The organism is Echinicola vietnamensis DSM 17526 (assembly GCF_000325705.1).
Lineage (GTDB): Bacteria > Bacteroidota > Bacteroidia > Cytophagales > Cyclobacteriaceae > Echinicola > Echinicola vietnamensis.
The window spans coordinates 1,509,613-1,567,283 of record NC_019904.1 but is presented as its reverse complement, the minus strand read 5'-3'; the positions used below and the strand labels follow the sequence as shown (position 1 = coordinate 1,567,283).

Below are 57,671 nucleotides of genomic sequence, written 5' to 3'. Positions count from 1 at the left end.
ATCAAAGCCGGGGTCAAAAAAGTCATCAAAGCCATCGACCTGAAAGTGCAGCGCCTGCAGAACAAAACGATATGGCTGCAAAATGTACAGAAGGTGCTGGAAAATACCCTTTCCAAACTCTCCCTGAAGGAGATCTCCGGCTGGAATGACAAGCAACGGCAGCAATACGATGCGCTGTTCGAAGAACTCTGGAAAGTAAAGAGTGCCCTGGATCAATACCGGCAAGTGAAAGACATTGCCGAAAAACAGGCCCAACTGGTGGAGGAATACCACAGGGTATGGCCGGTGCTCTCTGCCCATGAGGCCTTCAGCCCGGAAGAAAAGCAGGCCATGGCGGCAACCTATTCGGAAATACTTGGGCGAAGCCTGGAAAACCTCGATTACCTCTTGGATGTAATGACGGCCTTTACCGTGCAGATGAACGATGCCGAGCGGCTGCGCATCATCCACGATACCGACCAAAGGGTAACGGAAAACCTCAATGCCCTGCGCAGCTTTAACCGCCGCAATCTCTCCATAGCCGAAAACCGCTCCCGCACGCAGGTCCAACCCCTAAAAAAGCTCTATGAAAAGTAAACACTACATCCTCACCTTAGGCCTTCTGATCCTTGCTGCGCCGTCGTATGGCCAGAACTGGAAAGAGTGGTTCGATCAAAAAAAGACACAAAAGGAATACCTGGTACAACAGATCATCGCCCTTCAAGCCTATATGGAGGTGGCCAAAGATGGCTACCAAATTGTGAAAACCGGATGGCAAACAGTCGAAGATATTACCGGTGGGGAGTTCTCCCTGCACCGGGACTTCTTTGCCCGCCTCGACAGGATGAGCCCTGTCGTATCCCGCTACCATGGATTGTCAAAAGTGCTGGAATACCAGCAATATATCCTCTATGAAGTGGAAAGGGGAAGGACACTGTTTCGGAGAATGCCCCTGAAGCCCGGTCAAAGGCAGGCATTGGAAACCTATTACCGGGAGGTGTTGAGGCAATCCCTTAAAATACTGACGCAAACAGAAAATACCATAAAGCCTTTTTTCTACCAGATGGAAGACGTCGAAAGGCTCCGCATCATAGACCATATGCATAAGGACATCCGCCGGCTGTACCTGCAGGTGAAGCGCCATACTTCAAAGCTCGCCTTCCTGTCCCGGCAGGATGACGGTAGCCAACGATCGTCAAGCACCATAAAATCCCTCTACCATGAAACACCTTAAACACTGGACGTTAGCCCTTGCGCTGGCCCTGGCCTTGCTTATCCCCCGGGCCTCCCGGGCACAGGCACAGGAAGCCGCCCAACTGGCCCTGAACTTTGAAAAGCTCCTGCAGCTGAAAAACATCCTCAACGACATGTATGAGGGATACCGCATTCTCTCCACCGGGTACAACACCGTCAAAGGCATTGCCGAGGGAAACTATAAGCTTCATGAAGCTTTTTTGGACGGGCTCTGGCTCGCCAGCCCCGGAGTGCGAAAATACTATCGCATTGCCGATATTATCCGCTACCAGCAGCATATCCTTCAGGAATATCAAAGCACCTACCGGTCCATTGCGGCAGGCGGGGAATTTTCTGCCGATGAACTGCTGTACCTCTCCGGGGTATATCAGCGGCTCTTTAAGCAAAGCCTGCAAAACCTCGATGAACTGGCCATGATCATCACCTCCGGAAAGCTCAGGATGTCGGACTACGAGCGCATCGAAGCCATTGACAGGGTATATGACAATATGAAGGAGGTATTGGGGATCGTCCGCGACATCAACACGCAGGTAGAGACCCTGGAAAAGCAACGCCGCCAATGGGAACAACAGGCCCAACAATTTAAAGAGATGGTATCGCCATGAAAAAAACCGTTCTTTTGATTTTCGTATTAGGGGTACTCCCGGCCATTTCCCAGGCGCAGGATATTGAAAGCATGCGCCGGGTGCTCGACGGGCTGTATGATGAGATGGTGCCCCTGGCCTCACGCCTTATCACCGTGGCCCGTGCCCTGGCGGGATTTGCCGCCATGTGGTACATCGCCTCCCGCATCTGGGGGCACATCGCCCGGGCAGAGCCCATCGATGTTTACCCATTATTGCGCCCCTTTGCCATCGGGCTGGCCATTATGCTTTTCCCCATGGTGCTCGCCCTGGTCAACGGGCTGATGGACCCCATCGTGGAGGCTACCGCAGAGATGACAGGAAGTACCTATGAGGCCATTGAACGCCACATCGACCAGACCAATGCCCACGATATGAACATCCGCCCGCCGGGAAGCCACACCCAGGACGAGTACACCTACCCGGAAGACAGTGAAGATGTCAGTGCCATGGAACGGCTGGCCACTTCCATCTTTACCCTCAACCTCGGAAACATCGTCCATCAGGTGGTTGCCTGGCTTTTGCAGATCCTCTTCTATGCCGCCGCCCTCTGTATCAATACGCTCAGGACATTCCAGCTTATTGTCCTGTCCATTCTGGGCCCCATTGTCTTTGGACTGTCGGTATTCGATGGCTTTCACCACACCTTAAAAGCGTGGTTCGCCCGCTATATCAACGTGAGCCTCTGGCTGCCCGTCGCCAATATCTTCGGGGCCATCATCGCCCGTATACAGCTCAACATGATGCAGATGGACGCCGATTTTATGTCTTCCATCGGCTACCTGGTCTTTATGGTCATTGCCATTATGGGCTACTTTACCGTGCCCAATGTCGCTTCCTTTATCGTGCAGCCCGGAGGAAGGGATGCCCTGCTCGGAAAGTCCAGCTCCATAGCGAAGCAGGGAGCACAGGCCTCTGCCAAAGCAGCTGCCACCATCGCCAAATCCACCCTTTAGCTTATGTTTAAAAACCTTCAGAACATAGACACCGCCTTTAAGCATATCCGCCTGTTTGCCTTTGGCATTATGGCCGGATCGATCCTGATTGCCGGGTTTATCAGCTTTAAGGCCTTCCGGATGGTGCAATCCACACAGGAAAGGATATATATCCTGGCCGAGGGAAAAGCACTGGAAGCCTTCGCCGCACAGCGGCGGGACAACATCCCCGTGGAAGCCCGGGACCATGTAAAGATGTTCCACCATTACTTCTTCACCTTATCCCCCGACGACCGGCATATCAAAGAGCAGGTAGGCAAAAGCCTTTATATGGCCGACGGATCGGCAAAGGCTGCTTACGATAACTTACGCGAAAGCGGGTACTACACCCGTATGGTATCGGCCAACATCAACCAGACCATACACATGGACAGCATTGCCATAGACACGGATTTTCATCCCTACCGCTTTACTTATTACGGCACGCAGCGCATCATACGCCCCACATCGGTGGTTACCCGAAGACTGGTCACGGAAGGGCGGCTGCGCCACGTGGACCGCAGCGACCGCAATCCCCACGGCTTTTTGATCGAACGCTGGGAAACCCTTAGCAATGAAAACCTGAACGTGGAAAAGCGATGAATACCCTAAAATGGAAAGTATGGAGCAGGTACCTCGCCATTTCCCTGGGGAAACGCCTGAACCGTTACAGTCCGGAGCGTCTGAAGCGGTACCTGGGCATCTTTTGCCTAGTGGGGACCATGGCCACGCTCTTCCTGCTGCATAAGGCATGGAAAGCCCCGAAGGATACCGTGGACTTTCCCGTCAAAGAGTACCCCTTACTGATCGACAGTTTACCGAAGTATAACCCCAAAACCATCATACACCATGAACGATGAAAAATTAAAACGGCAGCGCCGCTTTATGCTGGTGCTGCCATTACTGACCCTGCCCTTTGTCACCCTGGCCTTTTGGGCGCTGGGTGGCGGAAATCCCGGCCGTCCCGTCGAAAAAAACAGCAGCCCGGGACTGAACATGACCCTTCCCGAAGCGGAGCTCAGCGAGGATACCGCCCTGGGAGACAAGATGAGCATGTACCAAAAGGCGGACAAGAAAGCGGCCCTGCGCAAGGAACAAATGCGCCTGGACCCTTTTGCGGAAGAAATTGAACCCCGGGAAAAGCAACAGGAAAATCTTCCCAAAGAAGAAGCTGCTCCGCAAAGCCATCCCTCCCTGGAGGCCATGGAAGCCGAAGTGCAGCAGAAGTTAACCTCCCTGCAAAAAGCGGTGGACCACCCGGCACCGCCCGTGCAAAGGGCATCGGCTGTTCCGATATCCCGACCGGAGCGCCCCTCTCTGGATGCCGACCTGGACCGCCTGGAGCAAATGATGCAAAGTATGTCCGCTCCTGCAGCCCAGGACCCGGAACTGCAGCAAATAGACGGAATGCTCGAAAAGATCCTCGATGTGCAACACCCCGAAAGGGTACGCCAAAAGCTGGAAGCCTACCGTGACCAAAGACAGGGGAAAACCTTTGCGGTCAGCAGGACAAAAAATACCGCTTCGGAAAACGAAATCCCCCTTTCGGAAAGAAAAAGGGTCTCTTCGGAAACCAACCGCTTCTATGGACTCGAAGAATCTCCCTCCAATGCTGTCGGGACGGTAAAGTCCGCTATCCCCGCCATTGTCCATGAAGACCAGGAATTGGTATCGGGGGCAAGCCTTAAAATGGAACTTACCGAAAAAGTCTTTATTGGCGGGATCACCATCCCGGAAGGCACCCTGGTGTTCGGCACCTGCAAGGTCAACGGGGAACGGCTTAACGTGGAAGTTGAAGCCATACGCAACGGGCACACCATCCTCCCGGTAAAGCTCAAAGTCTACGACATGGATGCCCTGCCCGGAATACGGGTGCCGGGAGCCATTACCCGAAAGTCCGCCAAAGAAGGGGCCGGCGATGCCCTGCAGGGTATGCAGACCATGAGCTATGATCCTTCCTGGCAGGCGCAGGCAGCCTCCGCCGGAATGGAGACCGTCAAAGGCCTGTTTTCCAAAAAGGCCAAACTCGTTAAGGTCAAAGTGAAAGCCGGCCACCCTCTTCTTTTGGTCGATCAGAATACTTCTCAACCCTAAAAAACATCATTATGAAAAAGCTGTGTTTATTATCGCTAATAGCCTTGTGCTTTGTCAGCCTGGCCTTCGCCCAGATCCACCCCAAAGCGGTGCTTGCCCCTTACCCGGTAGAAGTAGGATGGGACCAGACTACCGTACTGATCTTTCCGGGAAAGATAAAAAGTGCCGACCGCGGCAACGGGAATGTCCTCGCACAAAAAGACGCCTATGCCGCCAATGTATTGAAGCTAAAGGCGGGCAAACGGGGATTTTCTGAAAGTAACCTTCACGTGGTCACCGACCGGGGGAAGGTCTATCCTTTTACCGTGCGCTACAATCCCAAACCGGACAAGCTCACCATTGACATCGGAAAACAACAGCAGGTGGAAGCGGCGGTGGCTGTGCTTGAAAATACGGACATCGGCCCGGAACAGCTGGAAAGGTTGAGCGGGAAGGTATTTCAGGAAAAAGGCTTTCTGTACCGCTCGGATAAAAACGGGAAAATAAAGCTGCGCCTTGCGGGGATCTACTCCCATAAAGAAGTATTGTTTTTCCTGTTTGAATTGAAAAACCGCAGCCGCATAGCCTATCCCATACAGCAATGGCGCTTTACTGTCCAGGATCGCAAGCAGGTCAAGCGGACCGCCGAGCGCCACGTGGCCCTTACACCTTTATGCATGCATTATGAAAAGGCAAAAGGGATGGACGGAAAAGGTGAAAATCGCCTGGTGGTGGCCTTCCCCCAATTTACCATTGCCGATGCCAAGAAAATGGTGGTACGCCTATTTGAAGAAAACGGTGACCGAAGCCCCGTGCTGTCCATCAAAGGGAAGCACCTGTTGAAGGCAAGGCCCATTATTAACCCTCAAAATCAATAGTCATGGAGCAAAAACAAATAAACGATTTAAAAGACCGGATCAAGTATGCGGGGTTCGGCGAAGAACTTGGTAAAGAACTGGAAACCCAGATCAAGGAAGGAAAGGAAGCCTTTCAACTGCAGCATTCCGCATCCATCGGGGAAAAGAAAATGGACTACAGCCTGAACTTCCGCAAATCGGAAAAGAACGGGCAGTATTATTTCAATTCCTTTGATGCCACGCTTACCAAACCCGACGGGAAAACCCAGTCCCAGACTTTCTATCAAAACCAGAACATCTCCGCAAAGGAAGCCTTTAACCTGTTGGAGTGGCGCTCGGTATACAAAACCTTGTTCAACAAAGACGGGGAGCGCTACAATGCCTGGCTGCAGCTGGACCTTGCCGAAAAGAATGACAAAGGGCTGCACCCCATGCAGCAGTACCATGACAAGTATGGCTTTGAGCTGGAAAAGGCCCTCGGGAAACTCCCCATCGTGGAAATGGAAGGCATGGACCCAAAAGACCGCCTGCTGTATTCCTTAAAAAAAGGAAATCTCCACCAGGTCAGCATCGCCGGAAAAGAAGGGAAGTTCCTGGTGGCCGCCAACCCGAAGTACAAGACCGTGAGCCTGTATGAGCCCAGCGGCAAACGGATCAATCTCAAAGACCTCCGGGAAGAACTGGAAAAGAACCAGGATATAGGCAAGAAAAAAGGAGTGGAAAACAAAAAGGCCCAAAGTCCAAAAAAAAAGACGGTCCGGAAAAAGGGGATCAAAGTCTAAAGATCGATCCCGATGAGAATCCCCTGCTTTCCGGTACGGCTAGAGAGGAGGTTTTTGCAGAGGCCCTGTTTGAAGGGGTCCGGCGGAGAGGGGAGAATTTACCTCCCTCTAAAAGGAAAATCAGGATGTAAGTGTTTTGACTTTTGGTTATAAGAAGTCCCTTCGGGGGCTTTTTTAGTTGGTAATGTCCACTTAGAGTTTTTAGGAATATTACGATATGAATACCGGTTAAAGAGATTTTTTCTGTAATATTTGCTAACTATCTCTTGATAGAAAAATTAAAATAATCCAGCAAAATTAACATCATAAATACCCCAAATAGGGTATTTTTTTTTGTTTTTATTACCGTTAATTTACAAATCAAACTTAACCTTTTATTATGTGGAGTGATAATGATACCGTTATAGACCTTTTAGATTATCAATACCTGATATCAGCAACTGAAAACATAATTTCCAATGATACTTTGCTCCCCTGTACAATAGGTATTTATGGAGACTGGGGAAGTGGAAAATCCAGCCTTATGCGGATGGTTGAAGAATCTTTACGTAGCGATGATAAGATTCTTACTATTAAGTTTAACGGATGGCTGTTTGAAGGATATGAGGACGCCAAGTCTGTTCTCATGGGAACGATCCTTGAAGAAATTGGCGAAAACCGAACGTTAAAAGGAGATGCCAAGAAACTCTTCTCTAAAATGCTCAAACAGGTGGATTATATGAAGGTTGCCAAGAGTCTCGTAAAGCATGGGATAAGTTTTGCTGCTGGAGGACCAGCAGGGTTGGCCATAACAGGAATGGGAGATTTAATTTCTCTGGCACAGAAAATAAATCCACAAGACTATGTTAAGGCAGAGGAGGATACCTCAAAAGAATCGCTTCGAATGAGTATCAGAAAATTTCATGAAGACTTTTCCAAATTACTGCAAGATTTGAAAATTGAGAAACTTGTCATATTTATTGATGACTTGGATCGATGTAATACGGATACTGTTATAGATACATTAGAAGCAATTAAACTATTTCTATATGTCCCAAACTCTGCCTTTGTTATTTGTGCAGACGAAAAAATAATTGAGTACGCTGTACGAAGAAGGTTTCCAGAAATTCCAGGACGTGGTTTAGAGGTTGCAAGTGCTTATCTCGAAAAGTTAATTCAGTTCCCCATCAGGCTTCCAAGACTAAATGAAACAGAATTGGAGACATACATTAACCTCCTTTTTGCCCAACTTTATGTTGAACATACGCATTTTCAAAAAATTTGTAAAGAGGTGATTTATGAAAAGTCCGCAGAAGAACTACAAAGTAAAAAGCTGGATCATGACTATCTAGCTAAGGCATTACCATCTGTCTCAGAGGAGCTTCAAAAAGCTATGCTTCTTACCCGACAGATAACTCCCATTTTAACAGTTGGCTTAGATGGAAACCCTCGCCAATCAAAGAGATTCATGAACATGCTTATGATGCGAATTGGAATGGCTAATTCGAAGAAAATCGAATTGGAAATTCGCATTTTAGCAAAACTCATGTTATTGGAGTACTTTAAAAAGGAAACCTTTATTAAACTGCATGAATATCAAGCTGAACAAGGAGGAAAACCAAAGGAAATCAGACTTTTGGAAGCTCGGTTGATTGCGGATAAAAACAAAAATTCAGAAAACAAGATAGAAACTGTTTCAATAATCCCGGAAGTTGAAATATGGGAGAAAGATGATTGGATCACGCAATGGGTGAATACAGAACCAAAACTGACTGATGTAGACCTAGGGCCATATTTTTATTTTTCGAGAGATCGGCTTAATTCAATGTATAGTACAAAGCAGCAGATGAGTTCTCAAGCCTTGACTGTTTACCATGACCTAGTAAGTGGTAGTGATGTGTATGAGAAAAAGTCGCTTCAGGAGGCCTCAAGCCTCAGTCCTTCAGATTCATCTTCAATATTCGAAGAATTAAAGGAAAAGCTCCTTCAAGAAAGTAATGGCAGTGCCTCGACACAGAACTTTAAATTGCTTTTTGGCTGGACAAATGTTAGAAAGGAATTAACGTCACAACTACTTACTTTCTTAAAGGGAATTCCTCATGAGACTATACCAACATTAGCTGTCACCGAACTTTTAAAAGTTATAAAAGGAACTGCATTTGAAAAAGATGGAACGGATATAATAAAGGAATGGGCCCAAAGTGAATCCAATAAGGATTTAAGTAAGATTGCCTCAAATAGAATAAAACCAAAGAAATAATATGGGAACTTCAAGTTCATTTGGAGGACCAAAAGGGAAATCTCCTCTTCTTCCTCCCTGGGCACCAAATGGTGACTCCCCTGACTCTAACAACAATGATAACGATCCTGAAAAAGGTGATGCACCAAAGAAAGAAAATAATGAAAATGATCTTTCAAAGAATTACTCCGGAGCGAAACGAGCGTTATCCCGCTATATAAATAATGCTACCGGAATTACGGTGAAACATGCCGCAAGATCCTATGTCAGGTCTCTAGGGGGAGCAAAAAAAGCTTCTCGATCATCAAGTGGAGGTAAAAGAGCGATTGCCAATTTAGGAGGCGTTTTAGGAAGTATAGCGAGCAGGGGGCTTGAACAGACATTAACTAACCTTGGTCTTCAAGATTTAATTGGGAAATCTGCTGAAATTGTTTTTGCAGGAATCGTTGATGCTATTGCTCCGGTTGGCACAACCAATGAAGAAGCCGATGCCAGGCAAGCTATTATAGATGCATTGGATAAACTCTATGACAAATTTAAACTTGATGATAATAACATTAACAAATTAGATTCTTTAAGCGAAAGTGATATTAAGGAAGCCATTTTGGATGGGATCAAGGCATATATATATGAACGCTGGTTGCAGGAACTTAGCTTGTGTATTGAAAAGAACAGCATGACACCCAGAGATGCAATTAAGAAAGAGGCAGACATAAAAGAGTATATCTCATCTAGTGTTGAATATGACTTTGTAGATGTGGATGTCTTAAATATAGATTTCTCCCAAGGAAGTGGTAAAGAAACAATCGAAAATATTTTCCAGGAAGCTTATCAAACGTTAGAATCATGAAAACCTTTAATATAATTTTTCGAGACCATAAAGATGACAAGTTCGAAATAACTGAGACGAATAATTCTAAATGCATATATATTCCCTCTGGAAACAATAAAATATCTGATAAAAGCCTACAGGATAATATTAGTTGGCTTATAAAAGAAAAGCATCTAAAACCATCAGATGAGGTTACTGAATTCTTAAATGCCGCAGTATCAGTATACACTGCAGATCAGTTAGTTTCCAGAGATCAACACGGTTTCCAAAACTGGAGCAGGTATCTGAAGCTTTATCTACCTGTTGTTAATCTAGATAAATGGAAACATGCAAAAGAAGATTTTCAAAGTGCTTTAAATTTTCTTACCGGGGACCATTGGGAATTATTTTTAAGGAGGCGCCAATCCGGCCCTCACACGCCGAAAAAATCAGAATCAGATACAAACATTTCAAAAGTATCACTGCTTTCGGGGGGACTGGATTCTTTTATTGGCGTTACGGATTTACTTGCTTCCGGTCATGATATTGCGGTTGTGGGACATCATAAATCTCAAGGCTTTGAGAATATGACCCAAACCCGGATAATAAATTTATTGACGTCGGAATTTAAAGACCGAAAGATTGAGCAATTCTTATTTAATGCACAACCTGTACAGCTAAATAATAAATATGGAAAGGAGCCATCATCCAGATCACGGTCAATCTTGTTTATAGCACTTGGTATTACCGTTGCAAATTCATTTGGAAATGATATTCCTCTTTATATTCCCGAGAATGGTTTAATCTCATTAAATATTCCCTTAACGTTTTCAAGAATTGGGAGTTCGAGTACCAGAACAACCCATCCTCACTTTCTCATGCTGTTAAGGAACGTTCTTGATAATTTGGGAATTGATAACAAGATCATTAACCCTTACCAGTATTGTACTAAGGGAGAAATGATAAGAGATACCAAAGGTCCTGATTTCATAAAGAAACATTTTAATGAGTCGGTTTCTTGCGCCCATCCTAATTCCAAGAATGTAAATGTGAAAAGGAAAAATTCAACAAATCAAAAGAATTGTGGATATTGCACCCCCTGCATCATTAGAAGGGCAGCGTTAAAGTTTGCTGATTTAGATGATGATAAATATTACGTGTACGAGATGAACGAGTCTCAGTTGCCTCACAAAGATGATATTGGCCGTGATTATAGAGCCTTTAAAATGGCAATTGCAAGATTAAAGAAAGACAAACCTAAGCTATCTCTTCATGTACTTCGATCTGGACCGCTACCAAACAAAAAAGATGATCTTTTAAAATATGTAGGAGTATATGAAAGAGGAATGAAAGAAGTAGAAGATCTTATTAAATAGCATAATGATAAATGCCATAGATACGCATTTCCATCTGGATCTTTATCCAAGACCAGCTGATTTATTAGCAGATATCGAAAATAACAGGATTTACGCCATAGCTGTTACCAATACACCCTCTGTTTATCACTTTACCCAAAAGATTTGTGAAAACAAAAAATATGTTCGACCTGCTCTTGGACTTCATCCTGAATTGGCGGAAGAAAGATATCGGGAACTAGGTCAATTTGAAGACCTTTTGAAAACAACCAGGTATATCGGTGAAATAGGTTTAGATCTTATTAATCGTTGTCCAGATTCTTCAAAAACTGCGCAAACTAAAGTTTTCCAAAAAATAATTGACCTATGCGCAACTGAAGGGAATAAAGTATTAACAGTACATTCAAGAGGAAGTGAGTCTGAAGTGATAGAAAGGATAGGTAAAAACTATCCTGGGAAGGTTATACTTCATTGGTATTCTGGGAGTTTGAAAAATATGGAGCTAGCTTTGAGTTATGGTTTTTATTTTTCAGTTAACTCATCTATGTGTAGGTCGAAAAATGGACGAAAAATAATCCAGAGCATTCCTGATTCAAGGCTATTAACCGAGTCTGATGGGCCGTTCATCACCAATAAATCGATGGTAAATTCTCCCCTAAATATAGATCACACAATAGCCCATATCTCTGAAATAGTGAAAAAGCCATCTCAGGAAGTTTCTAAATCTATTTATGAGAACTTTAAAGCTGTCTTAGAATCAAAGAATTTGAGATAAGTGGAATAAATATTTTTCCATTTATCTCAAATGTTTCAGTTGAAATTATTTTGAACCCGAAGTTTCTTGGGCAGCCCCTGCGGGTCAGGCTATCCGCTATATCCCCGGACCTCCGGGGGATGCCGCTACTATCCTTGCTGCGGGATCGTTTTCTTCCTTAAGAATTAAGCTACCATCCACTAAGCGAATGCCTTTCACTCAATTTTTTTCAAAAAACCGGCAAAAAGCGCAGCGAAGATAGGGGCGGTAGTTTTGGATTGCTGCAAATGGGGGCAAAAGGGACGGCATAAACACCTTCCTACCCACATGGCCCTCATTTATTCCGTTTCCTTTGGCCCATGATCCCGCCCCTTTTATCATGCTTTCTTTTTGCCGGTTTTCTTTTGAAAAAATGTGTTTTGCAGCAGTTTTTTCTTTTAGCAGGCAGAAAGAAATGAATTCAAGTTTAACCCTTAAAATGTAAAAATCATGGGACACAACATTCATTTCAACGAAAGCACAGGACGTCACAGCTTTTTCTCCGTGAAGAAGCCCGCATGGCACAAGCTCGGACAGGTGGTGGAAGATTACCCCACCAGTAAAGAGGCCATCCAATTTGCCGGGCTGGATTATAAGGTGGTCAAAACACCCTTGTTTACCACCACCTCCCAAATGGCTGTGGGAGAAGAGGGGCTGAATCATCAGGACCTTTCACTGCCCGTTCATTCCCATTTTGCCACCATGCGGGAAGATAACCATACCGTATTGGGTGTAGTGGGCAAAGATTACAAGGTGGTACAGAATGCCGATGCCTTCGCCTTTTTCGATGCCATCGTCAAGGAAGGCAAAGGGATAAAATATGAAACCGCCGGAGCTCTCGGCAATGGGGAGCGGATCTTCATCACCGCCAAACTGTCCGGCAATATCAGGGTAGGTAAGGACGACCTGATCGACCAGTACATCTTTTTGACCACCTCCCACGATGGAACGGGCAGCATCACTGCCGCCTTTACGCCCGTGCGGATCGTTTGTCAGAACACCTTGAATGCGGCCATGGGCAAACTGTCCCGGGTGGTTAGGATTCGGCACACTTCCGGGGCGAAAGAACGACTGGCGCAGGCACACAAGCTCATGGGTATCGTAACCCAATCAGCACAGGCCATGCTGCAAACCTTTGACCGGTGGGCTAAAGTGAAAATCACCGACAGACAGGTAAAACGCCTCATTCAACAGGCATTGGCACCCAATAAGGAAACACTGGGCAAGTTGCACAGGGGTGAGGTAGAAGACCTTTCAACAAACTTTAAAAATCAATGTGAAGACGCTTTTGCCTATGCCCTTATGAGCGAAGCTCAACAAATGCCAACTACTAAGGGAACCGTGTTTGGGGCATACAACGCCGTCACCGGGTATTTTCAAAATGTGCGGTCCTTTAAATCGGAGGAGGATAAAACCAAATCCATTCTACTGGGCGGTACCGCCCAGATCAAAGGGCAACGGGCATTTAACCTGTGTGGAGAGTTCGTAAAACATGGGGAGGAAGCGTTAAACTGAAGCCGGGCCGGGGCGGTACCCGCCCCGGCTTTTCTTCTCTTTTAATGAAGATGACCTTCTATCTTAATCTCAGGAAAGAAGCAAAGAAAAGACTCATTTATTGATCGGGAAAAAGCGATGTCAAATAAAAGAACGCGATGCTCAAAAAGGTTAAAGGGCATCCTTTCAAATCTCATCATCAATTACGGTACAAAGTTAGGCCCGTTTGCTCGGAGGCGGCACATGAGACTACGGCATAAACACTTGCCCGACGGCTCCGCCCTGCATTTTATTCCGTTTCCTCATGGCCTTGCTCGCAAAGGGCCTGTGGCGGCACCATAATTCATGTTTAACTTAAATCAAGAAGATTATGGAAACGTCAAAAAATCAATGGAAAGCCGCCGAAGTCAAACTGACCTACCGCAATAAGGTCAAAGCCAGTGAACGGTCTAAAATAGGATCGAGTAAAGATGCCTATAAGCTCCTGTTGAAAAACTGGGATAAAGACCAAATTGAATTTGTGGAAGAGTTTAAAGTGATCCTGTTGAATTCCGCTAACCAGGTCCTGGGAATATTTAATGCGAGCGTTGGCGGAAGAAGCGGGACAATGGCCGATCCCAGGGTGATCTTTGCCGTGGCTCTCAAAACAGCTGCAAACGCCATAATTTTAGCGCATAATCACCCCAGTGGTTCCCTGAAGAAAAGCCAACCGGATAAAAGCCTGACCGATAAGCTGGCTGCAGCCGGAAGTTTTTTGGATATATCCGTACTGGACCACCTGATCATAACCCGGGAAGGATATTATTCCTTTGCCGATAACGGGGAGCTGTAAAGCCCCCTTTTTATGCTGAGCTTGGCATATACCTTCGGGTGGCAGTGTGAATAAATCGCAAAGGATAATGGCATTTTGAAGCCTCATTCAAAACAATAGCCGTCATGAACAGGTCTGTAACACCCGAAAAACTACAAAAAGTATTGCAAGAAAATGGCCATAAAATCAACTTAGACGAATCAAAGAAAACTTTGGATTTTATGTATAAAATTACTAAATTAGTTGTTTATCAGATATTTAAAGTAGATGAAGATCGCAGACCTTTATATTAGGGTAAGTACAGATGAACAGGCCGACAAAGGATACTCCCAAAGGTACCAGGAAGAGGTGTTGCGGAAGTATTGCGAATTTCAAAATATTCAGGTGGGACGTGTCATCTTTGAAGACTATTCAGCCCGGACGTTTGATCGTCCCGAGTGGCAAAAGCTTCTTGCCCAAATTAGAAAACGGCGCACCAGTACCAACATGATCCTCTTTACCAAGTGGGACCGCTTTAGCCGGAATACCGGCGATGCTTACCTGATGATTTCTACTCTTACCAAACTGGGGATCGACATCCAGGCCATCGAACAGCCCCTCGACCTGAGCATACCGGAACAAAAAATGATGCTGGCCTTTTATCTGGCTGCCCCGGAAGTTGAAAATGACCGGCGGGCGCTCAACACCTTACAGGGAATGCGGCGGGCAAAAAAGGAAGGGCGATATATGGGGACAGCACCAATTGGATATATCAATACCCGGGATGAATATGGCAATAAGATCATTGCTCGAAAAGAACCCCAGGCGTCCCTGGTGAAATGGGCCTTTGAAAAAATAGCCGAAGATCAGCTGGCCGCTGACCAGATCCGTAAGCTGGTCAACAAAAAAGGACTGTCCATCAGCAGGGGACAATTCTGGTATATGATCAGAAATCCAATCTATTACGGAAAGATCAAAATAAAGGCATTCAAAGAGGAAGAAGAGCACCTGGTGGAAGGTAAGCACGAAGGTATAATTTCTGAAGTCTTGTTCAATGATGTGCAAGACGTCCTGGAAGGACGAAAACGCAAAAAACGCAAACGGACTGTAAAGGTCATTTCCCACGAGAAGTTCCCCCTCCGGGGATTTCTGGTTTGCCATAAATGCGGCAGACCTCTCACCGGAAGTGCCTCTAAAAGCTCGAAGGGCGGGTATTATCATTACTACCATTGCTTGTCTTCCTGTGGCGTAAGGTTCCGAACGGAAGTCGCAAATAAAGCAGTAAGGAAAGAACTATTCAAATATAAAGCCCAGGAAAATATACTCGATATCTATAAAGACTGCATTAGGGATGTTTACTGTGAATTAACTTCCAGTAGTCATAAAACCAAAAAACAGTATATAGAGGAGATTGAAAGACTCGAGAAGATGATATCCAAGGCCAGGAACCTGCTTATCGAAGGAAGTATGGAAGCCGATGACTTTGCCGCAGTAAAGAGAGAGTCACAGGAAAAGATCAAAAAGCTGGAAAATAAGCTGACAACCCTCAATGAACAAAAGTCGAACCATTTACCCAAGTTAAAGCAGACCTTACAATCTGTATGTCAGTTAGTTAACATATATGATACTTTGGAGGTAAAGGAGAAGAGACAGGTAGTGGGTTCGATATTTCCCCAAAAACTGGTGTTTGACGGCCAAAAATGTCGAACCCCGTATGTTAACCAGATTGCCCTTTATATCTATACTGTAAATCAGTCAGTTACAGAAAATAAAAACCGAAAAAAAATTGATTTTTCTCGGTTTTTCAATGAAGTAGTCCCGACAGGAATCGAACCTGTATCTAAAGTTTAGGAAACTTCTATTCTATCCATTGAACTACGGGACCATCTATAAATCTGAAATTAGGGATTTCAACTTTTTCTTCCCTATTCCTGACTTCCAATATTTTTCTCTAATTCTGGCAAGAACTCGGGGCTCTACTTCCTCCGTAAATATCAACTTCCAAGGCATAAAGCCCTTCGTCGATTTGGTCTTACCTGAATTGTGCTCCCTCATTCTCCTTTTGAGGTCTGAGGTGAAGCCAACGTAAATCCGATTGGCCACTGTACTCTTTATCGCATATACCGTATACATGCTGGTTGACATCCTGTAAACTTCCCTGCCTGCCGGCAGGCAGGTATTCTATCCATTGAACTACGGGACCATGTATCAATCTGAAATTAGGGATTTCAGCTTTTCCTTCCCTATTCCTGACTTCCAATATTTTTCTCTAATTCTGGCAAGAACTCGGGTCTCTACTTCCTCCGTATAAATCAACTCCCAAGGCATAAAGCCCTTCGTCGATTTGGTCTTACCTGAATTGTGCTCCCTCATTCTCCTTTTGAGGTCTGAGGTGAAGCCAACGTAAATCCGATTGGCCACTGTACTCTTTATTGCATATACGACATACATGCTGGTTGATATCCTGTAAACTTCCCTGCCTGCCGGCAGGTATTCTATCCATTGAACTACGGGACCATGTATCAATCTGAAAGTAGGGATTTCAACTTTTCCTTCCCTATTCCTGACTTCCAATATTTTTCTCTAATTCTGGCAAGAACTCGGGTCTCTACTTCCTCCGTATAAATCAACTTCCAAGGCATTAAGCCCTTCGTCGATTTGGTCTTACCTGAATTATGCTCCTTGCCGTCCTAAAATGTGCCGCAATTTAAAACATATTTTCCTTATTCCGCAAATATTCTCTACCTAACTTGTTCTTTTAAAGATAAATCCGCTATCTTTGCAGTCCAAATTTACGATGGACGAGATCCATCAATTCACTAAATATCAATATAATATGGCAGTAAAAATCAGATTAGCTCGTAGAGGTAGAAAAAGATTAGCCATCTACGATGTCGTTGTAGCTGATGCAAGAGCTCCACGTGATGGACGCTTTATCGAAAAAATCGGTTCGTATAACCCGAACACTGACCCTGCTTCTATCAACATCAACAATGATAGAGCTTTGCAATGGTTGCTTAATGGTGCCCAGCCTACGGACACTGTAAAAGCGATGCTTTCTTACCGTGGTGTATTGCTGAAAAAGCACCTTCAGATCGGTGTCTTGAAAGGCGCGATCACCCAAGAAGAAGCAGACAAGAAATACCAAGCTTGGATCGAAGAAAAAGAGTCTTCCATCACTGGCAAGAGAGACAAAATCGCACAAGCAAAAGAAGATGCTCGTAAGAAAGCTCACGAAGCGGAAGTGGCTAAAAACGAAGCTCGTCTTGAGGCGATTAAGAAAAGAGAAGAAGAAGCTAAAGCCGCTGCTGAGGCAGAAGCCGCTGAAGCTGAAGCTCCTGCTGAAGGCGAGGAAAGCGAAGCTCCTGCTGCTGAAAGCAACGAAGAAGAAGAAAACAAAGGTTAATTACGCACCTTTCCATGAACAAAGACAACTGTTTCCAGTTAGGCTACATTGCTAAAGTTCATGGGCTCCAAGGAGAAGTAGTGGCTGTCCTGGATGTGGATTATCCAGAAAATTACGAAGACATCGAGCATGTCTTTTTGGAAAAAAACAACCGACTGGCCCCTTACTTTCTAGAGCACTTTGTCTCCCAGCCCAACAACCGCTTTCTAGCCAAGTTTGAGGGATATGATGACAAAAACGCAGCCGATACCCTTGTGGGAACGGCGCTCTATCTTCCACTTAAAGACCTCCCCGCGTTAGAGGATGACCAATATTATTATCATGAGTTGGTCGGCTTTGAAGTAGAAGATGCCTCCAAGGGAGTTTTAGGTAGTGTAAAGGAGATATATGACCTCCAGACCCAATACTTGTTGGGATTGGATTATCAAGGAAAAGAAATCCTGATACCTATTCAGGATGACATTATCCTTAAAGTGGACAAGGCAGCGAAAAAAGTTTTCTGCCAACTGCCAGACGGCTTACTTGAAATATACCTAGAGGATTAAGCCATGCAGATCGATATTATAACCGTGGTACCGGGTCTTTTGGAAGGGCCTTTTTCACATTCCATCCTCAAACGAGCGGAAGAAAAAGGACTGGCCAAGGTCCAAGTGCACAATCTCAGGGATTATGCCACCAACAAACAAAAGCAGGTCGACGATTATGCTTTTGGAGGAGGTGCCGGCATGGTCATGATGATCGAACCCATAGCCAAGTGCATCGAAGCACTCAAAAGCGAACGGGATTACGATGAAATCATCTACATGACCCCTGATGGAAAAACTTTCGATCAGCAAATGGCCAATTCCCTCTCGCTTAAGGGAAACCTGATGATCCTTTGTGGTCATTATAAAGGCGTGGATGAACGGATCCGGCAAAAATACATTACCCGTGAAATCAGCATTGGTGACTTTGTGCTTTCCGGTGGTGAATTGGCTGCTGCCGTGGTTGCAGATGCGGTGATTCGCTTGATCCCCGGGGTGCTCAATGATGAGACCTCCGCCTTAACGGATTCCTTTCAAGATGGCTTACTGGCGCCACCGATCTACACGCGACCGGCAGAATACGAAGGCATGAAAGTACCTGATATTTTACTTTCCGGTCACAATGAAAAGATCGCCCATTGGAGGTTTGAAGAATCGGTTCGCCGTACCAAAGAACGAAGGCCTGACTTATTGGAAGGCCATGATCTCGAGGAAGGCGATAAACGTAAATAGTTGATAATTAATTGAATAAAATAGATAATTGCATACCTTTGCAATTCGAATTTGCGATAAGCACATAAATCATACAGATATGAGCGAACTACTTAAAATTGTAGAAGAGGAATACAACGAGGCGAGAGCCAAGTTCCCTTCTTTCAAGTCAGGAGATACAATTAACGTTCACGTACGCATCAAAGAGGGTAACAAAGAACGTGTGCAGCTGTTCCAAGGTACCGTCATCCAACGTAAGAACGTTAACACCAATGGAGAGACTTTCACTGTAAGAAAAATCTCCAGCGGCATCGGTGTAGAAAGAATTTTCCCTCTTCTTAGCCCAAGCATCGAGAAAATCGAAGTGCTGAGACAAGGTAGAGTGAGAAGAGCTAGACTTTACTACCTACGTGGTCGTCAAGGAAAGGCTGCAAGAGTAAAAGAAAAAATCAATGTGAAACACTAATTCACAGCCTAAAGCATAAAAAAAGGGAGCCGTTTTGGTTCCCTTTTTTTATGATCTTCCGCACTAATCCTGAATGCCCGTCGTATCCATAGCCATGGGGATCATTGCCAATACTTGCCACCTAAAATCCACCTTTTTTAACAAGGCAACCTGCTGGACTTCCATTTTTCCATAAAAGCCTTTTTCTTTTAGCATTGCCCAGCATTCATCAAAAAATCGCTTTTTCAGGTCACTGTACACCAATGTCACATGGGGCGTAAAAGCCTTATCGCTGAGCTCCACATTTAGCTTCAGCTCCCTTTTACAATATTGGCTGAAGGCTTCCTGCATGGAAGTCAACGGATCACCGCCATGGACCCGCGCATACATAATCCGCCTGCCAAAGCGCCCAATGCCCTTAAACTCCAACGGAAAAGAAGGCTGGTCTTTAAAAAAAGCTTCCAGCAGCGCTCGGAGCTTATCCTCTTTAAATTCATTCCAGACAAATGGCATCTTTAGGGTCACATGGGCGGGAGATTTCAGCGCATGCTTGGCATTGTACTTATCCCGCACAGCTTCCTTTATTTCCTGCGCTTGGGCCTGTACCTCCTCTGGTGGGACGATCGCCACAAAATATTTTTGTAATGACTTTGGCATGCTCAAAGATGCATAATTTAGGTTACAATAATAAAACCCCCATGGGAAAACCATCGCTGTCGTTACATGACACGCCTCGGTCCAATCCGCCCATACCTGAACCTCTCTTCCATTAAATCTACAGCTGAGCCGATCATCATTTCCCAAAGCTCCCCATTACAATTCTCCGCGTTTCTCTTTCTTAGCTGCTCAGTATCTATTAAATTGTTACAAATTCTTTAATCAACTTATGGCACAGAACAATACAGCATTGGTCGGACTGGACCTTACCAAAATGGACAAGGTGATCTTAGAAAACATCAAAAAGGTCATCGAACTTTTAGACCTAAACAAACTCTATTTTACCCATGTGGCAGCAAACCTTGCCCTTCCTGATGATATTGCCAGTACTTATCCAAATTTGATGGCTCCAGTAGATGAGAGCATCGAAAAGGAAATTGAAAATAAAATTGCTTCCCTCGGCCTTCCTGCCGAGGTAGAAGTGGAAGTCAATGCAGAAGAGGGCGACCCCATGGACAGCCTCTTGAGATGGTCTAAAATCAAACACGTAGACTTCATCATCATGGGCAGAAAAACAGCCCTTGAAGGTAGCGGAAAACTCCCTAAGCGCATTGCTCAGAAAGCGCCTGCTTCCGTCTTCTTCGTAACAGAAGATATGGGACAAAATCAGCTGAAAAAACTATTGGTACCCATTGACTTCTCCGAGCATACCGAAGTAGTCCTTGAAAAAGTCGAAAACTTCATCAAGGAGAAAAAAGATGCCGAAATTCGTTATATCCACCTTTACGATGTGCCCATTGGGTATCACAAAACCGGTAAATCCTTCGAGGAATTTGCCGAAATCATGAAGGAAAACGCGAAAAAAGAATTTGATAAGATGGTGAAGAAACACAAAATCGAAGACCATCCATGTGATTTTGTGTTAAATAAAGATTCTATCAAAGCCGATGACATCCTCAAGGATGCCCTCGCCAAAGACATAGATTTAGTGGTCATCGGCAGCAGGGGCAGAAGCAATTCAGCGGCGCTGCTGCTGGGAAGTGTAGCGGAAAGATTGGTCGAAATCAATTATAAAGTCCCCATGCTGGTCATCAAAAGAAAAGGTGAGAACATGAGCTTCCTTCAAGCCCTGCTGAACATCTAATCGATCCCTCAAAAAGACATGCCATTTATGCCTTGGTTTTCGCATCAAGGCATGAATGGATCCTTTCACATTTTTATTTCATAAGCTCCAAAATAGCATCGATGTATTCTCGGTTGTTGGCCAATCGAGGCACCTTATTTTGGCCGCCCAATTTGCCACGCGATTTCATCCATTTTTCAAAAAGTCCCGCTGCCGCAAAATGCACCTTAGGCCTGTCCAATGCAATATCACGGTAGCGTTTGGCATCATAATCTGAGTTGACCTCCCGAAGGGTAGCGTCTAGTTTTTCTTTAAAAACAGCCTCGTCTGAGGGTGCTTGGCTAAATTCGATGATCCATTCGTGTGCCCCCTTGCTGTCTGAACCTTCAAAGTAAACCGGTGCAGCCGTAAAATTAACCACTTTGGCATCGGTAGCTTCAGCCGCTACTTCAATAGCCTTCTCGGCATTTTCCACGATCACTTCTTCCCCAAATGCATTGATAAAATGCTTGGTCCTCCCTGAAATCCGAATTCGGTAAGGACGGATGGAAGTGAACTTAACGGTATCCCCTATCTTATATCGCCAAAGCCCCCCGTTTGTACTGATGACCAAGGCGTAATTCTTGCCCAATTCCACCGCCTCCAATGGCAAAACTTTGGGATCATCGCTGTCCCATTCCTCCATCGGGATAAATTCATAATAAATGCCATAATCCAGCATCAGCAACAACTCATCTGAATTTTTCTGGTCTTGTATGCCAAAAAAGCCTTCGGAAGCATTATAGGTTTCCATGTAATGCATCTGAGAAGAAGGGATCAGCTCCTCAAAGATCCTCCGGTAAGGCCCAAATGCCACTGCTCCATGAAAGAAGACCTCTAGGTTTGGCCACACCTCCAGAATGCTCTTGGAATTGGTCAGCTCCAGGATCCGCTGCAGCAGGACAATGGTCCATGTGGGCACGCCCGATATGGTGAGCACATTTTCTTCCATGGTCTCCCGCGCCATTTTCTCGATCTTCTCCTCCCATTCGCTCATCAAGGCTGTCTCAAGACTCGGCGTCCTGGCCAGCTGTGCCCAGACGGGCAAATTCCGCATGATGACCGCAGAAATATCACCATAATGACTGTTTTTATTGTTATCTAGCCGATTGACTTCACTGCTACCACCAATCGCCAAGCTCTTCCCCGTAAAAAGTTTGCTGTCTGGGTAATTGTTGACATAGAGAGATAGCATGTCCTTCCCACCTTTAAAATGGCAATCTTCCAAGGATTCTTGCGAAACTGGAATAAATTTGCTCCGGCTGCTGGTCGTCCCAGAGGATTTTGAAAACCAACTGATTTCAGACGGCCATATGACATTCTGCTCCCCCCTCATGGTCTGCTCGATATACGGCTGCATCTGTTCGTAGCTATGCACCGGCACTTGGCGGTCAAAGTCCTTAGGACTTTTGATATCAGCAAACCCATATTTTTTCCCAAACTGGGTTTTTTTTGCTGACTTGATCAGGTCAAAAAAAATGTCTTGCTGCACTTCTATAGGATTCTCCTTGAAGTTGTCAATTTGACCTATACGGATTTTAAAAATCCAGGTCATAAAAGTATTTAATACGTCCATAAATTAAATCTTACGTTTCAGTTCAAAGTGTTTTCCCAAATACACTTTCCGAACCTGTTCATCGGCAGCAAGCTCCTCGGCCGTTCCGGCTTTGAGCAATTTTCCTTCAAACATCAGGTAAGCGCGATCGGTTATCGAAAGGGTTTCGTTTACATTGTGATCCGTGATCAAAATGCCTATGTTCTTATTTTTCAATTTTGCCACGATGGTTTGGATTTCTTCCACGGCAATGGGATCCACCCCTGCAAAAGGCTCATCCAATAAAACAAACTTCGGATCCACTGCCAAGGCCCGTGCAATCTCTGTTCTCCTACGCTCACCACCCGAAAGGACCATGCCAAGGTTTTTGCGCACATGGGTAAGGCTAAACTCCTCTAAAAGTTCTTCCATTTTTTCTTTTTGGGCTGCTTTTGGCAGATTGGTCATTTCCAAAACCGCCATAATGTTCTCTTCCACAGAAAGCTTCCGGAAGACAGATGCTTCCTGCGCCAGATAACCAATTCCTAGCTTTGCCCGACGGTACATGGGAAGGGGGGTGATCTCTTCCTTATCCAAAAAGACTTTACCACTATTGGGCTTGATAAGCCCTACGATCATATAAAATGAGGTGGTCTTACCTGCTCCATTTGGCCCCAATAGCCCCACAATCTCTCCTTGCTCTACCTCGACCGAAATATTGTTAACCACTTTTCGGCCTTTGTATATCTTGATCAGGTTTTCTCCTCGTAGTATCATGGTCAGTCAAATTTGATGTCCTTCACATACAGCTGAAGGCTGCTGGTATTTCTGAATGTATTTTCCCTTACTTCAAACGCAATGTTAAACCGCATTTTACTGCGCAACATTTCATAATAGGTCGCAAAACCAAATGCGATGCACACCGGACTGGTCACCTGACCGTCCTGCACGATCTCGAATTTCAGGTGTTTGTCCTTAAGCACCTTAATGTTCTGCGCATATACTTGGTTGGCACAGAAGATCGGCTCGGTATTCCCCGGCCCAAACGGCGCCATCTGACGCAATATATTATAAAATTTGTAATTGATCTGATCCAACTCCAGTTCATCGTCCACTTCCAGTACGGGTTTGGTATGGATATCGGCAATGCGACGCGTGACCACCTCCTCAAAACGCGCCTGAAAAGCCGGCACCTTGTCCAATTCCATCGTCAGGCCTGCCGCGTATTTATGTCCGCCAAACTGCTCCAACAGGTCGCTGCATTCACTGATGGCTTCATAAATATCAAAGTCATATACCGACCGGGCACTTCCTGTAGCCTTATTGTTCGATTCTGTCAGGATGATGGTCGGGCGGTAATACTGCTCGATACACCTCGATGCCACAATCCCGATTACACCTTTGTGCCAATCTTCCTTGTACAGCACCGTGCTCTTGTAGGGCTTATCCTGCTCCCGATCCTCGATCATTTGGATGGCTTCCTTGGTGATATTTTCATCAAAATTCTTCCGGGCAGCATTGACATCTTCCACCACCTCTGCCCTACGCAGGGCATCATGGATATCCTGGGAAATCAACAGCTCCACAGAGGCTTTTGCATGCTCCAGTCTTCCGGACGCATTGATCCGTGGGCCTATCCGAAATACAATATCGGAAATATCAATGTCTTTATCTGATTTTAACTGCAGCATTTCACGCTGCAGCAGCTGGCGGTTTTCCAGCAGCTCCTGAAGGCTACGCTGCCCTTTCCCGGCCAGTATCAACGCCATCAATCCCGGTCTTGGGTTGTTGTTGAGCCGTTCGAGTCCATAGTGAGCCAAGATCCTGTTTTCACCCGTGATCGGCACAATATCCGCAGCAATGCTCACCGCCACCAAGTCCAACAACCCAAAAAGGTGGCTGGCGTTCTTCCCTGTCTTTTCGGTAAAGGCCTGAATCAGCTTAAACCCGACACCACAACCGCTGAGCTCTTTATAAGGATAGGTACAATCTTTCCGCTTGGGATCGAGCACAGCCAAAGCATGGGGCAACTCATCCCCTGGCGTGTGGTGATCGCAAATAATAAAATCTACGCCCAAGCTATTGGCCAATGCCACTTTCTCTATGGCTTTTATCCCGCAGTCCAAGGATACAATCAGCCGAAAACCATTCTCTGCTGCATAGCGGACACCCCTTTCGGACACCCCATACCCTTCTTGGTAACGGTCAGGAATATAAAAATCCACATGGGGATAGACACTGCTTAAAAAACCATAGAATAATGCCACCGCAGTGGTGCCATCTACATCATAATCACCATAGACCAAAATCTTCTCCTCTTGCTCAATCGCCTGCACCAATCGATCCACAGCCTTGTCCATGTCCTTCATCAGAAACGGAGAGTGAATCTTATCCAGATCAGGCCGAAAGAAGTCTTTTGCTTCCTGAAAACTGGTCACCTTTCGATTGGCCAATAAATTGGCCAATGTAGGATTCACATTGATTTCACTACTGAGTGATTGTACTGTTGATTGATCTGCCTTGCTTTTTATTTCCCACCGAAACTCCATACCTCCTAAATTACTAAACTAAAGGACTTCTTTATTAAAAAAAATGGCAATTATTTCCACCCTTTTCAGCACAATACAGGTAAGTCCTTGGGCCATAACGCCATCCAATAACACCTCCCCCAAAGACCTCTTCAGAAACAGGAGGTTATCGCTTACGTTTCCTGGTGAAAAAATTCATCCATAAACTTTTACATTCCCGTGTGATCTCCCTTTTAGTCAGATTTAATCAGCGGATTTACTATCTTTCTTTCAAAGAAATCCCTATCAAGGTTTTATCTGAGGCAACAACATCGTGAACCAGTGTCAAGAGATACCCAGAATGGAAACCAAAAGATGGTAGAATATTAAAATCAGTACAACTAAATTAAAGGCATGAAAGGATACTTCCTACTTTCCCTTGTTTGCATGGTGCTTTTTTCTTGTAACTCCGGTGCAGGGAAAAAATACCAAATCGGCCAGATCAACACCCCTAAAGGTGAAATGCTCCTTTGGCTGTATGATGAAACGCCTGAGCATAAAAAGAGCTTTATCCGTCTGGCCAATGCCCACTACTGGGATTCGCTAAGCTTTAACCGTGTTATTGAGGATTTTGTGATCCAAGGAGGGTGTCCCGATACTCCTGAAGGCTTTGCTGATTCACCTTATTTACTGGAACCGGAATTTGTGGATACGATTCGGCATGTCTATGGCGCTGTCGGAGCAGGACGAGATGACAATCCCGAAAAGCGCTCTGCAGGCTGCCAACTGTACATAGTCCATGACAAGGAAGGCATTCCTAGGCTTGATGATAATTATACGGTGTTTGGGCAGGTTTTTAAAGGCTTGGATGTATTGGAAGCCATCGCACACGTTCCTGCCGATTCCACGGACACACCACTAAAGACGATTTCCATGGAAGTAAAAGTCATTGAAATGACGGCCGCTGAGCTGGAAAAAATAGGCTATACCATTCCCTGAAATCAATCGACCACTTCGCCCAATACCTCTTTCAAAGGCACACGATTCCCATCCTTATAGGGCACTATCCAAGCGGTACGGATGCCTAACTTCCTCATGAGCTTTTTGAAGGAATCCGCCTCGTCGTAATCCCTGTAATAGCCCACTACCATACGCTTCAGGTCTCCCTTATGTTCCACATCCAAACTAAAGCCGGAGGGGATCTCCTTTTCATACTCTTCCTTCGTAAGTGCTCCTATCTGCACCCTGAAGACCACTCCTTCACCCCATTTGGTATTGACATCTGGCTTGGTTGACGCCCTATTACTTGCCTCCTGATTGGCCATGGTTACGTTTTCCCCTTCAAGGTATTCATGCTTACTTTGCTCCATTTCCAAGTCTTCGCCCTGCTCTGCAAGCTGTGCTCTCAAGGATTCATTTTCCTTTTCTAATGTAAGGATCTCCACCTTTTGCTCTTGTTGCTGATTGATAAGCTCCCAGTATTCTTCAGGACTCATCTTTCTAAGCTCCTTCTTCAGGGCTTTCTTTTTGGCCTTGGACAATTGCTGTGATTGGGCAGTAACCGACAATGCAAGGAATAATCCCAGCACCAGACCACTTCTCAAAAGGTAATTTGAAACCATATTTGTCAATGATTTTCTTTAGTGATAAAAAAAGGGAAGCATATTTCATGTAAAATACGAAATATACTTCCCCTTTTAAAATTTGGATAAAATAAAGTTGGCACTATCCCCTTCGGAGAGGAAAATCGCTCACCAAGACCATGTTATTTTAACCCGCCAATCATATCTTCAGGTTTTACCCATTCATCAAATTGCTCACTGGTCAGCAATTCTAGGTCGATGGCAGCTTCTCTTAGACTAGTACCCTCTTTATGGGCCTTTTTGGCGATTGCAGCGGCATTTTCATATCCGATATGGGTATTCAATGCGGTTACCAGCATCAAGGAATTCTCCAAGTGCTTCTTGATAAACGGCCTGTTTGGCTCAATACCGATGACGCAGTTGTCATGGAAAGATACGCATGCATCTCCCAACAACCTGGCAGAAGTGAGCAGGTTGTGAATCATCATGGGCTTGAAGACGTTCAGCTCAAAATGACCATTGGATCCTCCAACAGACACGGCGGTGTCATTCCCGATTACTTGGGCGCAGACCATGGTCATGGCTTCTGCCTGAGTAGGGTTCACTTTACCGGGCATTATGGAAGAACCGGGCTCATTTTCAGGAATCAGGATCTCGCCAATTCCAGACCGGGGACCTGATGAAAGCATCCTGATGTCGTTGGCAATTTTCATCAAACTGACCGCCAATTGCTTCAATGCACCATGGGTCTCCACGATGGCATCATGGGCAGCCAAGGACTCAAATTTATTAGGAGCCGTCACAAATGGATGGCCGGAAAATTCAGCAATCTTCTTAGCGACCAATTCGGCATAGCCTTTCGGGGTGTTCAGCCCGGTACCTACAGCAGTACCGCCCAAGGCCAGTTCAGAAAGGTGCTCCAAGGTATTCTTCAATGCTCTGAGGCCGTGATTCAGTTGTGCCACGTAGCCGGAAAACTCCTGCCCCAAGGTCAAAGGGGTCGCATCCATAAAGTGGGTCCTGCCAATTTTGACCACATCCATAAACTGGTCTGACTTATCCTTCAAGGTATCCCTTAGCTTCTCCACACCAGGGATCGTCGTCTCTACCACCATTTTATAGGCTGCAATGTGCATGGCAGTAGGAAAGGTGTCATTGGAAGACTGCGACTTGTTCACATCGTCATTGGGGTGGATGGTTTTTTGCTCATCTTCCAAGCTCCCACCGCCCAGGACATGGCCTCTGTAGGCGATCACCTCATTGGCATTCATATTGGACTGGGTGCCAGAACCGGTTTGCCAGATGACCAACGGAAACTGATCGTCCAATTTACCCTCCACAATCTCATCGCACACTTTGGCAATGGCATCTGCCTTTTCCTGTGGCAATACTCCCAGCTCAGCATTGGTCAGGGCCGCTGACTTTTTAAGTATGGCAAAAGCATGGGTGATTTCCAATGGCATTCGGTTACGCTCACCACCAATCTTGAAGTTATTGATGGATCGTTGGGTTTGGGCACCCCAGTACTTGTCCGCAGGGACTTCCACTGGCCCCATGGTGTCTTTTTCTACTCTATATTTCATCTGTTATCTATTAATTTTAGTCACAAATTGGCCCATGGCATTTCGGGTAAAGGCCTCGCCAACAGCACCCCTAAATTACGACCTGAGGGGCAAAAACCATAAGTGTAATGGGATTTTATGCCGCAATTAATCGTTTAAATAAAAAAGTGCAGACCAAGGTGATTTTTTGGGTCAAGGATACCCCATTAGAAACACATTTATGATGATGGACTTTCTGGCATTTTTTGGATCAAGCCATATTTCTGGGGGGCGAGGGATTTCCGACCAGGCCTAAGGATTGGGGAGTGGAGAAAAACTCCTCTTTAGGGGGAATTTCTCTCTTTGACGTTGTCACTTTTTTCCTGCAGGTGAAAAAAGGACAAGGAAGTACCGGTGACACCTGCCATGCGTCTTGATGAAGGAGCAATCGAAAGTTCCTTTATGGAGCGTTGGGGATAGAAACGTCAATCATTCATCATTACCTCCATCCGGCCAGCCTTTACCCCAGTTTTTCTGATTGATCCCATTTTTTGGTATCCGTGGTGCGATCATTATAAAAACAGGCCGTCTCCAACTTTGTTTGATTGGCCCAACATCATCTATTCTTCTGCAAACTGAGCATTCTATGGAAAATATGCTGGGTTTGCTTGACCTTACGCTTAAAGTGTGACCACGCAAACATTATATTGCCCACACCCACGCCAAAGCTGATCAGGCTAAAGACCGGTTCTTCTTGAATAAACAGAAAAAAAATGGCCAACGCCAAGGTCACTATGGACCAAAAAACCATGAAAAAGGTAGAACCCGGAAACAACTGGTAATCCAAAAAGATGATACATCCTGCATGCGTAGACTCAATATGACCTTTGATCAAAGGCAAAAAGCTATCGGCTCTTTTCACTACCATGGAAAGTCGAAAACTATCTTCATTAACCTTCCCATTGAAAAGATGTTCTTCTCCCTTTCGGCTCAAGGTATGGCTCAGATAATCCACATCCCGGGTAACCTGATCTAAGCGTGAAATAACATCTTCACAATGCATCGAAGAAACCAACACTTCACTATGATGGGGCAAGTACTTGATCATTCCTTCCTACCTCCACAGGTGGGTTATGCCTTTACGGCGATACACGAAATTTCTACCTGTACATTTTTTGGTAATTTGCTTACTTCCACGGTTTCCCTTGCAGGAGGGTTTGATGGAAAATATTGACCATAAGCTTCGTTTATGGTACCGAAATCATCCATGTTTTTAATAAAAATAGAACATTTTACCACATCTCCAAAACTATAGCCTGCTGCCGACAAAATCGCATCCAGATTTTTCATCACCGCATGGGTCTCTTCGGTGATGTTTTCATTGATCAGCTCCCCGGTTTCGGCGTCCAAGGCGATCTGACCAGAAATAAAAAGTGTATTCCCCGCCTTGACCGCCTGACTGTAAGGCCCGATCGGTGCAGGAGCATCTTTGGAGTAAATAATATCGTTTGCCATCCTTTGTTATTTTTATTCAAAGGTAGGGATTTCCCCCGAAAATAGCAGCGGTTGGAGTATAGTTAGTAACCTGATTTAAGTGCAGAATTGGCCTGAAAAGAATACAAGGTCCAATAGACGAATGAATAAACGATCTCGCGCAAAGAAAAAAATACGTCGCAAAGAATTCAAAGAAATTCTTCCTTAAAAGTCTTTACGACGTATTCCTCTTGAGTACAGGCTTAATTTATGTCCCCCTGCTCCAACGTATCGTGGTTATTGTCCAGCTCCGTCCAATCCACTTTTTCATCCGGATCGATTCCATTGATATACATCTCAATATTGGTGTAGCCATCTCCGTTCATATCGGCTGTGGCATCGGAAGGGTCGTTTGGATCCAAGCCCACCTTCTGCTCATAGCGATCCGGCATGCCATCACCATCTGTATCAAGATAAGGCGTGCCATGATATGCTGGATAACCACCCACTTGAGCGATATCCGTGATGATGCCCATTTTATACGCATCTCTTGGCAATCTTCGGTGCTCAAACTGGTAAAAATCATCAGGATTCAATCCTTTCACATATTCAGGCTTTCCTGTTTTGACCGTCCTGATGACCCTTTCATCTACAGGATCTCGTCGTGGAAGTGTCGCTCCAGCATTGGCCATTACATGCTCATATGCTTCATCAGCAGGCATTATGCTCATTTTGGGCATTGGGAAAGGGCTGTTGGATTTGATGCGGGGAAAATAAATCTTAGCTTCTTCCAAGCTCATCTCGCCGCCTTTTTTGCCATTGAGCTGTACACCCCCCTCCCAATTGTCGGCGGTCACTTTTGGATTTCCTTCCACGATGTTTCCAGTGATATGGGCCCTGCCCCATACCAATGTGTCCAATCTGGACAACACCGCGTCTGGACGCAAGATCCGATGGGAAATGGTTTCGCCATCAGGTGTTACCGGCCCCGGCTTGTAGTAGTTGTTGATGATATTGTACTTGGCCATATAATCACCACCATCCGTGGTCCTATGGCTCCAGTTGAACACCACATTGTTTACAAAATTAAAGATGCCGTTCCAGCCAATAGACGGATTTCTGCCGGCATTATTGGCCCAGAGATTACGCATAAAGGAGCAATTTTCTCCTCCCAGCGTACTTCCAAGGGAATGATTATACGTGTCCAGCGCTTCGGAGAAGATGCTGTTTTGGATGGTGATGTTGACTGTTCCGCGTTTTACATCTTTGTAGTCTCCACCGGGGCTGTACATGTGACGATACATCGACATGTTTTCATCCAAGCCCCAACTGGCAGATACGTGGTCGATCATGATATTGCCCACTGGATTGCCGCCGATGGCATCATCCCTTCTCCCGACAAATGTCTCTCCTCTACGGAAACGCATATGGCGGATCACCACGTCATGGGTATCGATCCAAACGGTTTCCCCGGCCACGCATACGCCATCTCCCGGAGCAGTTTGTCCCGCTATGGTGACATAGGGTGCGCGGATGATCAAGGGCGATTTCAGTTTGATAATGCCGGCCACATTGAAAACAATGATCCTGGCTCCACCTGTTTCGCAGGCTTCCCGAAGCGTACCGGGGCCCCTGTCCTCCAAACTCGTGACCGTTATCACTTGACCGCCACGACCACCAAAACTGTACATTCCACCACCTTCGGCACCTGGGAAAGCTGGAATATCTGCCTGAGGAAGGTCTGTAGGCCGAAAAGCCCAAGGAACATAAGGCTTGCCTGCTTCCATTTCAGCAAGGACAGTCGGCCAAGCGGCTTCCCAAGCTTCATCGCTCAGCTTTTGACTGGCCGTCATGATGGAATCCGACTTGACCCTTGCCTCTGCCGGCACTTTTGGATATTGTGCAAAGGCCGCAGATATAGCCAATATCGATAAGGTGAGTGATAAGATCTCTTTTTTCATTTTATAGGTATGATATTTTGGATTGTTCTGTTCAATTTCCAAGCTAAGGGGTTTTTCTCCAATCTAAACCTGTTTGCTGACCAAGCGGGAAAATATCCTGCTCAATTGGGGTATTATGCTGATGAGGCAACCGAAATGGCCATAAGGCCTTTCCGGTTGCCTCGTTCCGAATTTTGTCCACACTTTTGCAAGCACTTATTCCTTAGGTGTGAAACGGTTTCAACCGTTTATCACCCTGGCGTTAGGAAGGATCTTTTCAGTTATTTCGTAAGAGATTCCTCCTTTCATCGGAATGACATAATAGATGCAAAAGTCTTTATCCTTCATACCTTCTATCTCCTACTTGATACTTAAGTCTTGCTACTTGCTACATTATTCTTTGCTCTTGGTGCTAACCAAAAAAACCTCCCTGACAACCGCGTGAACGGCTCAGGAAGGCTTTATTATCATTAAACCATTTTAATCCTTATTCTGCCAGGGGATTGAAAGTGCCCTCACCACTAAAACTATTCCACCCAACAGTTTGCTCTAAGTATGGAGAAGAGGTCAGTACATCCTCATTAAGGCCAATGAAATAATACTCAGGATACCAGTGAAACTCCCAATTGTTGTTGGTCGGATCAAGATCATCTTTGATTTGAACTTCATAGAAATTGTCATAAAGATAATCCAAATACTCTTCCTCTGTTTCGATACCATCAGGATACTCCTCAGGGGCACGATCTATGATTGGGGCGTTGCCATCTGCATCTGCAATCATAGGATCCTCACCTCCGGTATAAGGATTACCCGCTTGGTCCTTGACCACCACGTAAATTCCCATTCGCCTCATGCCATCTATTGGTTCAAACCCAAAACGCTGAGTATATCCATATTCATCGTCCATCAATAGCCATCTTCTCAAGTCCCAAAATCTACGACCTTCAAACGCAAATTCTACTTTTCGTTCTTCAATAACTTTTGCAAAAGCTTGATCTTTGCTTAAGCCTGATCCAAGCCCAAAGGTCCCATCAAGGTTTTCAACTCCTGCACGCTCCCTTACTTCCATGATAGCATCTAAACCCTCCTGAATATTACCAATCCCAATAGCAGATTCAGCAATATTCAAGACTACTTCTGCAAAACGAATCTCCATAATATCAGTTCCACTGAATGCAAAATTATCAGCACTTGAAGCATTTGGATTGGTAGACTTCTTCATATATATACCACTGGAGTTTGCTCCATTAGTTTCTGTGGTTTTATTTGGTGTTTCATCACCTTCAGAATTATACCACCTATAGCTCCAATGTCTATAGTCACCATCTTCATCATAAGGCCATAAGGCCCCATTGAAAGCAAAGGTATGGTAAAACCTAGGGTCCCTATTACGATAGAAATGATTGAGATCATATTCATAGTTTGGTGACTCATTGATCGGACGACCATCTGCCATAGGGAAAGAATTAACCAGTTGTATAGTGGGCTCCATTCTGCCGTCACCCCCTAGGTTTCGGGGACGGCAAGCTTTTTCCCATCCATTATTTTTTTTAATTTGATCAGATGAAGTATCATTAAACCCATAGATCATCACTGCTTCAGGATTATCCACCTCTTCAAACCACATTTTACCCCAAGCTTCTCCATTCTCGAGATTTCCCTTTTTATAAAGTCCAAAGCCATTTCCTTCAAGAATATTTCTAGCCTCTATGGAAGCCTCATACGCCGCCTGCCACCTAGAAGGATCCTCATCCCTATTAAATAGAGGACTTGCCCAAGTTACCAATACGCGACTTTTAAGGGCAGCTGCTGCTCCACTGGTGATTCTCCCCCAATCATCTCCTGTCCATCTGCCAGGCAATAACTCCATTGCCATGTCCAAATCAGCCACAATCTGGTCGATACAAGCTTTGGTGGTACTTCTGGGTACTTGGGTTTCTGTGGCATCTGCTATGATGGGGTTTTGAGGTTCTAATACTAATGGAACACCTCCATACAGCTTAACCAAATCAAAATACTGCCAAGCTCTCCAAAAATACATTTGTCCCTTTAACTCATTTCTCAATTCCTCAGGAAGCCCATGCTTATCGATTTCTGACAAGAAAAGATTGATCTCCTTCATACGGGTCCACGTGTTATTCCTTATACTAGTACCCATTCGCTCACCAAAATACTCCAATGCATGATCCTCGGTAAAGGAAATTTGGGAATACTCTTGATTTAATGCACTTCGGCCTGGCATCTCATCGGTGTTTTTTGAAAATTCGAATCCTCCAAACAAATCCCAGATTAAGTTTCTTCCATTATCTCCTGGTGAAAACAAATAGTAAACATAATCTACGTACGCTTGAGCCATGTGAGGATCTTGAAAAACCTCTTCATTTACTCCGGTCAAATCTTGCTTTTCCTCTAAGAAGTCATCATTGCAACTGGCCAACACCATTATACTTAGTGCAAAGCTCCATATATAATTAATTTTCTTCATTGCTCTTAAAATTTTGGGTTGTTAATAAAATTAAAGGGAAAGATTTAAGCCCAAAGAGTAGGTTCTTAAGACTGGATAATTATCCCATGACCCTCCGACAGAGCTTTTATAACTGAATGGGTTATAAAAATTAACGGGGTTCAGTATATTGAAATATATCCTCGCGCTACTGATCTTAAGCTTATCGGCCACGTGCTTTGGAAGCCTATAACTTACATCCACATTTCGCATGGCCATCCTGAACCCACTAACCCTCCAAAACTCTGACCTTGGGTTAAGACTTATGTCTTCCCAATATGGATTGGGAAATTTCCCCGTTGGGTTTAACTCGGGATCGTATATATCTCCCCAAAATGCAGGAACACTTTCGTAAGAATCTGGAATCTCTTGCTCCATCGCATTTCTTGCATCATACTCAGACCATCCACCAAATGAACCCGCGATCACCGCATTCAAGCTGAACTGCTTATATCCCAACTTGATAGTCATGCCATATCCATAATGATTAGATTCCCTTTTAGCCAATTGGACTTGGTCATTTTCGTCAATTATCCCATCAGGTTCTGCAAACGTCCCATCTGATTGCAATTGCCCCCTTACATCGCGATAGTAAAGCATTCCTGGTTTAAGCTCATCTACTACAGTGCCAAATACTTGTGTAATGTCATATTGCTCTACGTAAGCATCTATATCCTCTTGGCTTTTAAACATACCCAAGTAATCCATTCCCCAAACCCCTCTATCCGTAGAAGCGTTAGGCTGGGCATTCCAGGGATATAAAATATCAATTTCATTAAAGTTGCTGACTTTAACTTTATTGTCATACCAAGAGAATCGACCGTCTATCCCGTAACGGAAATCTCCCACTTGATCATTCCATCCTACAGATAGTTCATACCCAAAGAAATCAATTTCACCGAAATTTTCAGCAGCCACTGTTCCACCGACTGTTACTGGTACATTACCAGTCCTTTCCATCAAAAGGTTGGTACCTTTGTTATAAAATGCTTCTACCGTGGCGGACAATCGGCTGTTAAGGAACCTGGCGTCAATCCCAAAGTTATTTTTAAAATCATCGCTCCATGTAGCATCTCTGTTAGGGGAAGACTCCATCTTCATACCGATTCCTGCATCATTATCACCACCAAACACGGCTCCCTTACCATTTTGGAAGGTATATCGCTGTCTCCACTGCCAGGCTTTGGTATCATCTTTTCCAAGTAAACCGGCAGAATACCTAAACTTTAAGAAATCTATCCACGAAGCGGTAAAAAAGTCCTCATTGGAAATAATCCAACCTGCTGACAATGAATAAAATTTACCCCAATAGTTTTCCGGTGCAAATTTGGTGGATGCATCTGATCGGAATAAGAACTCTGCCAAATATTTATTGGCAAAACTGTAATTTACCCGGCCAATATAGCCTAGAGATCCTGATTCAGATCCTCTGGTCCAACCATCGATTTCACCAAATGCTGAACTAAACTGCCCATTGGTAAAGCTGGCAGGTTCTTCTTTTCTTACCCACTCATTGGAATTCTCTGCCTCAGCACGTTCTATACTGAACAACGCACTAACAGAATGTTGACCAAAATCATTAGCGTAATTAACCGTGAAATTGGTTTGGGTAGAAATAAAGTTATCATTTGAATAATAGAGACGGTCTCCGTTTTTATATTCCCTACTTCCAGAAACTTCTGCTCCATCATAGATATGACCATACTCTCCTAAGCCTTCAAACTGATACAACCTGTAGCGAGTTCCTACTTGAGTCCCTCTACTACTCCCCATATTCCTGCCGTATGAGATCCTAGCCTTAAGGCCTTCCAAGAACGGCATCTCATACTCAGCAAATAAGTTTACACTCATGTTCATATCAGTATCAGTAGCCAGGTTATCCAACTCCTGAATTTCGAAAAAATGATAATCTCCAGTTCCACCATCAGGTAAGTCCACTGGGAAACCATTGACATACGGTGGGATATAGCGTGGCGTCAACAAAAGATTTTTATAATCATTTTCATCATTTTCACCACCTATCTTATTGAACGTCTTAGTTTTATCTGAATAATATCCAGCAACCTGTAAACCAGCTTTCAACCCATCAGCAACTTCAATATCTGCTCCAGCCCGAAAATTCCATCGATCATAATCCAATGTGCTTAAATTTCCATCTTGGGTAAAATAGGAGGCACTTGCAAAATAATTCGCCTTGTCTGTCCCTCCACTTACATTAAGATTATGCCTCATATTAGAAGCGGGAGACCATGCTTGCTCCAACCAATCGTAATTAATTGTTCTAAAATGATCTATTTCATCCTGTGAAAAGACGTAATTTTCTGGTTCACTATCAGCATATTCCCCTGATCCATTAGGGCCATTCATGATGTTATAATACATCCCAAAATCATACGCACTAAGCATCTTAGTCCGATAAGCTTCATCGTTTACCCCATAGGAGCCACTATAGCTAAATCTTGGCTTGCCATCTCGGCCTCTCTTGGTAGTGACGATCACCGCACCATTAGCACCCCTAGAGCCATAAATGGCTGCTGAAGCATCTTTCAGGAAGGAGATACTTTCAATCTCAGCCGGATCCAAATTGTTAAATCTAACATTGTCATTACTACCATCAGCAGCAATCTGAATCACCCCATCAATTACGTACAAGGGAGAGTTATTTCCCCCATCTTTTGAAAAAGACTGAGGATTTCGAATGGTCAGCGAAGCGGCAGTACCAGGACGGGTATTTCCTCCACTTACTCCTACACCTAATACCCTGCCTGCAAGAGCAGCACTTAAGTTGCCTGTAGGTAGATCTTGGAACTCCTCTGGATCGATCGTCTCTACTGCACCAGTAAGATGTTCTTTTTTCACCTCTCCATAACCTGTCACTACTACTTCCTCTAATGAATTGTCATCTAGTTCCAAGGTGATGTTTATTACCGATTGCTTACCTACAACTACCTGCTGCTTTTCAAAACCTATAAAGCTAAACTGCAGTGTTTCGCCTTCATCTACATCTATCGAATACTTACCGTCCGCATCCGTTACCGTTCCTCTAGAAGTTCCTACTACCGAAACGGTCGCTCCAGGAAGGGAACCACCTTCTTCGTCGGTCACAGTACCGGTGATGGTCACTCTTGCTGCCGCACGGGTGACTTCCGCTGCAGGAGTTTCAGCAGCTTTTACACTGATGCGGTCATTTACTTGCTGAAAGGAAAGCTTATGGGAAGTAGCCAACTGTAAAAGCACCTGCTCCAAGCTTTCATTGGTCACGTGCATATTCACCGGCTCCAGCTTACTGACCATTCCTTTGTTATAAACAAACGAAAAATCCGTTTTTGATTTGAGCGTGGCCAGCACATCCTCCATGGAGGCATTGTTTGCTTCCAGGCTCACCATTATTTCGTTTAGGTCTTTTGGGTCTTGGTTTGCATACCCCTCCGCATGCAAGGTGCTGATCAAGAACACCTGTAATACCAACCCTACCAGGCAAAACCTGCCCAGGCTGTAAAGGCTGTATAACTTTTTCTTCATAATCATTGGTATTTAGGTTAATTGTTAATGCTGTAAATCGGGCTTGTGACACCCCAACCTTCAGCTTTTCATTGGGAATAATTGTTGTTTCGGGTTATGTTATCATACTGACTAATGCTATTTAAATTGAATGGTTACTTCTTTGTGATCAATGTTAAAATCAAAATCAAACGAATAAGAAATGCTCTGAAGTACATTTTCCAGATTATCCCGGTGAAATTCCCCCGAGACCCGTTGTGCTGAAGGCTTTTGCCCTTCCGTCTTTATCGTTACACCGTACCACCTTTCCAGGGCTTTTATGACCTTGGTCAGTGGCTGGTCGTCAAAATACAATGTTCCCGCTGTCCAGAGCAGCGCGGTCTTTGGATCAAACTTCCCCTTGGCGAAGGCCTCGGAAGTGGCTACTGCCTGCTCGCCTGGATCCAAGTAAATCCTGTCCGCTTCTGTGTCGTCCTTTGGCGTCAGCTCCACCTTTACTTTTCCCTCTACCAGTTTTACCTTCGCTGCTTCTCCTTCAAATGCAGAAATATTAAATGCCGTCCCCAAGGCCTCGGTCACCAGCGCGCCGCTGTACACCCTAAACGGCAATAACGTGTCCTTTTCTACCTCAAAATAGGATTCACCCGAAAGGCTTAGATCCCGGTGCGTGGTGCCAAAATCAGCTCGATACCGGAGTTCACTTGCTGCATTCAGGATCACCTTGCTTCCATCGGGCAGGATCACCTTTTTCTTCTCCCCCGCAGCGGCTGTTCGCACAACCCAAGATACTTCCTCTTGACCTGTCTCACCATCCTGCTGTGTCACGGCCAACTCGTTGAGCAAAACGGCACTGACCACCATCACCAAAAGGATTACCGATACCTTCAACCACGTAAACTGGGAGCCCCTGACGGCGTAATGCTCCCTGACTTTGCCTTTCAAGGGCTTACTTTCCGCCTTATCAATGGAAGCATAAAGATTGTTCAGGAGCCTGATCTGGTCAGCCTCTTGCCACTTCTCTTCTTCCTCATTTTCCTTTTCCAAAGCCAGTAGGATTTCCTTGGCCTGATACAAAAGATCCGCTTGGCCAGGGTGGGCATTGAGCCAATTTTCCCAGTACAAGCTTCTCATGTTCCCTTTGCCGAGCACCCAAGTCCGAAAGGAATCATCTTCTAGGAAATCTGCTATATGTCGAAATGACTTGTCCAAAATCTTTTGCCTTTTAATGATAAGGGGATCGTTTCATCAAAATCTCATCACCAACAACAGACAAAAGTTTGATTTTTACACTAAACACAAAACTTTCGACTTTATGTTAATAATTATGCAATGCAATAGCCTTTAAAATCAAAAAATAACAAGCTATTTTGTTTGGTATTGCACACTTTCTCTTAGGGATTCTTTAAGTATTTTGATGGATTTGAAAATCAGGTTGTACAGTGCTTCAACGCTTATCCCCATCATTCCGGAAATTTCCTTATAATTTAGATTGGCAAAGAAACGAAGGTACACCGCTTCCCGCTGCCGCTCGGACAAATTCCTGATGGCCTTGTATAGTTGTTGATTGGATTCATTTTTTCCTTGTTGTAGGATAATCCCTTCCATATGGGAAGCCTCAAGCAGCTGCTCAGGGGCAAAATAATCCATGGGCTCCTGCTGACGCAGCTTCGAAAGCTTCCGGATGATTTCCCTCCTGAAAGCCGTAAACAGGTAAAACTTTATGGACTGTTCTATATTCGTCGTCTTACGCTTATGCCAAAGGTCCAAAAACACATCTTGGATGCTGTCCTCCACTACTTGGCGGGCACCGGTAAACTTCTGCCCGTACCGAAACAAATCTTTGGAATACAGGGTAAACGAATAGCCAAAAGCCTTCCTGTCATCCGCCGAAATCAGCTTCCATAATTGCGTATCGTTTAGTCCTTCATAATTCATTGCTTCTGGGTTTTGATTCAGCATGGTCTCTTCTGACCCATCCTACACTTCAGATCAAGCCGCAAGACTAATCATCATTGAAAGAACTACAGTTCATTGGGTTTTTGTAGCTTATACAAAGTTATTTCCCCTCGATAAAAAACCTCCCTGTACTTACCTGCTGCCATAAGGATGCATCCGCTTAAATCCAATTTTTTCCAGAAATCATAAAATTAAATGGTTTTTTGAGCAAAAAATCAAGCCCACAGCTACCGGAGCTGGGGCGGTCTCCTAAATCCAAAATACGCCATCACGCGCCAAGGGGAGGGATCAACATGTGTGCCCTTAAGGCATCGGAATCGCCAAGGCGTCAACTTTAGAAAAGCCTACTAATAGTAGCGGGGACTTATAGCCCCTGCTTCCACCGAGGGTACTCCTTTTCAAGTAAGCCTTCGGCATAATTGCCCAAATAGCTGTACCCGACACGTCGTTCATATTCGATATCCTTAAGCTGTGTCCGCTTGATACCATCCCGACCGACATAGAACGGCTGCTGGGTATCCAGATCATAAAAACGTGCCCAAAGCGGCGACGCCCCCGGCTGGTCCACCACCACAAGGTCATAGCCCTTTGCTAAGCTTGGATCCTTGATCCTTTGGACAGCTTTATCCTTGATTTTATGATTTTCAAACCACGCTATGGCGCTTTCGACAGCGGTGACCACTTCAGGGGTTGGATCCGGCAAATGCATCAGGTAACGGACGATATTGACACTCTCCGATCCACTGAGAGAGGGCAGCTCATAAGCCCGGGCCTTAGCAGGAGCCAGGCTGACCTCATCATGCTGGGCGCACCAGATCGTAAGCTGGCCATTGATCTTTACCTGAGTGGCCAAAATGACTTCAAGACCTTTATCCAAAGCAACCTTTGCGGCTTTCTTCCTTTTGGTACCCACAAAGTCGTAAGGCATTTCCCCTTCAGCTACCTTCCGGAGCAAGCGCATCACTCCGATCATGGCATTGTCGTTATAGGTAATGTGCTGGTAATACCCTTTTCGAACAGGGTAATACTGTGGCCAGCCCCCGTTTTCATATTGGGCCTCAAGGAGGTAATCGATACCGCTTAGAAAAGCGATTTTATACCTTTCTTCTTGTGTGGCGGCGTACACCTTTGCCAAATATTCCAGTTGGGAGATGGTCGCCCCATTATCAATGGTAGTGCCTAAATCTTTATTTTTTTCCTCGAGCAGCTTTTCTTTCTCATCCTTGCTGAGCTTCGAGGCCATGTCGATATTCTTGTACCAACCTCCATTTTCATGTTGGTAAAGCAATACATTATCCGCAATCCGCTGGGCTTCTTTACTGTCAAACCATTCCTGATCCTGACGCTGGGCGGCCCGCCAAGACAAGTGCTCCTCATCCTGCGTTTGGGCCATGGTGCTGGCACTCCATGTCAACGCTAAAGCGAGATACAAATACCTGAACATATCTTTTACTTGTTTACGTAAACGGGTTTTTCCCATGCTGCCGGTTTTTCCGGCTGGGTATCCACAAACTTGATGCTGTCGGTCAAGTCTCCTTTTATTTGGGTGACAATCTCTCCGCCAGGTACGTGGAAAACAACATCCTCAAACAACACACCCCTGGTATCCAAAAATTTCATCAGAGAGTCCTGACTGGTCACCTCCACATGCTTAAAGGTAAGGTTTTTGGCATCATCAGCGTTAAAAAACCGCCTGCTGTCTTTGACCACTACATTCTCCATGTGCAGGTTTTCGAGTGGTGACTCAGGGATGCCGTTGATATTGACAAAGGTACTTGCGGTTTCTACTAAAATGTCCTTAATGGTAATGTCCTTAAATTTAGGGGTAAGGTCATTCACCGCTCTAGGAGGCTTCCGCTTGGCCAAGTCCCCCACATACAGCTCCTGCCCTAACATGTCCCAGCGGAATGCCGTCTGACGAAGATTCATCCTGAGCCTTTCATAGTATAGGTTTTGGCCTCCACCGCCCCTGGGCCGGCGGGTCTTGAAGCGTATGCCCACACCTGTATTGTCAAAGACACAGTCGTGGATATAGAGGTTATTGATTTTTCCGGCCGTCTCACTGCCTATCGTAATGCCGCCGTGTCCTTCTTTTGCTAAACAGTATCGGACCACCACATTCTCGGTCGGTTTGTTGACACGGATCCCGTCCTTACCGCGGCCGGCTTTCATGGTGAAGCAATCATCGCCATTGTTCAGCGTAGAATACTCAATCAAGACATTCCTGGATGACTCGATGTCAATGCCGTCCCCTCGGGGAATCCCCACTGAATTGACCGTCACTCCACGGATGATCACTCCATCACAATATACCGGGACGATATTCCAAAATGCCGTGCGCTCCAACGTCACGCCTTCGATATAAACATCCTTGCAGTCTGTCGGAGAAATGAACATGGGCAGGAAAATGGATGCTCCATCATAGCCTTCATAAACACGCTCTGCCACGGGCTTCTCGATGGGCACAAATTTCTCTGTAACATCCTCTGTCATCATCTGTTCCTTGACGGGGCCTTCCTCTGGCCCGTACAAGGTGCCTTTTCCGGTAATGGCGATATTCTCTTGCTGATATGCATAAATACAGGCACCAAGGGACATGACCTCTACCCCTTCATGTCGGGTAAAGACCGCTGGCCTGAAATCCTCCAGCTGACCACTAAAGTACAGCTCGGCACCTTCTTCCAAATGGAAATTAACATTGCTTTTCAGGCTGATCCGGCCGGTCTTCCACTTTCCGGCAGGCACCACCACCTTGCCTCCGCCTTGTGCACTGGCCTCATCGATGGCCTCCTGGATAACCCGGGTGGCCAATTCTCCTTCTTTGGCGCCTTTCTCCCGAATATTGATCGTTAAATCTGGGAAAACGGGCTTTTTAAACTCCGGCATGGCAAATGGAGCCTTTACCGGCGCAATTTCCTCGGGTAAGTTGGATGCCCCCACTTGGTCTTTGGTCATCAGGCTATCCAACGGGAAATAGTCATGTGATGCTTTTATCTTCTCTTCTGAACAAGCTACCAACAGCATGGTCAGCAATAACAAAAAAGCAGTTTCCTTGGGGATCAATTTCATGGTCATGTTTGCGTCTTGGGTATGCTATGATCCTTTAAATTAGGCATTGTCTTCCCGCTTGCCATCCTGCCGTATCCTGAGTATCATCCATACACTACCGCCTTCTTGAATGGCCTGTGAGCGGAAAACCCTTAACCTTCAACCCCACAAACCTTATAACCTCATAACCTTCCAACACCAAACCCCATCATTAAGGCTTATATGCGGAGCCCATAAAAATCTTCTGGGTATTCTTTTCTCCCATTAACCTGACCAGATCAATGTTCTTTTCCTCGGCATAGGCATCCACAATGTTCCAGCCGACCCACCTGCCCACTCTCCCCGGAGCATCAGGACTGATGGCATCGGTGAAGGGCGCCTCTCCGGTATATTTCCGCACCTCGAAAGGATTGGTTTCGTACAGGGCTTCCTGCTCGATCAATTGCGTCCAAATAAAATCCTCGTTGGCATAGCAAGCTGCGAGCTCCTCAGGCGTATACCCTATGATCTGCTCCTCAGGTGTACAGGGGAGCATCGCTTGGGCAAAATGGTAGGCTTTCCCATAAAAAATCATTTCTGCCAAAAGCGAATTATCTTCAAGATCGGTCTTGTTGTACCGGGAAGAAATCGCCGTCACGATCATGGGCACCAAATGATCCCTGTTGTAACGATCCGTCATGTACTTGGGAAGGTCTGGAGGCTGGAAGCGGTGATCAGCAGGCAGAAAATAATCCAGCCCAATGACGATCATTTCACTGTCCATGTACAAATCAGTGGTAAATCCACTGACAAATGTATATACTTTAGGCACTTCAAAGTCCGGATAATAATATTTGATGTGCTTGAAGGCATTCCGCAAGTCCGTTTCTAGTTGATTCACGGAAGAGAAGGTCTCCTTGACTTCCTGATAGAGCTCTTGCATCAAGGTGTCCTTGGGAATACCATATAAAGTGGTCACCAACTGTTCCCGACTGGGATATAGTCCGTCCCTCAGGTACATTTTCGAAAAATAAGGGTGCTCTTCCAAAAAGAAGGCAATGTCCTGCTCACTTTTGGCCTCAAACAGTGGTGTCTCCAAGCGCTCTATGGTAAGCTCAAGCGGAACTTCCTTCACTTCTTCGGAAATCACGCATCCCTCTTGCTCCTGCTTGCAGGCACAAAACATCGCTAAAATTAGAAGAAATATTCCTGAATTTCTTTTCATCTAATGTACTTTTGTAAAAGTGCTTTACTATTCACTGCATCGAAAGGCCTTGCCCCAAAACAACCTAGCGTAAACTTAAGCATGGCTTTTGCGGTTCTCCAAAAGAAAAGGTAAATAAATTTTTATGGCAAAAGGAGCTTTTTACCCATTATTATTAAGTGTTCGGCTGGTGCTCGCAACAGGTATCCTCTTCCTGATGGGAGCATGCGGTGATGAGGAGTCCTCGCCTGATTTTACCGCCCTCAGTATCGGCTCCTTTGTTTCACAGGATCCGAATTTCAGCGTGATGGCAGAAGCCATCGAACAGACCACATGGAAGGACAGCCTCGACCAATTCGGGCCGTACACCATGCTTTTGCCAAGTGACAAAGCGCTCTCAGCAGAAAATATCACGTCGGTAAATGATCTCTCCAACGACGAATGGCAGCAACTGTTGGATTACCACATTACCCCCGGGGCTTTCAATTCCGACCAACTGATTGGCACCGTCCAAGAAAGCCTTTTACCTGGGTTTTATTGGTTGATCAATAAAAATGAAAACGAGATTGACATCAATGGCGATACCAAAATGCTGTCTGGAGATGTGATGTTAAAAAACGGTGTTGTCCATGTTTTGGAAGGCCTGTTGGAGCCTCAAGCGCTCAACGTCACTTTTATGGCCCAAAATCGCGGTTTTAACATCTTCGTAAAAGGGCTGCTGCGGTCTGGCCTGGATCAAGTATTGGAATCCAGGGAGAGACAATTCACCTTGTTTGCCCCTACAGATGAGGCTTTTGAAGCCTATTTCCAAGCCAATGAACTTACGGAAGAAGCCTGGCTGGGCTTTTCCCGGCTGGAGGAATTTATGAAATATTTTGTGTTGGACGAGACCTTGGACAGTGCACAGCTGACAGCAGGACCACGCATCACGTTGGCTGGCGACACCCTCTATTTTAGCAATCAAGCTGGGGAAATATGGCTTAATGGAAATGGAATACTGCAGGAGACCAATATCCAAGGCGGCAATGGTCTCATTCATAGCCTTGACCACATCATTTCCGCTCCTGAGCAGTCCCTTGCGGCAGTAGTCTCTGAAAACACCCAAGGCAATGGTTATGCAGAATTCAAGGCTGCGATGATTTATGCCCAGTTGCTGCCTTCTCTGGAAGAAAATACCCCCTTGACCATATTCGCCCCCAGCAATGCCGCTTTCCAAGCTTGGTATGAAAAGCTGGGCGTAGCCGGATACTATGAAGTGGATGAAACCTTACTTCGTGAAACGCTACTTTACCATATGGCCATGGGGAGGCATTTCTCTCAAGATTTTGAAAACAGTCAAGTCCTCTCCACTCGCCTTGAGGGATCATCCATATCACTGAACACCGAAACGGGCGCTGTTAACGGGGCTGCCTTGGATGAAAACTACTTAAATAAAATTGCTACCAACGGGGTGATCCATGGGGTCCAAGCCGTTTTCGAGCGACCATAGGCCAGTCTAAGGAATTTGGGCCTGTCGCCGTTCTAGTGGCAGGCCACTTAATCGTTTGTTCAGGACTTCGGTAAAAATCTCAGCTCCTTTGGGATTGAGGTGGGTATTGTCCAGAAAAAACTGTGCGTTATCCTCCAACAAGTGCTCATAATTCCAAAATTCGACTTCCTCGTCCCCTTCAAAATTCCGCAAAAACCGATCCCTCCTTTCGATGATTTCTGCCGTAGCAGCTTTGTTATTTAAACAAAATTTGGGTGGAGCGATGAAGATCACTTTTATGTCCCTGCGCTTGCATTCGTTCACCATTTCCTTCAGGAGCTTCTCGTTTTTTACGTAGCTTTCATCATGGATGGAATTTTGATACGTCAGCCGCTTAAAGAGCTCTCCAGAGGCCCTTAGTCTGGCGGTGTCATACTCATATGTTCCAAACAGGTTGTTGTAATCAGCTACATCATAAACAAATCCACTTTCATTAAAAAGGGCTACATTTTTATCATCCTTCATGGTGCCACAAAAAAGCTTAAAATAAAACTTAAAATTGGCTGTCAACAGGAAACTGTTTTTGACATCGGCCCGATAGTTTTGAATGTCATAATAAATATTAAAAAGATGATTGCTTTCCCATCGTTGGTCGTTATCATTTTCCATGTACCCTAAGGACAGGTCAAACAGGACGTACTTTAACCGGGGTAACTGGGAGGAAAATTTACGGAACAGCATCATATTGGTATTGATAGCGCTGGCCTCATGCGCTAAAGAAGCAGTCGGCATGTCCATGGCCAGGGGATTAATAGCTCTCCACGCATACGAGGGTCCCAAAACCAACGTCTCTATTTCCTCCTTGTGCGCGGTGAGGTAATCACTTTTGGCTTGGTAGCTATTGTCCCTTAGGTAGAGCTCCATGGGAATAAACACCACTGCCAGTGGTAGGATAAAACATGTAATATGGAGGATAAACTTCTTCATAAGGCATCAAAATTGGAAATATAAAAAGTCCTGTGGCTGTCCTCCGTAATAAAAGACTGCAAACAATAACCCGTAATAAACACTCCACCGCACAGCTTTCGGCAGACTCCTTCCCGACAAATCCAATCCATGCTCCTTCTCCCGCTGCATCCACTCTACCACCAGTAACAGCACGATGCCTGCCAAAGCCCTGTTTTCCGGAAGCAAGGGCACTTTAACAATTGAGGTATCCACCAAGGCCACCAAATAGCCCAGACATCTGGAAAGGGGCTGGATAAAGAAGAATAGTGCCAAAAGGGTAAAGGACATAAACGTCTTCACCATTTGCCCAAGCTCTACCCAGCTCGGCAAAACCTTGCCCGCGGCGACGGGAGTCTTGAATTTTTTTCTGCCCCAAAAAATAAACTGCATGAACAATAGCGCATGTAACAGTCCCCACAGGATATACGTCCATGCCGCCCCATGCCAAAAACCTGTTACCAAGAAGATAATCAAGATATTACGCGCGACTTGCCACTTTCTAAATCCTTTTAAGCGTTTGATAATATAATCCCTGAACCAGCTGAACAAGGATATGTGCCATTTTTGCCACAGCTCCGGGATGCTTCTGGCAAAAATAGGATAGTCAAAATTTTTCATCAACCGGAACCCAAAGAGCCTGCCCGTCCCAATGGCAATATCCGAATAGCCTGAGAAGTCCCCGTAAAACTGAAATGAAAACATGATCAGGCACATCAACAGCGTACTGGCCGAATGATCCTGGTAATTCATGGAAATGGTATAGGTATACACCGCCAAATTATCCGCTACTACGATCTTTTTAAAAAGGCCCCAGAGGATCTGGCGCATGCCGTCACTGGCACTGTCCACGTCAAAGTGCCGCTTTTGCTGAAACTGGGGAAGTAAGTGCGTAGCCCGCTCAATCGGGCCGGCCACCAACTGTGGAAAGAAGCTCACATAGGCAAAAAACGCAAAAAAGTCTTTCGTTCCCGTTAACTTCCGGTCATAAACGTCTATGGTATAGCTCAGGGTTTGTAAAGTGTAAAAACTGATCCCAACCGGCAAAATGATGTCCAAACGTCCCGGTGCCATCTGATACCCAAAAAGGGTAAAGGCATCTACAAAGCTTTCGAGAAAAAAATTATAATACTTAAAAAATCCCAGCATCCCCAAATTCACCGTCAAGCTAATCCCTAAAAGGATATTTCGCTTGGACTTCTCGGCAGCATGGTTCAAGCCAATGCCTACCAGAAAGTCCACCAGACTGCTGATCGCTATCAAGATCAAAAAACGCCAATCCCACCAACCGTAAAACACATAACTGGCCACCAAAATAAGCGCATTCTGTAGCCTTAGTTTGTTTTTTAGCACAAACCAATACAACAAAAACACGATGGGCAAAAATATGGCAAACTCTAACGATGTGGTCAACATAAGCAATACCTAAAGCAGGCATCAAAGTGAGTTATATAGCTTCCTTTCTTTTTCAACTGCCCCATGAGCCTTCATAAAATCCACGTTTACTGAAAAACCATGAGGGAGACACTATACTTGATATCAGGCATGTAAAAAAAGTGAAAATAAATTTCAAAAGCAATTTTAAGTATATAAAAAACATTATTTAATATTTTAATTTAGGCTTATCGTATTTTGATACCATCACCTTTTTGGAAGGAATACCGGAAAAACTGTTTTAATCCACCACTTGAAGTGGGCCGATGATGGATCCAACATCAAAAATTTAGATTAACAGATAATTAATGCTGATTACAAAATAAATTTTCATAATTTTACCACACAATTATAAAAATGTATAACTACTATTTTAAGAGAGCATTGGCAATTTTTTACAACGAAAAGAAAATGGTATTTAAATTGCTGTAGCGTTGCAAAATTTTAGTGAAGTAAAAAATTTTTATGGCGAGACGGTTTTACAAATACTTTCCTTGGTTATTTCTCCTTGGTGATGTTTTGGTAATAGCACTTTCCCTACTGCTGACCAATTGGATAGTCAGTAAAATAGTTGTTATCAATAACATGAACCCGCTTTTATACGGTTTGTATTTACTTATTTGGGTATTACTGGCCGCATTCAGAAAAGATTACAAAGTAGGAAGGACTACCGATTATTTCTTTACCCTACAAAAGCTCTTTGGGACGATATTGTGGTTTTTCTCCATTGTATCCGTCCTTTGGATAGCATTTCAGGCTTACCATTTGAGTCGGCTTTTCCTTTTGGTCGATGCAGCATCCATGGCACTGTTGCTCAGCCTGTACAGGGTGGGGACACACATTGCCCTAAAGCAGTACCGATCCCGTGGCGGGAACTATAGAAATGCTGTCATCATCGGTAAGGGCGGCACCAGTTATAAACTGGCAAAAGTCTTCCAAACCAGAAAGGATTTTGGGATTAACTTTCTCGGGTATTACGATGAGATGAGCTCCTGCGTGGAAACACGTGGAAACTTAAATGATTTTTTTGCTGAAGTAAAAAACATGGAGCTCGACTTAATTTATATAAACGAGCGACTCGACCTGCCCACCATCAAAAAAATCGTGCATTACGCAGATGAGCATTACATTAAGGTCAAAGTGATCCCAGGGGGCAGCCTTCAATTAGAGAAAAAATTGTCCTTCTCCAAGTACGGGGATTTTTTCGTCATCAATGTAAATGCCATTCCGCTGGACAATGCCTTTAACCGGGTATTTAAGCGCGCCTTTGATATTTTGTTCTCTTTGTTCATTACCATTTTTGTATTGAGCTGGATGATTCCATTGGTGGGTTTCTTGATCAGGTTGGAATCCCAAGGTCCTATTTTCTTCATTCAGTTAAGAAACGGAGAAAACAATCGTGTCTTCAAGTGCCTAAAATTCCGCTCGATGACGCCAAACGATTATGCGGACACCCATCAGGCGACCAAAAATGACCCTAGGGTCACCCGCATTGGAAAATTTCTACGAAGTTCCTCTTTGGACGAAATGCCGCAGTTTTTGAATGTTTTGATTGGCGATATGTCCATCGTCGGCCCAAGGCCACATACCGTTCCGATGAATGAGACATTCAAAACCCAAATCGAAAAATACAATGCCCGGCATAAGATAAAGCCCGGTATTACAGGTTTGGCCCAAGTAAAGGGCTATCGCGGTGAAATCATCAAGCCATATCAAATTCGTTCAAGAGTGCGGTTAGACTATTTTTATATCCAAAACTGGACCATGTGGATGGATATGAGAATTGTTTTCAGGACTATCCGTGAGATGGGCCTGAACCGGGAAAACGTCTATTGATAATGGAAACTCCTTCAGACGCTAGCTGTACTTTATGCGGAAACCATCGCGCAAACAAACTGCATGTCGTTCGGGAAATGATGTTTGGTACCCGTGACGAATTCACATACCTCGAATGCAGCGATTGCCAAGCCATTCAACTCACCTCCCTTCCTGACGATCTGGGCACCTATTACCCAGCTGATTACTATTCTTTAGGGGAAATAAACCTGTCCAGCTGGCCCGTCAGACGCCTAAAACAGTTACGGTATGCGCTCTTCCGCCTTACCAATATGAACATTTTCAAGCATTATCATTATGGGGATTGGCTTGAAAAACTGGCTCTTCCCCTGGATAGCAGCATTCTTGATCTCGGCTGTGGCAACGGTCAATTATTGTACGAGCTCTTTCCTTGTGGCCACACCAATTTGGTAGGAATGGATCCATTTATGGAAAAATCCCAACGGATCAATCAACACATTCGGCTACTTAAAAAATCAATTTATGAGGTAGAGGAGAAATTTGACTGCATCATGATGCATCACTCTTTCGAGCATATGGACCAACCAAAGGCCGTAATTGATAGGGCGGTAGAACTGCTTAATCCAAATGGAAAGTTGCTCATCAGAATTCCCGTGGCCCAAAAAGCAGCTTGGAAAACTTATGGCACAGACTGGGTCCAACTGGACGCTCCCAGACATTTATTCATTCATAGCGAAACGTCCCTTAAGAAACTAACAGAGGACACTGGGCTCCGCTTGGATCGCATCATTTATGATAGTACAGCCTTCCAATTTACTGGAAGTGAAATGTACCGACGGAACATCCCCTTCCATCAAAGCAATGAAGCAGCCATTTTCACCGCTGAAGAACGCCAAGAATTTAGAGTCAAAGCCCAAGTCCTCAACCAACAGCAAGAGGGTGATCAGGCTTGCTTTTATTTTTCAAAGCGCCAAGACAAACAATAAAAACAACACCAACCACACGATTTCGACGAACTTCCAGTACAGCACAAACAGCTTCACTTTCATGTCCACATAAGGATTTTTCCTAAAGACCAACCCTTTGATGGGATTGGCCATCACCTGCTTTACTTCATAAATCATCAGCAGCACAAACACCATCGCTCCCAACAAATGGAGCATATGGATTCCCGTAAGGACGTACAAGTAACTCCCACTGGGAATGGCAGTGAACAAAACACCTTGCTCAGTCAGGGCTATCCAGCCCCAGCCTTGGAATCCCACAAACATGAACCCCACTAAAAATACCGTCCAAAGGGTTTGTTTCACGAATAGTGGCTGATCATTTTCCAAGGAATGCACCAATTTCCGTGTCCAAAAATTGCTTGACACTATCAAGAAAGTGCTTACCCAAAATGGCCAAGGAAGCTGCTCCCCATTCACGACCGGATTATCTATGGCGGTCACTACAAACGCTACCGCTAAAAACAGAAAAATGATCCCACTGCTCACCATGGCCAAGTAAACCAGTAATTGATACGGGTGAAGGGATTCCGCTTTCTTGATCATGGATGGAAAATTACGCTTTTTCATTTCATCATGGGAGGGTTTCGTCAAACTCATGGACATCTGCATTTTTTATTCCTAAAGAGCCTCATGCCCCACCTTTTTTTAATCAACCCATTTTAGCCTGTAATGGTTGCAACGATAGGCAGATCACCACCCGCCAGTACAATTCCCAGGATGCCATCATAAATAGACCATAATCAGCAGCTTTTTTTTAACTTGCGTCCTAAACCCGAAACATGCATAAGCCTATTTACGCTATAGCACTCAGGCATTAATAACCAAGGACCTGTCATCTTCTTAAACAAGAACAATTTATTGTGGAAAAGCACGCATTTCTAACCCTTTACGAGCAAGATTCCTATATTAAAACGGTGGCCAAGACCATCCAATCATCCGTTGGCAGCAACTTTGCTTTCAAGGGGATTTCAGGCAGTATGGACATGGTCCTTTTGGCTACCTTTATCAATCTTCGCCACAGCAGCCACCTGATCATTGCGCACGATAAAGAAGAAGCGGCCTATTTGGCGAGCGATCTCAGCAGTCTGTTGGACAGGGTCACCCCGCACATTTTCCCTTCTTCTTACAAACGGCCCTATCAGCATGAGGAAGTAGACAATGCCAATGTGCTCATGCGTGCGGAGATCCTGAACAAAGTCCTCTCCTCAGATACCAAAATGGAGATCATCGTGTCTTATCCAGAGGCACTTTACGAAAAAGTCATCAACAAAAAGTCCCTTCAGGAGAACACTTTTACGGCCAAGGTAGGCGAGAAAGTAGATGTCGAGTTTATCACAGAGCTGCTGAGCACCTATGACTTTGAGAAGACCGATTTCGTCTATGAACCTGGCCAATTTGCCATCCGCGGGGGCATCATCGATGTGTTTTCCTTTGCCAATGAATACCCTTACCGAATTGAGCTATTTGGAAAAGAGATCGAAAGCATCAGGACCTTTGACACCGAGAGCCAGCTGTCCGAGGAATCCCTCGATCACATCAGTATCATCCCCAATGTCCAAACCAAGCTGATGCAGGAAGTGCGGCAGTCCTTCACAGATTTCCTACCAAAAGATACTTGTGTGTGGATCAAAGATGTCCAATTTACCATGGACATGCTGGACAATGCCTTCGAAAAAGCCCGCCAGCAGTTTGACAAAATCGTAGACCAAACGGGCAGCAAACAACTGGTGCTCCAACCGGAAAACCTCTTTGATGATGGAGCAGCTTTCTTATCATCCCTTGACCGCCTGACCAAAATTGAATTTGGCAATCAGTACCACTTGCCGACGTCCAAGGTTTTTGATTTTGACATCAAGCCCCAACCATCGTTCAATAAAAACTTTGACCTATTGGTCGAAAACCTGGTGGACAATGAGCGAAAGGGATTGCTGAACATCATCTGCTCTGAAAGTGAAAAGCAGGTGGAACGGCTACAAAACATCTTCCAAGAGCTAGACCCCACCCTCAAGATCCAATCACTCCCTGTCAGTATCAGAGAAGGCTTCGTAGATCATTCTACCATGATCGCGTGCTATACGGACCATCAGATTTTTGAGCGATATCACCGGTATAAAAGCCATAAAAAAGCCAGCAAGACCAAGGCCTTGACGCTCAAAGAGCTCAAAACCTTGCAGGCGGGGGATTATGTCGTTCACGTGGATTACGGCGTGGGGCGCTTTGCCGGGCTGGAAAAAGTGGAAGTCAACGACAATTTCCAAGAGGCGGTCAGGCTGATATTTCGGGATGATGACCTGCTCTACGTCAACATTCACTCTTTACATAAGATCTCCAAGTATTCCGGTCAAGAAGGCACCCTTCCCACCATGTCCAAACTGGGCTCGCCAGAGTGGGAGAACAAAAAGAAAAAGGTAAAACGTAAAGTCAAGGACATTGCCAAGGACTTGATTGCACTGTATGCCAAACGAAGAAATGCCTCCGGCCACCAATATGCTCCCGATAGTGTCTTGCAAGTGGAACTGGAAAGCTCCTTTATCTTCGAGGACACTCCGGATCAAGCTGTGGCCACGGGAGATGTAAAAGCCGACATGGAAAAACCCTACCCCATGGACCGCTTGGTTTGCGGAGATGTAGGGTTTGGCAAGACAGAAGTGGCCATCCGAGCAGCTTTCAAAGCCATCAACGACCGCAAACAAGTAGCAGTATTGGTGCCCACTACCATCTTGGCCATGCAGCATTACCGGACCTTTAAAGAGCGACTTGAGGGATTCCCCGTAAAAGTGGACTATATAAACCGGTTCCGCACCACCAAACAGGTCAAAGAAATCACCAAGCAGGTCACTTCCGGTGAAATCGACATCCTCGTCGGCACCCACCGAATTGTCAACAAAGATGTCCAGTTCAAGGATCTCGGACTGCTGATCATCGACGAAGAGCAGAAATTTGGCGTCAAGGTAAAAGACCAGCTTAAAGAACTCCGCGTCAATGTGGACGTACTGACCTTGACGGCCACCCCCATCCCAAGGACACTCCATTTTTCGCTGATGGGCGCCAGGGACCTATCCGTGATCGCCACTCCTCCACCAAACAGGCAGCCCGTAACCACTGAAATACACACCTTTGAAGAAGAAGTCATTCGGGATGCCGTCTCCAGGGAGCTCCAGCGTGGCGGCCAGGTGTTCTTTGTCCACAACCGGGTCGGAGAAATTGATTCCATTGCCAACCTTATCATGCGACTGGTGCCCGATGCCAAAATTGCTGGTGCCCACGGCCAAATGGACGGCAAGCAATTGGAGAAAATCATGGTGAAGTTTATCGAAGGGGAATTTGACGTGCTGGTCTCCACCAACATCATCGAGTCAGGTCTGGACATCCCCAATGCCAACACCATCATCATCAACAGGGCACACATGTTTGGCCTTAGCGACCTCCACCAGATGCGGGGAAGGGTCGGCAGAAGCAATAAAAAAGCCTACTGCTACCTTCTCACCTCACCCATGTCAGGTCTTACCGCTGAAGCCCGCAAGCGCCTTCAAACGCTGGAAGAGTTTTCCGATTTGGGCGATGGGTTTAAAGTAGCCATGAGAGACTTGGATATCCGAGGTGCCGGAAACCTTTTGGGGGCCGAGCAAAGCGGCTTTATCACCGATTTGGGATTTGAGATGTACCACAAAATATTGGACGAAGCCGTCCAAGAGCTCAAGGAAAATGAGTTTGCCAGCCTCTTTGAAGTCGACCTGAAAGAAAAAGTAAAAGTCTTGGTACAGGACTGTGTGATCGAAACTGACATGGAACTTTTGATCCCTGAAGATTATGTCAGCAATATCTCGGAAAGGCTAAACCTGTACTCCAAGCTAGACAATATCAAAACAGAAGAAGCCCTTACGAAATTTGCCCATGCTGTTTCGGACCGATTTGGTCCCATTCCGCCAGTGGTGGAAGACCTGATGGAAACGGTACGCTTAAGATGGCTGGCAGAAGGCCTTGGGTTTGAAAAACTGGTGCTCAAAAGTGGCCAAATGAAGTGCTACTTCGTTCCCAGCACACGGGAAAGTTATTTCAAATCGGATATTTTCGGAAATATTATTCGATTTATCCAAGGTCATGGCAAATTTTGCAAAATAAAAGAACATAAAAATCGTTTAATTCTTACCATTGGTGGTATTAAATCCGTAGAGAAAGCCAAGCAATGGCTTAGTGAAATGAGCGCTTAAAATTTGCTTTTATCTTTTCAATTCCCTTATTTGTTTTGTGCTATGGAGTGTTCATTTATGGTACGTATGATGAGTTTAATAAAATGAACGTAAAGTAAAAGTATTGTTATATGTCATTATTGATTATATATTAGCAGTATTAATCAGCGAGGAATAAACCAACTTTCACATGGTGAAAAGCAACAAAAATACAACTATTATCATGGCAGCATTTTTAATGTTGTCAATGACATTTTTGGCCTCATGTGCCAAAAATAACGGGCCTACCTACGGGCGAAGGACTGCCGGAAACCCGGGAAAAGTCAGTGCAGCCACGGGTGCAGAATTAAATTTTGACCTGGACGACACCACACAGTTTACCGTAGTCAAGCTAAAAGAGCCTGCCAAAGGGCCGAAATTAAAATATATCCAAGGAGGACGAGCCGTATTGGGCACGCAGGAGCAAGATGTCATGGCCTTTCGAGACAATGCAGAAAGAACCGTTACCATTGCCTCATTTTACATGGATGAGACCGAAGTAACCAATTTGGATTACAAGGAATTTCTCTTTGACATGAAAAAACGTGCCAGTGCGGATTCGGTAAATCGACTGGAACCAAGAGAAGACGTTTGGACAGAAGCCCTTTCATACAATGACGTGTATTCTACGTACTACTTCCGCCACCCAGGCTTTAACTTCTATCCGGTGGCCGGAGTCACGTGGGAGCAAGCAAATGCCTACTGCAAGTGGAGAACAGCCTATGTAAACGAGCTTTATCGTGAGAAAGAAGGGTTGGATTCCACCATGAGCAAAAACCTGCTGATTGAGCGAGGAGTGGTATTGCCAAGCTACAGGCTTCCCAATGAAGCGGAATGGGAATATGCCGCAAAAGCCATGATTGGCACGCAATACTTGGATGAAAACCAAGAAAATGGCCGTATTTACCCTTGGGATGGCCGTGGTGTCCGAAATCCTTATGATGTTAAGCGAAAAGGCCGTCAAGGTGACCTTCTTGCCAACTTTAAAAGAGGACGCGGTGACTATGCCGGTATCGCTGGTGGCATCACCAATGATGGTGACATCATCCCTGCCAACGTCTATGAATATCCGCCCAATGATTTTGGGCTCTACAACATGTCCGGAAACATGAACGAATGGGTAGAGGACGTATATCGCCCGCTTTCCTATCAGGACTTTGAAGACCTCAATCCGCTGAGAAGAGATGGCACCAATGATTCGGAAGAAGCCTACCGGACTACCTTGATCGATGATAATTATCGCGTTTATAAGGGAGGTAGCTGGAGAGATGTAGCGTATTGGCTATCGCCAGGTACAAGGCGGTTTATGCATCAAGATTCTGCTACAAACCATATCGGATTTAGATGTGCCATGATTTCCGTCGGTGCAGACGATATGTAAAGACATAAATTGACTGATTGATTAAGGGGTGTTTCCTAGACGAAACATCCCTTTTTTTATATTTTTTTACCGTTTATCATTTTACCCTATACCTCCTGCGCTACATAGTACCTGAGCTACATATTTTTTTGTAATTTGGTTGGATAAAAGAACTGAATATGAACCTGAATTTTCAAACTCCAAAGCGCTACATGTGCTTATTGGGCTTGGCCTTTCTTTTCGGAAGTGCTACCGCCCAAGAAAACACGGGGTACAAAGCCCCTCCCCAAGCCATTCAAGAGCTCGTCAATGCCCCTGTAACCCCTTCCGTCTATTTCAGCAAGAAGGGTGACATCATGCTCATCTTGGAAAGGCCTGGTTACAAATCCCTCAAAGAAGTATCCCAGCCTGAATTACGCATCGGTGGTATTCGGATCAACCCCAAAACCAATGGCCCCAGCCGCTCCTCTTCGTATAGCGGCATCAAGGTCAAAGAGGTAAAATCAGGCGAGGAAACCGCTATCACAGGCTTACCAGAAGACGCCAAGATCAGCGGGATCAGTTGGTCTGATGATGAACAGTATTTGGCATTCGGCCTGGTGGGCGATGAAGGGATAAGCTTGTGGGTAGCTAACTTAGCCACCAAGACCGCCAAGCCCTTAACCGACGAAATCATCAACGACGTCTATGGCACCGCCTTTACGTGGCTTCCGGACAATTCTCTTTTGGTGAAAGCCATTAACCCATCACGGGGTGAGATGCCTGAAAAACCATCGGTTCCATCCAGCCCAATCATACAAGCTACTTCGGGTAATGCAGCTCCCAGCCGAACCTACCAGGATTTGCTTGAAAATGAATATGACGAGCAGCTATTTGCTTACTTCATGGACGCCCAACTGATGGTGATTGACCTGGAAGGAAATACCAAGCCCCTTGGCGATCCGGCGATGATCAAGTCGATGGATGTTTCGCCCGATGGGCAATATGTCCTGGTGGAAGCGATCAAGCGTCCGTTTTCTTATTTGGTCCCAGCGTACCGCTTCCCGTATGATGTAGAAGCGTGGAGCATTGACGGATCAGAAACAGTGACCATTGCCGAGATTCCTTTGGATGAGGTAAGGCCGACCGGCTTTGATGCCACGGTGACTGGCCCCAGGTCCATCAGCTGGAGAAGGGACGTTCCTGCCACCCTTTATTGGGCCGAGGCTCAGGATGGTGGTGATCCTAAAGTGGAAATCGAAGAACGAGACATTGTCTATACATTGGACGCACCATTTACAGGTGAGAAACAAAAATTGGCCACTACCAGTCTGCGTTATGCGGGCATTCAATGGTCAGATGAAGCATTCGCAGTGCTAAATGAGCGGTGGTTTGACACCCGACAAGAAAAGCGCTCCCTGATCAATCCCTCCCAGCCTGAGCAGGAAAAGAAAACGTTTATAGAACGGAGCTATTCAGACATTTACAATGATCCGGGTGATCCCGTCATGACCACAAATGACCTTGGAGAGTATGTCCTTCTCCGCAAGGGAGACCAGCTCTTCATGACCAGCGAGGGAGGTTCTCCAGAAGGCAGCATGCCATTCCTGAGCACCTTTGATGTCAGCTCAGGGGAGCAAGAGATCATCTGGCGATGCCAAGCGCCCTATTATGAAGAAGTGGTAAAAGTTTTGGACGATAAAGGGAACAGCTTT

At 45.3% G+C, this 57,671-nt stretch carries 51 protein-coding genes and 1 tRNA gene (2 of these 52 only partly in view); 29 read left to right on the top strand and 23 right to left on the bottom strand.

Annotation, left to right across the window (positions count from 1 at the left end):
• From ECHVI_RS06645 to ECHVI_RS24295, 17 genes are all read left to right on the top strand, one after another.
• Positions 1 to 576: the 3' portion of a hypothetical protein gene (locus ECHVI_RS06645; protein ID WP_015265194.1), read on the top strand. The gene continues 111 nt to the left of window position 1, outside the view; only the last 576 of its 687 coding nucleotides appear in the window; its start codon lies beyond the left edge, outside the window; the stop codon is at positions 574 to 576.
• Positions 566 to 1,213, top strand: a complete 648-nt coding sequence (locus ECHVI_RS22915) for a hypothetical protein (RefSeq protein ID WP_015265193.1) — start codon at positions 566 to 568, stop codon at positions 1,211 to 1,213. The genes ECHVI_RS06645 and ECHVI_RS22915 overlap by 11 nt, the downstream gene beginning before the upstream one ends.
• Positions 1,200 to 1,838 carry a hypothetical protein gene (locus ECHVI_RS06635; protein ID WP_015265192.1) on the top strand — a complete coding sequence of 213 codons (639 nt, stop codon included), beginning with the start codon at positions 1,200 to 1,202 and terminating at the stop codon, positions 1,836 to 1,838. Before ECHVI_RS22915 ends, ECHVI_RS06635 begins: the two co-directional genes overlap by 14 nt.
• Positions 1,835 to 2,812: a conjugative transposon protein TraJ gene (gene traJ / locus ECHVI_RS06630; RefSeq protein WP_015265191.1), complete on the top strand. Its 978-nt coding sequence runs from the start codon at positions 1,835 to 1,837 to the stop codon at positions 2,810 to 2,812. The genes ECHVI_RS06635 and traJ overlap by 4 nt, the downstream gene beginning before the upstream one ends.
• A gap of 3 nt (positions 2,813 to 2,815) precedes the next feature.
• Positions 2,816 to 3,433: a conjugative transposon protein TraK gene (traK, locus tag ECHVI_RS06625; protein WP_015265190.1), complete on the top strand. Its 618-nt coding sequence runs from the start codon at positions 2,816 to 2,818 to the stop codon at positions 3,431 to 3,433.
• Positions 3,430 to 3,690 carry a hypothetical protein gene (locus ECHVI_RS06620; RefSeq protein ID WP_015265189.1) on the top strand — a complete coding sequence of 87 codons (261 nt, stop codon included), beginning with the start codon at positions 3,430 to 3,432 and terminating at the stop codon, positions 3,688 to 3,690. The genes traK and ECHVI_RS06620 overlap by 4 nt, the downstream gene beginning before the upstream one ends.
• Positions 3,680 to 4,924, top strand: a complete 1,245-nt coding sequence (gene traM / locus ECHVI_RS06615; RefSeq protein WP_015265188.1) for a conjugative transposon protein TraM — start codon at positions 3,680 to 3,682, stop codon at positions 4,922 to 4,924. Before ECHVI_RS06620 ends, traM begins: the two co-directional genes overlap by 11 nt.
• 11 nt (positions 4,925 to 4,935) lie before the next feature.
• The gene (traN, locus tag ECHVI_RS06610) at positions 4,936 to 5,781 is read left to right on the top strand and encodes a conjugative transposon protein TraN (RefSeq protein WP_015265187.1); all 846 of its coding nucleotides are present in this window, start codon (positions 4,936 to 4,938) and stop codon (positions 5,779 to 5,781) included.
• A 2-nt stretch (positions 5,782 to 5,783) separates the two neighbouring features.
• Positions 5,784 to 6,542, top strand: coding sequence for a hypothetical protein (locus tag ECHVI_RS06605; protein WP_015265186.1), 759 nt, complete (start codon positions 5,784 to 5,786; stop codon positions 6,540 to 6,542).
• A 379-nt stretch (positions 6,543 to 6,921) separates the two neighbouring features.
• Positions 6,922 to 8,781, top strand: coding sequence for a KAP family P-loop NTPase fold protein (locus ECHVI_RS06600; RefSeq protein WP_015265185.1), 1,860 nt, complete (start codon positions 6,922 to 6,924; stop codon positions 8,779 to 8,781).
• A 1-nt stretch (position 8,782) separates the two neighbouring features.
• Positions 8,783 to 9,610, top strand: a complete 828-nt coding sequence (qatB, locus tag ECHVI_RS06595; RefSeq protein ID WP_015265184.1) for a Qat anti-phage system associated protein QatB — start codon at positions 8,783 to 8,785, stop codon at positions 9,608 to 9,610.
• On the top strand, positions 9,607 to 10,947 hold the full coding sequence (gene qatC, locus ECHVI_RS06590) for a Qat anti-phage system QueC-like protein QatC (protein ID WP_015265183.1): 1,341 nt from the start codon (positions 9,607 to 9,609) through the stop codon (positions 10,945 to 10,947). Before qatB ends, qatC begins: the two co-directional genes overlap by 4 nt.
• A 4-nt stretch (positions 10,948 to 10,951) precedes the next feature.
• Entirely contained in the window at positions 10,952 to 11,701 is a 750-nt protein-coding gene (gene qatD, locus ECHVI_RS06585; RefSeq protein ID WP_015265182.1) for a Qat anti-phage system TatD family nuclease QatD, read from the top strand.
• Positions 11,702 to 12,169: 468 nt separating this feature from the next.
• On the top strand, positions 12,170 to 13,234 hold the full coding sequence (locus ECHVI_RS06575) for a DUF932 domain-containing protein (protein WP_015265181.1): 1,065 nt from the start codon (positions 12,170 to 12,172) through the stop codon (positions 13,232 to 13,234).
• A gap of 349 nt (positions 13,235 to 13,583) precedes the next feature.
• Positions 13,584 to 14,045 carry a JAB domain-containing protein gene (locus tag ECHVI_RS06570; RefSeq protein ID WP_015265180.1) on the top strand — a complete coding sequence of 154 codons (462 nt, stop codon included), beginning with the start codon at positions 13,584 to 13,586 and terminating at the stop codon, positions 14,043 to 14,045.
• 104 nt (positions 14,046 to 14,149) lie between these two features.
• The gene (locus ECHVI_RS23605) at positions 14,150 to 14,317 is read left to right on the top strand and encodes a hypothetical protein (protein WP_015265179.1); all 168 of its coding nucleotides are present in this window, start codon (positions 14,150 to 14,152) and stop codon (positions 14,315 to 14,317) included.
• Entirely contained in the window at positions 14,292 to 15,854 is a 1,563-nt protein-coding gene (locus ECHVI_RS24295; protein WP_015265178.1) for a recombinase family protein, read from the top strand. The genes ECHVI_RS23605 and ECHVI_RS24295 overlap by 26 nt, the downstream gene beginning before the upstream one ends.
• Here the strand turns inward: ECHVI_RS24295 and ECHVI_RS06555 are convergent.
• From ECHVI_RS06555 to ECHVI_RS24270, 4 genes are all read right to left on the bottom strand, one after another.
• Positions 15,817 to 15,888, bottom strand: a tRNA-Arg gene (locus ECHVI_RS06555). The two genes, ECHVI_RS24295 and ECHVI_RS06555, sit on opposite strands and share 38 nt — an antisense overlap.
• Positions 15,889 to 15,890: 2 nt before the next feature.
• Entirely contained in the window at positions 15,891 to 16,136 is a 246-nt protein-coding gene (locus ECHVI_RS06550; RefSeq protein ID WP_015265177.1) for a GIY-YIG nuclease family protein, read from the bottom strand.
• Between the two features lie 75 nt (positions 16,137 to 16,211).
• On the bottom strand, positions 16,212 to 16,577 hold the full coding sequence (locus ECHVI_RS06545; protein WP_245553442.1) for a GIY-YIG nuclease family protein: 366 nt from the start codon (positions 16,575 to 16,577) through the stop codon (positions 16,212 to 16,214).
• On the bottom strand, positions 16,526 to 16,645 hold the full coding sequence (locus ECHVI_RS24270; protein ID WP_342662039.1) for a GIY-YIG nuclease family protein: 120 nt from the start codon (positions 16,643 to 16,645) through the stop codon (positions 16,526 to 16,528). The genes ECHVI_RS06545 and ECHVI_RS24270 overlap by 52 nt, the downstream gene beginning before the upstream one ends.
• 194 nt (positions 16,646 to 16,839) lie before the next feature.
• On the opposite strand from ECHVI_RS24270, the gene ECHVI_RS06540 reads away from it, so the two are divergent.
• The 4 genes from ECHVI_RS06540 (at position 16,840) to rplS (ending at position 19,110) form a co-directional block, all read left to right on the top strand.
• Positions 16,840 to 17,409, top strand: coding sequence for a 30S ribosomal protein S16 (locus ECHVI_RS06540; RefSeq protein ID WP_015265175.1), 570 nt, complete (start codon positions 16,840 to 16,842; stop codon positions 17,407 to 17,409).
• Positions 17,410 to 17,423: 14 nt separating this feature from the next.
• Entirely contained in the window at positions 17,424 to 17,954 is a 531-nt protein-coding gene (gene rimM / locus ECHVI_RS06535; RefSeq protein ID WP_015265174.1) for a ribosome maturation factor RimM, read from the top strand.
• Positions 17,955 to 17,957: 3 nt separating this feature from the next.
• Positions 17,958 to 18,665 (top strand): tRNA (guanosine(37)-N1)-methyltransferase TrmD, encoded by a 708-nt coding sequence (trmD, locus tag ECHVI_RS06530; protein WP_015265173.1) that lies wholly within the window; start codon positions 17,958 to 17,960, stop codon positions 18,663 to 18,665.
• Between the two features lie 79 nt (positions 18,666 to 18,744).
• Entirely contained in the window at positions 18,745 to 19,110 is a 366-nt protein-coding gene (gene rplS / locus ECHVI_RS06525) for a 50S ribosomal protein L19 (RefSeq protein WP_015265172.1), read from the top strand.
• 63 nt (positions 19,111 to 19,173) lie between these two features.
• On the opposite strand, the gene ECHVI_RS06520 is transcribed toward rplS, so the two are convergent.
• Positions 19,174 to 19,746, bottom strand: a complete 573-nt coding sequence (locus ECHVI_RS06520) for a 2'-5' RNA ligase family protein (protein WP_041738373.1) — start codon at positions 19,744 to 19,746, stop codon at positions 19,174 to 19,176.
• 229 nt (positions 19,747 to 19,975) lie between these two features.
• Here ECHVI_RS06520 and ECHVI_RS06515 point away from each other — a divergent pair, with 229 nt between their 5' ends.
• Positions 19,976 to 20,890, top strand: coding sequence for a universal stress protein (locus ECHVI_RS06515; RefSeq protein ID WP_015265170.1), 915 nt, complete (start codon positions 19,976 to 19,978; stop codon positions 20,888 to 20,890).
• 73 nt (positions 20,891 to 20,963) lie between these two features.
• On the opposite strand, the gene ECHVI_RS06510 is transcribed toward ECHVI_RS06515, so the two are convergent.
• The 3 genes from ECHVI_RS06510 to recJ are packed head-to-tail and all read right to left on the bottom strand — an operon-like array spanning position 20,964 to position 24,991.
• Entirely contained in the window at positions 20,964 to 22,484 is a 1,521-nt protein-coding gene (locus ECHVI_RS06510) for a GH3 auxin-responsive promoter family protein (protein WP_015265169.1), read from the bottom strand.
• Between the two features lie 3 nt (positions 22,485 to 22,487).
• The gene (gene lptB, locus ECHVI_RS06505) at positions 22,488 to 23,219 is read right to left on the bottom strand and encodes an LPS export ABC transporter ATP-binding protein (protein ID WP_015265168.1); all 732 of its coding nucleotides are present in this window, start codon (positions 23,217 to 23,219) and stop codon (positions 22,488 to 22,490) included.
• A 2-nt stretch (positions 23,220 to 23,221) separates the two neighbouring features.
• Positions 23,222 to 24,991, bottom strand: a complete 1,770-nt coding sequence (gene recJ / locus ECHVI_RS06500) for a single-stranded-DNA-specific exonuclease RecJ (protein WP_015265167.1) — start codon at positions 24,989 to 24,991, stop codon at positions 23,222 to 23,224.
• Between the two features lie 372 nt (positions 24,992 to 25,363).
• Between recJ and ECHVI_RS06495 the strand changes: the two genes are divergently transcribed.
• Complete coding sequence (locus ECHVI_RS06495) at positions 25,364 to 25,948, top strand: peptidylprolyl isomerase (protein WP_015265166.1); 585 nt, start codon at positions 25,364 to 25,366, stop codon at positions 25,946 to 25,948.
• Positions 25,949 to 25,950: 2 nt separating this feature from the next.
• Here ECHVI_RS06495 and ECHVI_RS06490 read toward each other — a convergent pair whose 3' ends face one another.
• The 12 genes from ECHVI_RS06490 to gldB form a co-directional block, all read right to left on the bottom strand.
• On the bottom strand, positions 25,951 to 26,571 hold the full coding sequence (locus ECHVI_RS06490; RefSeq protein WP_015265165.1) for an SPOR domain-containing protein: 621 nt from the start codon (positions 26,569 to 26,571) through the stop codon (positions 25,951 to 25,953).
• 143 nt (positions 26,572 to 26,714) lie between these two features.
• Positions 26,715 to 28,115 carry a class II fumarate hydratase gene (gene fumC / locus ECHVI_RS06485; protein WP_015265164.1) on the bottom strand — a complete coding sequence of 467 codons (1,401 nt, stop codon included), beginning with the start codon at positions 28,113 to 28,115 and terminating at the stop codon, positions 26,715 to 26,717.
• A gap of 574 nt (positions 28,116 to 28,689) precedes the next feature.
• Entirely contained in the window at positions 28,690 to 29,181 is a 492-nt protein-coding gene (locus ECHVI_RS06480; RefSeq protein ID WP_015265163.1) for a hypothetical protein, read from the bottom strand.
• Between the two features lie 23 nt (positions 29,182 to 29,204).
• Entirely contained in the window at positions 29,205 to 29,588 is a 384-nt protein-coding gene (locus ECHVI_RS06475; protein ID WP_015265162.1) for a RidA family protein, read from the bottom strand.
• A gap of 221 nt (positions 29,589 to 29,809) precedes the next feature.
• Entirely contained in the window at positions 29,810 to 31,507 is a 1,698-nt protein-coding gene (locus tag ECHVI_RS06470) for a hypothetical protein (RefSeq protein ID WP_015265161.1), read from the bottom strand.
• 466 nt (positions 31,508 to 31,973) lie between these two features.
• Positions 31,974 to 33,971 carry a RagB/SusD family nutrient uptake outer membrane protein gene (locus tag ECHVI_RS06460; protein WP_015265160.1) on the bottom strand — a complete coding sequence of 666 codons (1,998 nt, stop codon included), beginning with the start codon at positions 33,969 to 33,971 and terminating at the stop codon, positions 31,974 to 31,976.
• Positions 33,972 to 34,001: 30 nt separating this feature from the next.
• On the bottom strand, positions 34,002 to 37,511 hold the full coding sequence (locus ECHVI_RS06455; RefSeq protein WP_015265159.1) for a TonB-dependent receptor: 3,510 nt from the start codon (positions 37,509 to 37,511) through the stop codon (positions 34,002 to 34,004).
• Between the two features lie 117 nt (positions 37,512 to 37,628).
• Entirely contained in the window at positions 37,629 to 38,699 is a 1,071-nt protein-coding gene (locus tag ECHVI_RS06450; protein ID WP_015265158.1) for a FecR family protein, read from the bottom strand.
• Between the two features lie 153 nt (positions 38,700 to 38,852).
• Positions 38,853 to 39,425 (bottom strand): RNA polymerase sigma factor, encoded by a 573-nt coding sequence (locus tag ECHVI_RS06445; RefSeq protein ID WP_015265157.1) that lies wholly within the window; start codon positions 39,423 to 39,425, stop codon positions 38,853 to 38,855.
• Between the two features lie 385 nt (positions 39,426 to 39,810).
• Positions 39,811 to 40,926 carry a pectate lyase gene (gene pelA, locus ECHVI_RS06440; protein ID WP_157501260.1) on the bottom strand — a complete coding sequence of 372 codons (1,116 nt, stop codon included), beginning with the start codon at positions 40,924 to 40,926 and terminating at the stop codon, positions 39,811 to 39,813.
• Positions 40,896 to 42,521: a glycoside hydrolase family 28 protein gene (locus ECHVI_RS06435; RefSeq protein WP_245553440.1), complete on the bottom strand. Its 1,626-nt coding sequence runs from the start codon at positions 42,519 to 42,521 to the stop codon at positions 40,896 to 40,898. Before ECHVI_RS06435 ends, pelA begins: the two co-directional genes overlap by 31 nt.
• Before the next feature lie 184 nt (positions 42,522 to 42,705).
• Positions 42,706 to 43,698, bottom strand: coding sequence for a gliding motility lipoprotein GldB (gene gldB, locus ECHVI_RS06430; protein ID WP_015265154.1), 993 nt, complete (start codon positions 43,696 to 43,698; stop codon positions 42,706 to 42,708).
• 124 nt (positions 43,699 to 43,822) lie between these two features.
• On the opposite strand from gldB, the gene ECHVI_RS06425 reads away from it, so the two are divergent.
• Positions 43,823 to 45,166, top strand: a complete 1,344-nt coding sequence (locus tag ECHVI_RS06425) for a fasciclin domain-containing protein (RefSeq protein WP_015265153.1) — start codon at positions 43,823 to 43,825, stop codon at positions 45,164 to 45,166.
• Positions 45,167 to 45,172: 6 nt separating this feature from the next.
• Here the strand turns inward: ECHVI_RS06425 and ECHVI_RS06420 are convergent, their stop codons facing one another.
• Positions 45,173 to 46,132, bottom strand: coding sequence for an SGNH/GDSL hydrolase family protein (locus tag ECHVI_RS06420; protein ID WP_015265152.1), 960 nt, complete (start codon positions 46,130 to 46,132; stop codon positions 45,173 to 45,175).
• A 6-nt stretch (positions 46,133 to 46,138) separates the two neighbouring features.
• A complete protein-coding gene (locus tag ECHVI_RS06415) occupies positions 46,139 to 47,566 on the bottom strand; it encodes an MBOAT family O-acyltransferase (protein ID WP_015265151.1) in 1,428 nt (475 codons plus the stop codon).
• A 483-nt stretch (positions 47,567 to 48,049) separates the two neighbouring features.
• Between ECHVI_RS06415 and ECHVI_RS06410 the strand changes: the two genes are divergently transcribed.
• Both ECHVI_RS06410 and ECHVI_RS06405 read left to right on the top strand, forming a co-directional pair.
• Positions 48,050 to 49,420, top strand: coding sequence for an exopolysaccharide biosynthesis polyprenyl glycosylphosphotransferase (locus ECHVI_RS06410; RefSeq protein WP_015265150.1), 1,371 nt, complete (start codon positions 48,050 to 48,052; stop codon positions 49,418 to 49,420).
• Positions 49,421 to 49,422: 2 nt separating this feature from the next.
• Complete coding sequence (locus ECHVI_RS06405) at positions 49,423 to 50,367, top strand: class I SAM-dependent methyltransferase (protein WP_015265149.1); 945 nt, start codon at positions 49,423 to 49,425, stop codon at positions 50,365 to 50,367.
• On the opposite strand, the gene ECHVI_RS06400 is transcribed toward ECHVI_RS06405, so the two are convergent.
• Positions 50,344 to 50,985 (bottom strand): cytochrome c oxidase subunit 3, encoded by a 642-nt coding sequence (locus tag ECHVI_RS06400; protein WP_052331411.1) that lies wholly within the window; start codon positions 50,983 to 50,985, stop codon positions 50,344 to 50,346. The genes ECHVI_RS06405 and ECHVI_RS06400 overlap by 24 nt on opposite strands.
• Positions 50,986 to 51,248: 263 nt before the next feature.
• On the opposite strand from ECHVI_RS06400, the gene mfd reads away from it, so the two are divergent.
• The 3 genes from mfd to ECHVI_RS06385 all read left to right on the top strand — a co-directional run.
• Complete coding sequence (gene mfd, locus ECHVI_RS06395; protein ID WP_015265147.1) at positions 51,249 to 54,599, top strand: transcription-repair coupling factor; 3,351 nt, start codon at positions 51,249 to 51,251, stop codon at positions 54,597 to 54,599.
• Between the two features lie 202 nt (positions 54,600 to 54,801).
• Positions 54,802 to 55,998, top strand: a complete 1,197-nt coding sequence (gene gldJ / locus ECHVI_RS06390; RefSeq protein ID WP_245553439.1) for a gliding motility lipoprotein GldJ — start codon at positions 54,802 to 54,804, stop codon at positions 55,996 to 55,998.
• Positions 55,999 to 56,156: 158 nt separating this feature from the next.
• A protein-coding gene (locus ECHVI_RS06385; RefSeq protein WP_015265145.1) for a S9 family peptidase crosses the window boundary here: on the top strand, positions 56,157 to 57,671 show its 5' portion. 918 nt of this gene lie beyond the right edge of the window; only the first 1,515 of its 2,433 coding nucleotides appear in the window; it begins with the start codon at positions 56,157 to 56,159; its stop codon lies off the right edge, out of view.

Excerpts from the sequence above, each read along its gene's own strand:
- ECHVI_RS06455 (WP_015265159.1), bottom strand. The coding sequence starts at position 37,511 with ATGAAGAAAAAGTTATACAGCCTTTACAGCCTGGGCAGGTTTTGCCTG.
- ECHVI_RS06490 (WP_015265165.1), bottom strand. The coding sequence starts at position 26,571 with ATGGTTTCAAATTACCTTTTGAGAAGTGGTCTGGTGCTGGGATTATTC.
- ECHVI_RS06540 (WP_015265175.1), top strand. The coding sequence starts at position 16,840 with ATGGCAGTAAAAATCAGATTAGCTCGTAGAGGTAGAAAAAGATTAGCC.
- traJ (WP_015265191.1), top strand. The coding sequence starts at position 1,835 with ATGAAAAAAACCGTTCTTTTGATTTTCGTATTAGGGGTACTCCCGGCC.
- traK (WP_015265190.1), top strand. The coding sequence starts at position 2,816 with ATGTTTAAAAACCTTCAGAACATAGACACCGCCTTTAAGCATATCCGC.
- rimM (WP_015265174.1), top strand. The coding sequence starts at position 17,424 with ATGAACAAAGACAACTGTTTCCAGTTAGGCTACATTGCTAAAGTTCAT.
- ECHVI_RS22915 (WP_015265193.1), top strand. The coding sequence starts at position 566 with ATGAAAAGTAAACACTACATCCTCACCTTAGGCCTTCTGATCCTTGCT.
- ECHVI_RS06600 (WP_015265185.1), top strand. The coding sequence starts at position 6,922 with ATGTGGAGTGATAATGATACCGTTATAGACCTTTTAGATTATCAATAC.
- qatB (WP_015265184.1), top strand. The coding sequence starts at position 8,783 with ATGGGAACTTCAAGTTCATTTGGAGGACCAAAAGGGAAATCTCCTCTT.
- rplS (WP_015265172.1), top strand. The coding sequence starts at position 18,745 with ATGAGCGAACTACTTAAAATTGTAGAAGAGGAATACAACGAGGCGAGA.
- ECHVI_RS06400 (WP_052331411.1), bottom strand. The coding sequence starts at position 50,985 with ATGAGTTTGACGAAACCCTCCCATGATGAAATGAAAAAGCGTAATTTT.
- gldB (WP_015265154.1), bottom strand. The coding sequence starts at position 43,698 with ATGAAAAGAAATTCAGGAATATTTCTTCTAATTTTAGCGATGTTTTGT.
- ECHVI_RS06415 (WP_015265151.1), bottom strand. The coding sequence starts at position 47,566 with ATGTTGACCACATCGTTAGAGTTTGCCATATTTTTGCCCATCGTGTTT.
- lptB (WP_015265168.1), bottom strand. The coding sequence starts at position 23,219 with ATGATACTACGAGGAGAAAACCTGATCAAGATATACAAAGGCCGAAAA.
- gldJ (WP_245553439.1), top strand. The coding sequence starts at position 54,802 with ATGGCAGCATTTTTAATGTTGTCAATGACATTTTTGGCCTCATGTGCC.
- pelA (WP_157501260.1), bottom strand. The coding sequence starts at position 40,926 with ATGGGAAAAACCCGTTTACGTAAACAAGTAAAAGATATGTTCAGGTAT.
- ECHVI_RS06605 (WP_015265186.1), top strand. The coding sequence starts at position 5,784 with ATGGAGCAAAAACAAATAAACGATTTAAAAGACCGGATCAAGTATGCG.
- traM (WP_015265188.1), top strand. The coding sequence starts at position 3,680 with ATGAACGATGAAAAATTAAAACGGCAGCGCCGCTTTATGCTGGTGCTG.
- ECHVI_RS06425 (WP_015265153.1), top strand. The coding sequence starts at position 43,823 with ATGGCAAAAGGAGCTTTTTACCCATTATTATTAAGTGTTCGGCTGGTG.
- qatD (WP_015265182.1), top strand. The coding sequence starts at position 10,952 with ATGATAAATGCCATAGATACGCATTTCCATCTGGATCTTTATCCAAGA.
- ECHVI_RS06510 (WP_015265169.1), bottom strand. The coding sequence starts at position 22,484 with ATGGACGTATTAAATACTTTTATGACCTGGATTTTTAAAATCCGTATA.
- fumC (WP_015265164.1), bottom strand. The coding sequence starts at position 28,115 with ATGAAATATAGAGTAGAAAAAGACACCATGGGGCCAGTGGAAGTCCCT.
- ECHVI_RS06475 (WP_015265162.1), bottom strand. The coding sequence starts at position 29,588 with ATGGCAAACGATATTATTTACTCCAAAGATGCTCCTGCACCGATCGGG.
- ECHVI_RS06520 (WP_041738373.1), bottom strand. The coding sequence starts at position 19,746 with ATGCCAAAGTCATTACAAAAATATTTTGTGGCGATCGTCCCACCAGAG.
- ECHVI_RS06570 (WP_015265180.1), top strand. The coding sequence starts at position 13,584 with ATGGAAACGTCAAAAAATCAATGGAAAGCCGCCGAAGTCAAACTGACC.
- recJ (WP_015265167.1), bottom strand. The coding sequence starts at position 24,991 with ATGGAGTTTCGGTGGGAAATAAAAAGCAAGGCAGATCAATCAACAGTA.
- ECHVI_RS24295 (WP_015265178.1), top strand. The coding sequence starts at position 14,292 with ATGAAGATCGCAGACCTTTATATTAGGGTAAGTACAGATGAACAGGCC.
- traN (WP_015265187.1), top strand. The coding sequence starts at position 4,936 with ATGAAAAAGCTGTGTTTATTATCGCTAATAGCCTTGTGCTTTGTCAGC.
- ECHVI_RS06405 (WP_015265149.1), top strand. The coding sequence starts at position 49,423 with ATGGAAACTCCTTCAGACGCTAGCTGTACTTTATGCGGAAACCATCGC.
- ECHVI_RS06410 (WP_015265150.1), top strand. The coding sequence starts at position 48,050 with ATGGCGAGACGGTTTTACAAATACTTTCCTTGGTTATTTCTCCTTGGT.
- ECHVI_RS06460 (WP_015265160.1), bottom strand. The coding sequence starts at position 33,971 with ATGAAGAAAATTAATTATATATGGAGCTTTGCACTAAGTATAATGGTG.
- ECHVI_RS24270 (WP_342662039.1), bottom strand. The coding sequence starts at position 16,645 with ATGCCTTGGAAGTTGATTTATACGGAGGAAGTAGAGACCCGAGTTCTT.
- ECHVI_RS06445 (WP_015265157.1), bottom strand. The coding sequence starts at position 39,425 with ATGAATTATGAAGGACTAAACGATACGCAATTATGGAAGCTGATTTCG.
- ECHVI_RS06495 (WP_015265166.1), top strand. The coding sequence starts at position 25,364 with ATGAAAGGATACTTCCTACTTTCCCTTGTTTGCATGGTGCTTTTTTCT.
- ECHVI_RS06620 (WP_015265189.1), top strand. The coding sequence starts at position 3,430 with ATGAATACCCTAAAATGGAAAGTATGGAGCAGGTACCTCGCCATTTCC.
- ECHVI_RS06515 (WP_015265170.1), top strand. The coding sequence starts at position 19,976 with ATGGCACAGAACAATACAGCATTGGTCGGACTGGACCTTACCAAAATG.
- ECHVI_RS06575 (WP_015265181.1), top strand. The coding sequence starts at position 12,170 with ATGGGACACAACATTCATTTCAACGAAAGCACAGGACGTCACAGCTTT.
- ECHVI_RS06420 (WP_015265152.1), bottom strand. The coding sequence starts at position 46,132 with ATGAAGAAGTTTATCCTCCATATTACATGTTTTATCCTACCACTGGCA.
- ECHVI_RS06550 (WP_015265177.1), bottom strand. The coding sequence starts at position 16,136 with ATGTATACGGTATATGCGATAAAGAGTACAGTGGCCAATCGGATTTAC.
- trmD (WP_015265173.1), top strand. The coding sequence starts at position 17,958 with ATGCAGATCGATATTATAACCGTGGTACCGGGTCTTTTGGAAGGGCCT.
- ECHVI_RS06435 (WP_245553440.1), bottom strand. The coding sequence starts at position 42,521 with ATGACCATGAAATTGATCCCCAAGGAAACTGCTTTTTTGTTATTGCTG.
- qatC (WP_015265183.1), top strand. The coding sequence starts at position 9,607 with ATGAAAACCTTTAATATAATTTTTCGAGACCATAAAGATGACAAGTTC.
- ECHVI_RS06635 (WP_015265192.1), top strand. The coding sequence starts at position 1,200 with ATGAAACACCTTAAACACTGGACGTTAGCCCTTGCGCTGGCCCTGGCC.
- ECHVI_RS23605 (WP_015265179.1), top strand. The coding sequence starts at position 14,150 with ATGAACAGGTCTGTAACACCCGAAAAACTACAAAAAGTATTGCAAGAA.
- ECHVI_RS06480 (WP_015265163.1), bottom strand. The coding sequence starts at position 29,181 with ATGATCAAGTACTTGCCCCATCATAGTGAAGTGTTGGTTTCTTCGATG.
- ECHVI_RS06470 (WP_015265161.1), bottom strand. The coding sequence starts at position 31,507 with ATGAAAAAAGAGATCTTATCACTCACCTTATCGATATTGGCTATATCT.